At 70.9% G+C, this 57,671-nt stretch carries 50 protein-coding genes (1 of these 50 running past the window's edge); 19 read left to right on the top strand and 31 right to left on the bottom strand.

Going from position 1 to position 57,671, the window contains the following annotated elements; all coding sequences use genetic code 11:
• Positions 1 to 850 carry the 3' portion of a hypothetical protein gene (locus tag AB0E94_RS42150; RefSeq protein ID WP_360338508.1) on the top strand. 167 nt of this gene lie to the left of the window's left edge, so 850 of the gene's 1,017 nt are visible here — the last part of the coding sequence; the start codon falls outside the window, past its left edge; its stop codon occupies positions 848 to 850.
• 55 nt (positions 851 to 905) lie between these two features.
• On the opposite strand, the gene AB0E94_RS42145 is transcribed toward AB0E94_RS42150, so the two are convergent.
• Genes AB0E94_RS42145 through AB0E94_RS42135 form a run of 3 tightly spaced genes read right to left on the bottom strand, consistent with a single transcriptional unit; the run spans position 906 to position 3,578 of the window.
• Complete coding sequence (locus AB0E94_RS42145; RefSeq protein ID WP_360338505.1) at positions 906 to 1,706, bottom strand: ABC transporter ATP-binding protein; 801 nt, start codon at positions 1,704 to 1,706, stop codon at positions 906 to 908.
• Positions 1,693 to 2,712: a glycine betaine ABC transporter substrate-binding protein gene (locus AB0E94_RS42140; RefSeq protein WP_360338502.1), complete on the bottom strand. Its 1,020-nt coding sequence runs from the start codon at positions 2,710 to 2,712 to the stop codon at positions 1,693 to 1,695. The genes AB0E94_RS42145 and AB0E94_RS42140 overlap by 14 nt, the downstream gene beginning before the upstream one ends.
• A 26-nt stretch (positions 2,713 to 2,738) precedes the next feature.
• On the bottom strand, positions 2,739 to 3,578 hold the full coding sequence (locus tag AB0E94_RS42135; protein WP_360338499.1) for an ABC transporter permease: 840 nt from the start codon (positions 3,576 to 3,578) through the stop codon (positions 2,739 to 2,741).
• A 155-nt stretch (positions 3,579 to 3,733) separates the two neighbouring features.
• Here AB0E94_RS42135 and AB0E94_RS42130 point away from each other — a divergent pair, with 155 nt between their 5' ends.
• From AB0E94_RS42130 to AB0E94_RS42120, 3 genes are read left to right on the top strand one after another with little or no spacing between them, the layout of a single operon-like run.
• Complete coding sequence (locus AB0E94_RS42130) at positions 3,734 to 4,642, top strand: amino acid ABC transporter permease (protein WP_360338496.1); 909 nt, start codon at positions 3,734 to 3,736, stop codon at positions 4,640 to 4,642.
• Positions 4,639 to 5,394 carry an amino acid ABC transporter ATP-binding protein gene (locus AB0E94_RS42125; RefSeq protein WP_360338493.1) on the top strand — a complete coding sequence of 252 codons (756 nt, stop codon included), beginning with the start codon at positions 4,639 to 4,641 and terminating at the stop codon, positions 5,392 to 5,394. Before AB0E94_RS42130 ends, AB0E94_RS42125 begins: the two co-directional genes overlap by 4 nt.
• Before the next feature lie 32 nt (positions 5,395 to 5,426).
• Entirely contained in the window at positions 5,427 to 6,401 is a 975-nt protein-coding gene (locus AB0E94_RS42120; RefSeq protein ID WP_360338490.1) for an ABC transporter substrate-binding protein, read from the top strand.
• Positions 6,402 to 6,403: 2 nt separating this feature from the next.
• On the opposite strand, the gene AB0E94_RS42115 is transcribed toward AB0E94_RS42120, so the two are convergent.
• The 11 genes from AB0E94_RS42115 to AB0E94_RS42065 form a co-directional block, all read right to left on the bottom strand.
• On the bottom strand, positions 6,404 to 7,309 hold the full coding sequence (locus AB0E94_RS42115; protein WP_360338487.1) for a LysR family transcriptional regulator: 906 nt from the start codon (positions 7,307 to 7,309) through the stop codon (positions 6,404 to 6,406).
• 127 nt (positions 7,310 to 7,436) lie between these two features.
• Positions 7,437 to 8,435 carry an SMP-30/gluconolactonase/LRE family protein gene (locus AB0E94_RS42110; protein WP_360338484.1) on the bottom strand — a complete coding sequence of 333 codons (999 nt, stop codon included), beginning with the start codon at positions 8,433 to 8,435 and terminating at the stop codon, positions 7,437 to 7,439.
• A gap of 15 nt (positions 8,436 to 8,450) precedes the next feature.
• Positions 8,451 to 9,635 carry an MFS transporter gene (locus AB0E94_RS42105; RefSeq protein WP_360338481.1) on the bottom strand — a complete coding sequence of 395 codons (1,185 nt, stop codon included), beginning with the start codon at positions 9,633 to 9,635 and terminating at the stop codon, positions 8,451 to 8,453.
• A 78-nt stretch (positions 9,636 to 9,713) separates the two neighbouring features.
• Positions 9,714 to 10,817, bottom strand: coding sequence for an LLM class flavin-dependent oxidoreductase (locus AB0E94_RS42100; protein WP_360338478.1), 1,104 nt, complete (start codon positions 10,815 to 10,817; stop codon positions 9,714 to 9,716).
• A 2-nt stretch (positions 10,818 to 10,819) separates the two neighbouring features.
• Positions 10,820 to 11,833, bottom strand: a complete 1,014-nt coding sequence (locus AB0E94_RS42095) for an LLM class flavin-dependent oxidoreductase (RefSeq protein WP_360338520.1) — start codon at positions 11,831 to 11,833, stop codon at positions 10,820 to 10,822.
• Positions 11,833 to 13,098, bottom strand: a complete 1,266-nt coding sequence (locus AB0E94_RS42090) for an LLM class flavin-dependent oxidoreductase (RefSeq protein ID WP_360338475.1) — start codon at positions 13,096 to 13,098, stop codon at positions 11,833 to 11,835. The genes AB0E94_RS42095 and AB0E94_RS42090 overlap by 1 nt, the downstream gene beginning before the upstream one ends.
• Positions 13,091 to 14,017 (bottom strand): LLM class flavin-dependent oxidoreductase, encoded by a 927-nt coding sequence (locus AB0E94_RS42085; protein ID WP_360338472.1) that lies wholly within the window; start codon positions 14,015 to 14,017, stop codon positions 13,091 to 13,093. The genes AB0E94_RS42090 and AB0E94_RS42085 overlap by 8 nt, the downstream gene beginning before the upstream one ends.
• Positions 14,014 to 15,543, bottom strand: a complete 1,530-nt coding sequence (locus AB0E94_RS42080; RefSeq protein WP_360338469.1) for an ABC transporter ATP-binding protein — start codon at positions 15,541 to 15,543, stop codon at positions 14,014 to 14,016. The genes AB0E94_RS42085 and AB0E94_RS42080 overlap by 4 nt, the downstream gene beginning before the upstream one ends.
• A 55-nt stretch (positions 15,544 to 15,598) precedes the next feature.
• Positions 15,599 to 16,447 (bottom strand): ABC transporter permease, encoded by an 849-nt coding sequence (locus AB0E94_RS42075; RefSeq protein ID WP_360338466.1) that lies wholly within the window; start codon positions 16,445 to 16,447, stop codon positions 15,599 to 15,601.
• 3 nt (positions 16,448 to 16,450) lie between these two features.
• Entirely contained in the window at positions 16,451 to 17,365 is a 915-nt protein-coding gene (locus AB0E94_RS42070; RefSeq protein ID WP_360338463.1) for an ABC transporter permease, read from the bottom strand.
• Positions 17,362 to 18,996: an ABC transporter substrate-binding protein gene (locus AB0E94_RS42065; protein ID WP_360338460.1), complete on the bottom strand. Its 1,635-nt coding sequence runs from the start codon at positions 18,994 to 18,996 to the stop codon at positions 17,362 to 17,364. Before AB0E94_RS42065 ends, AB0E94_RS42070 begins: the two co-directional genes overlap by 4 nt.
• A 99-nt stretch (positions 18,997 to 19,095) precedes the next feature.
• Between AB0E94_RS42065 and AB0E94_RS42060 the strand changes: the two genes are divergently transcribed.
• Positions 19,096 to 21,036 (top strand): sulfatase-like hydrolase/transferase, encoded by a 1,941-nt coding sequence (locus tag AB0E94_RS42060; protein WP_360338457.1) that lies wholly within the window; start codon positions 19,096 to 19,098, stop codon positions 21,034 to 21,036.
• Between the two features lie 27 nt (positions 21,037 to 21,063).
• Here the strand turns inward: AB0E94_RS42060 and AB0E94_RS42055 are convergent, their stop codons facing one another.
• Together AB0E94_RS42055 and AB0E94_RS42050 are read right to left on the bottom strand one after the other, a co-directional pair.
• The gene (locus AB0E94_RS42055; protein ID WP_360338454.1) at positions 21,064 to 23,334 is read right to left on the bottom strand and encodes a hypothetical protein; all 2,271 of its coding nucleotides are present in this window, start codon (positions 23,332 to 23,334) and stop codon (positions 21,064 to 21,066) included.
• Positions 23,335 to 24,115: 781 nt separating this feature from the next.
• The gene (locus AB0E94_RS42050; RefSeq protein WP_360338451.1) at positions 24,116 to 24,721 is read right to left on the bottom strand and encodes a TetR/AcrR family transcriptional regulator; all 606 of its coding nucleotides are present in this window, start codon (positions 24,719 to 24,721) and stop codon (positions 24,116 to 24,118) included.
• 140 nt (positions 24,722 to 24,861) lie between these two features.
• Here AB0E94_RS42050 and AB0E94_RS42045 point away from each other — a divergent pair, with 140 nt between their 5' ends.
• On the top strand, positions 24,862 to 26,025 hold the full coding sequence (locus tag AB0E94_RS42045) for an acyl-CoA dehydrogenase family protein (RefSeq protein ID WP_360338448.1): 1,164 nt from the start codon (positions 24,862 to 24,864) through the stop codon (positions 26,023 to 26,025).
• Positions 26,026 to 26,040: 15 nt separating this feature from the next.
• On the top strand, positions 26,041 to 27,123 hold the full coding sequence (locus AB0E94_RS42040) for a CaiB/BaiF CoA-transferase family protein (protein ID WP_360338445.1): 1,083 nt from the start codon (positions 26,041 to 26,043) through the stop codon (positions 27,121 to 27,123).
• A gap of 1,167 nt (positions 27,124 to 28,290) precedes the next feature.
• On the opposite strand, the gene AB0E94_RS42035 is transcribed toward AB0E94_RS42040, so the two are convergent.
• The 6 genes from AB0E94_RS42035 to AB0E94_RS42010 all read right to left on the bottom strand — a co-directional run bounded on the left by AB0E94_RS42035 (position 28,291) and on the right by AB0E94_RS42010 (position 34,327).
• Positions 28,291 to 29,646 carry a cellulase family glycosylhydrolase gene (locus tag AB0E94_RS42035; protein ID WP_360338442.1) on the bottom strand — a complete coding sequence of 452 codons (1,356 nt, stop codon included), beginning with the start codon at positions 29,644 to 29,646 and terminating at the stop codon, positions 28,291 to 28,293.
• A gap of 104 nt (positions 29,647 to 29,750) precedes the next feature.
• Entirely contained in the window at positions 29,751 to 30,824 is a 1,074-nt protein-coding gene (locus AB0E94_RS42030; protein ID WP_360338439.1) for a GGDEF domain-containing protein, read from the bottom strand.
• Positions 30,821 to 31,876 carry a GGDEF domain-containing protein gene (locus tag AB0E94_RS42025; RefSeq protein WP_360338436.1) on the bottom strand — a complete coding sequence of 352 codons (1,056 nt, stop codon included), beginning with the start codon at positions 31,874 to 31,876 and terminating at the stop codon, positions 30,821 to 30,823. Before AB0E94_RS42025 ends, AB0E94_RS42030 begins: the two co-directional genes overlap by 4 nt.
• Positions 31,877 to 31,968: 92 nt before the next feature.
• Positions 31,969 to 33,528, bottom strand: a complete 1,560-nt coding sequence (locus AB0E94_RS42020) for a methyl-accepting chemotaxis protein (protein WP_360338433.1) — start codon at positions 33,526 to 33,528, stop codon at positions 31,969 to 31,971.
• 67 nt (positions 33,529 to 33,595) lie between these two features.
• A complete protein-coding gene (locus AB0E94_RS42015) occupies positions 33,596 to 33,946 on the bottom strand; it encodes a UBP-type zinc finger domain-containing protein (protein WP_360338430.1) in 351 nt (116 codons plus the stop codon).
• Between the two features lie 12 nt (positions 33,947 to 33,958).
• Positions 33,959 to 34,327 carry a helix-turn-helix domain-containing protein gene (locus AB0E94_RS42010; protein WP_360338427.1) on the bottom strand — a complete coding sequence of 123 codons (369 nt, stop codon included), beginning with the start codon at positions 34,325 to 34,327 and terminating at the stop codon, positions 33,959 to 33,961.
• A gap of 166 nt (positions 34,328 to 34,493) precedes the next feature.
• Between AB0E94_RS42010 and AB0E94_RS42005 the strand changes: the two genes are divergently transcribed.
• Positions 34,494 to 35,348, top strand: a complete 855-nt coding sequence (locus tag AB0E94_RS42005) for an SDR family oxidoreductase (RefSeq protein WP_360338424.1) — start codon at positions 34,494 to 34,496, stop codon at positions 35,346 to 35,348.
• 264 nt (positions 35,349 to 35,612) lie between these two features.
• Here the strand turns inward: AB0E94_RS42005 and AB0E94_RS42000 are convergent, their stop codons facing one another.
• Entirely contained in the window at positions 35,613 to 36,071 is a 459-nt protein-coding gene (locus AB0E94_RS42000; RefSeq protein WP_360338421.1) for a YbaK/EbsC family protein, read from the bottom strand.
• A gap of 16 nt (positions 36,072 to 36,087) precedes the next feature.
• Here AB0E94_RS42000 and AB0E94_RS41995 point away from each other — a divergent pair, with 16 nt between their 5' ends.
• Positions 36,088 to 36,462, top strand: a complete 375-nt coding sequence (locus AB0E94_RS41995) for a DUF427 domain-containing protein (RefSeq protein WP_360338418.1) — start codon at positions 36,088 to 36,090, stop codon at positions 36,460 to 36,462.
• Here the strand turns inward: AB0E94_RS41995 and AB0E94_RS41990 are convergent.
• Positions 36,411 to 37,430 carry a TIGR03617 family F420-dependent LLM class oxidoreductase gene (locus AB0E94_RS41990; RefSeq protein ID WP_360338415.1) on the bottom strand — a complete coding sequence of 340 codons (1,020 nt, stop codon included), beginning with the start codon at positions 37,428 to 37,430 and terminating at the stop codon, positions 36,411 to 36,413. The genes AB0E94_RS41995 and AB0E94_RS41990 overlap by 52 nt on opposite strands.
• Before the next feature lie 60 nt (positions 37,431 to 37,490).
• On the opposite strand from AB0E94_RS41990, the gene AB0E94_RS41985 reads away from it, so the two are divergent.
• Positions 37,491 to 38,306 carry a MerR family transcriptional regulator gene (locus AB0E94_RS41985; RefSeq protein WP_360338412.1) on the top strand — a complete coding sequence of 272 codons (816 nt, stop codon included), beginning with the start codon at positions 37,491 to 37,493 and terminating at the stop codon, positions 38,304 to 38,306.
• Here AB0E94_RS41985 and AB0E94_RS41980 read toward each other — a convergent pair.
• Positions 38,293 to 39,150: a P1 family peptidase gene (locus AB0E94_RS41980; protein ID WP_360338409.1), complete on the bottom strand. Its 858-nt coding sequence runs from the start codon at positions 39,148 to 39,150 to the stop codon at positions 38,293 to 38,295. The genes AB0E94_RS41985 and AB0E94_RS41980 overlap by 14 nt on opposite strands.
• Before the next feature lie 95 nt (positions 39,151 to 39,245).
• Entirely contained in the window at positions 39,246 to 39,431 is a 186-nt protein-coding gene (locus AB0E94_RS41975) for a hypothetical protein (RefSeq protein ID WP_360338406.1), read from the bottom strand.
• Between the two features lie 169 nt (positions 39,432 to 39,600).
• On the opposite strand from AB0E94_RS41975, the gene AB0E94_RS41970 reads away from it, so the two are divergent.
• Both AB0E94_RS41970 and AB0E94_RS41965 read left to right on the top strand, forming a co-directional pair.
• A complete protein-coding gene (locus AB0E94_RS41970) occupies positions 39,601 to 40,482 on the top strand; it encodes an LLM class F420-dependent oxidoreductase (RefSeq protein ID WP_360338403.1) in 882 nt (293 codons plus the stop codon).
• Positions 40,483 to 40,619: 137 nt separating this feature from the next.
• On the top strand, positions 40,620 to 41,657 hold the full coding sequence (locus AB0E94_RS41965; protein WP_360338400.1) for a LacI family DNA-binding transcriptional regulator: 1,038 nt from the start codon (positions 40,620 to 40,622) through the stop codon (positions 41,655 to 41,657).
• On the opposite strand, the gene AB0E94_RS41960 is transcribed toward AB0E94_RS41965, so the two are convergent.
• From AB0E94_RS41960 to AB0E94_RS41950, 3 genes are read right to left on the bottom strand one after another with little or no spacing between them, the layout of a single operon-like run.
• A complete protein-coding gene (locus AB0E94_RS41960) occupies positions 41,622 to 42,521 on the bottom strand; it encodes a carbohydrate ABC transporter permease (protein ID WP_360338397.1) in 900 nt (299 codons plus the stop codon). The two genes, AB0E94_RS41965 and AB0E94_RS41960, sit on opposite strands and share 36 nt — an antisense overlap.
• Before the next feature lies 1 nt (position 42,522).
• Positions 42,523 to 43,449, bottom strand: a complete 927-nt coding sequence (locus AB0E94_RS41955) for a sugar ABC transporter permease (RefSeq protein WP_360338394.1) — start codon at positions 43,447 to 43,449, stop codon at positions 42,523 to 42,525.
• Positions 43,446 to 44,759 (bottom strand): substrate-binding domain-containing protein, encoded by a 1,314-nt coding sequence (locus tag AB0E94_RS41950; RefSeq protein ID WP_360338391.1) that lies wholly within the window; start codon positions 44,757 to 44,759, stop codon positions 43,446 to 43,448. Before AB0E94_RS41950 ends, AB0E94_RS41955 begins: the two co-directional genes overlap by 4 nt.
• A gap of 236 nt (positions 44,760 to 44,995) precedes the next feature.
• Here AB0E94_RS41950 and AB0E94_RS41945 point away from each other — a divergent pair, with 236 nt between their 5' ends.
• From AB0E94_RS41945 to AB0E94_RS41920, 6 genes are all read left to right on the top strand, one after another.
• A complete protein-coding gene (locus tag AB0E94_RS41945; RefSeq protein WP_360338388.1) occupies positions 44,996 to 47,344 on the top strand; it encodes a glycoside hydrolase family 3 N-terminal domain-containing protein in 2,349 nt (782 codons plus the stop codon).
• A 9-nt stretch (positions 47,345 to 47,353) separates the two neighbouring features.
• Positions 47,354 to 48,559 carry a GAF domain-containing SpoIIE family protein phosphatase gene (locus AB0E94_RS41940; RefSeq protein WP_360338385.1) on the top strand — a complete coding sequence of 402 codons (1,206 nt, stop codon included), beginning with the start codon at positions 47,354 to 47,356 and terminating at the stop codon, positions 48,557 to 48,559.
• Between the two features lie 140 nt (positions 48,560 to 48,699).
• Positions 48,700 to 50,136 carry a gamma-aminobutyraldehyde dehydrogenase gene (locus tag AB0E94_RS41935; protein ID WP_360338382.1) on the top strand — a complete coding sequence of 479 codons (1,437 nt, stop codon included), beginning with the start codon at positions 48,700 to 48,702 and terminating at the stop codon, positions 50,134 to 50,136.
• A gap of 3 nt (positions 50,137 to 50,139) precedes the next feature.
• On the top strand, positions 50,140 to 51,405 hold the full coding sequence (gene gabT, locus AB0E94_RS41930) for a 4-aminobutyrate--2-oxoglutarate transaminase (protein ID WP_360338379.1): 1,266 nt from the start codon (positions 50,140 to 50,142) through the stop codon (positions 51,403 to 51,405).
• Between the two features lie 48 nt (positions 51,406 to 51,453).
• The gene (locus AB0E94_RS41925) at positions 51,454 to 51,909 is read left to right on the top strand and encodes an Lrp/AsnC family transcriptional regulator (RefSeq protein ID WP_360338376.1); all 456 of its coding nucleotides are present in this window, start codon (positions 51,454 to 51,456) and stop codon (positions 51,907 to 51,909) included.
• Between the two features lie 4 nt (positions 51,910 to 51,913).
• Positions 51,914 to 53,185 carry an FAD-binding oxidoreductase gene (locus AB0E94_RS41920; protein WP_360338373.1) on the top strand — a complete coding sequence of 424 codons (1,272 nt, stop codon included), beginning with the start codon at positions 51,914 to 51,916 and terminating at the stop codon, positions 53,183 to 53,185.
• Positions 53,186 to 53,190: 5 nt separating this feature from the next.
• Here AB0E94_RS41920 and AB0E94_RS41915 read toward each other — a convergent pair whose 3' ends face one another.
• Both AB0E94_RS41915 and AB0E94_RS41910 read right to left on the bottom strand, forming a co-directional pair.
• The gene (locus AB0E94_RS41915; RefSeq protein ID WP_360338370.1) at positions 53,191 to 54,849 is read right to left on the bottom strand and encodes an ATP-binding protein; all 1,659 of its coding nucleotides are present in this window, start codon (positions 54,847 to 54,849) and stop codon (positions 53,191 to 53,193) included.
• A gap of 62 nt (positions 54,850 to 54,911) precedes the next feature.
• Entirely contained in the window at positions 54,912 to 55,340 is a 429-nt protein-coding gene (locus AB0E94_RS41910) for a response regulator (RefSeq protein WP_360338367.1), read from the bottom strand.
• Between the two features lie 130 nt (positions 55,341 to 55,470).
• On the opposite strand from AB0E94_RS41910, the gene AB0E94_RS41905 reads away from it, so the two are divergent.
• Positions 55,471 to 57,516, top strand: coding sequence for a glycoside hydrolase family 3 protein (locus tag AB0E94_RS41905; RefSeq protein ID WP_360338364.1), 2,046 nt, complete (start codon positions 55,471 to 55,473; stop codon positions 57,514 to 57,516).
• The last annotated feature ends 155 nt before the right edge of the window (positions 57,517 to 57,671 follow it).

Genomic DNA, 57,671 nt, shown 5'->3' with positions numbered 1-57,671 from the left:
GGCGCAGGGCTGGACCTCGGATCTGGACCTGAGCCTCACGCTCGGCGGCACCACGGCGACCGGCTGGCAGACGGTCGTCACGGACCGGGAGCACGGTCTGCTGACGGCGTCGTTCGCGGTGCAGGGGCAGCCGACGGCGAGCGTCTTCCTGGACGAGGGCGCCGGTGGCTACGAGTCGATCTCCGACGACAGCCGTTCGAAGGCGGCGCTGAAGATGATCGGCCGGCCGGCGGCGACGTTCACGTTCACCGCCGACCCGTCGCTGACGCTGGAGGACGACGCGCCGACGCCGCTGGAGCTGGTGTCCCCGGCAGCCGCCGAGGGCGCCGGTTCGGGCACGAAGACGCTGCACGACGACGGTTCGGCGGACTACACCTTCCGGGACTCGTCGATCGGCACGGTGACCCTGCACACCGATGCCTCGTCGGTGCTGACGTCGGCGTCGACCGAGTTCAAGGAGGACGAGGCGACGCTGTCGCAGCAGCTCGACTACACGTACGGCCCGCAGACGGTGACGCTGCCGGAGGCCGGTGTGACGGTCGACGCGAAGACGTTCACGAAAGGGCTCGCCTACCTGGACATGTCCGGGATGGTGCGCAACGCGGCGGTGAGCGGCGCGGCCGACACCCGCCGGGCGGCCAAGGGCGGCAAGGTCAAGGTGGCGACGCTGCGCAAGCTGACCCGGCGGGACGCGTCGGAGACCAACCAGGCGGCCGGCGGCGTCGACGTGGTCAAGGTCAAGAACATCACTTCGGGTGTACGGGTGTACGCCACGAACCCGTGGACGAAGAAGTCGGTCGCGTACACGGTGACGGCCTCCGGCAAGAAGGTCCTGGTGAAGAAGGCCTGACCCCGGCAGCGTGGCGACCCGCGGCGCAATCCGCACCACAGGTCACCACGCGGGTTCAGGGGGTCGCCCGGTCTCGGATGGCGTGGCCCACCTCGGCGCGCAGCGCGGCGTATTCCGGCCGGGCCCGGAGTTCGCCGGCGGTGATGCCGGTGCGGGGCAGGTCGATCCGCAGGTCGAGGGCGACCGTCCCGGGTCGTGGGGTGAGCACCACGACCCGGCTGCCGAGGAACACCGCCTCGTCGACGCTGTGGGTGACGAAGACGCTGGTCCGGCCGGTGGACGCGCTGACCTGCCGCAGGTCGTCCTGGAGCTTCTCGCGGGTGAGCGCGTCCAGGGCGGCGAACGGCTCGTCGAGCAGCAGCAGGGGATTGTCGACGGCCAGCGCGCGGGCGATGGCGACGCGCTGCTGCTGGCCGCCGGAGATCTGCCAGGTGCGCCGGTGGGCGACGTCGTGCAGTCCGACCCGGGCGAGCAACTCGTCCACTTTGGCCGGGGTGGCGGTCTGGCCGGCGTATTTGAGGGCGAGGGCGATGTTGCCGCCGACGGTCTTCCAGGGGAACAGCCGTGGCTGCTGGAAGACCAGTCCGGCGCCGCGGCCGGGTTCCGGTGCGGTCCCGCCGGTGCGGATGGTCCCGCTGGTGGGCTGTTCGAAGCCGGCGATCAGCCGCAGCAGGGTGCTCTTGCCGCAGCCGGACGCCCCGACCAGGACGAGGAATTCGCCCTGGGGGACGGTCAGGTCGATCGGCCCGAGCGCGGTCACGTCACCGTAGGAGTGGGTGACCGCGTCGATGCTGATGGCCTCGGCCGTGGTGACGGTGTCGTCGTCGGCGAGCCGGGTGGCGTCAGCTGAGGACACCGGGCAGGCCCTTGACGTAGATGGCCTTCTGCACGTCGGCCAGGGTCGGGACGGCGTCGATCTTCTGCTGGGACTTGAGGAACTCGGCCGCGCTGACCAGGTTGTCGGCGAGTTTGCCGGGAGCGCCCTCGGTGCCCAGCCATTCCGGCGACGACAGGTCGGCCGGCTTGAGGAAGACGCCCTGTGACAGCTGGGCCTTGGCCTCGTCGGCGGAGAGGTTGAGTTCGGCGCCGACGGCCTTGCCGGCGGCGTCCGGGTCGGTGGCGATGACGGTCAGGGCCTGCGCCTCGACCTTGCGCCACGCGTCGACGGCTTCCGGGTGGGCGGTGGCGAACGCGGTGGAGACGACGCCGAGGTCGAGGGTGGGCTTGCCGCCGGCGGCCAGTTCGCGGCTGGTGACGAGGACCTTGCCGGTCTTCTTCAGTTCGTCGAGTGACGGCAGCCAGCTGTAGGCGGCGTCGATGTCGCCGCGGGTCCAGGCGGCCAGGATGTCCTGCGGCTCCAGGTCCACGATGGTCAGTTCGGACTCCTTGACGCCGGCTTTGTCGAGGGCGGCGAGGAGGCTGTAGTGGGCGGTGGACGCGAACGGGGTGGCGACCTTCTTACCGCGCAGCGAGGCGACGTCGGTGACGCCTGATTCGTTGCGGGCGACCAGGGCCTCGTTGTCGCCTGCCACGTCCAGGACGAACGCGACCTGGTAGGGGATGTTCAGTGGGGCGGACAGTCCGCGGGCGACCGGGCTGGAGCCGATCGCCGCGATGTCGAGGCTGCCGGCGACGAACGCGGTGTTGATGCTGGCGCCGGAGTCGAACTTGGTCCAGGTGATCTTGTAGTCGGGCAGCGCCTTCTCGAGCAGGCCCTGGTTCTTGACGATCAGGTCACCGGACGGGAAGGCCTGGTAGGCGATCCGGATCGACTTCTCTTCGGGGTTGCCGCCACCGCTGGCGGCGCCGTTGCCGCATGCGGCCAGAACGAAGACGGAGGCGAGGGCGAGGAGTTTCTTCACAAGAGGTTCCTTCGGAAGTGACGATGTCAGGCGCGTCCGCGCCAGGGGATCAGCTTGTTCTCGGCGGTGAGCAACAGAGCGTCGATGAGCAGGCCGGACAGGCCGATGGCGAAGAGGCCGAGGACGACCACGTCGGTCTGGGAGTAGCGCTGGGCGTCGCGGATCATGCCGCCGATGCCTGGCACGCCGTTGATGGTCTCGGCGGCGACGACCGACGAGTAGGCGACTCCGACGGCGAGCCGGACACCGGTGAAGATCTCCGGCAGCGCGCTGGGCAGGACCACGTCGCGGATGCTCTGCCAGCGGCCGGCGCCGAGGGCCCGGGCCGCCTCGACCAGGCCGGTCGGCGCATTGTGGACGGCGGCGGCGGTGGCCACGGCGACCGGCGGCAGGGCGGCGATCGAGAGCAGCCACAGTTTCGGGGTCTCGTCGATGCCGAACCAGATGATGAACAGGCTGAAGTAGGCGAGCGGCGGCAGCGCCCGGACGAACGTGATGACCGGTTCGGCGACGACGCGCAGCCAGCTGACGGTGCCGAGGAGCACGCCGATGAGCAGGCCGCCGGCGACGCCGATGGCCGAGCCGATCAGGATGCGCCGGAGGCTGACGCCGAGGTGTTCGAGGAGCAGGTGGCCGCTGTATCCGCGGACCCCGTCGTGGGTGGTCGAGGTGGTGATCAGCTGATCCCAGACCGCACCGGGTGCGGGGATGAAGGTCGGGTTGTTCATCACCCGGGCCGTCACCTCCCACAGCACGTAGAGCACGGCCAGCGCGAGCAGCCGCAGCGCGAGCCGGCGGCGCAGGCCGCCGCTGGGTGTGAGCGCGGGCGGTGCGGCCGGTGGCGCGGGGGCAAGGGTGGTGGTCACGGAATCTCCTGGCAGGACTGCCCGACGAATGCCCGCTATTCCTATCGCATCTATGGGGTTACAGGCAATACCCGCAACAGAGGCAACGATGTCTTTAAACATATATTCCTGATAGGCATTGTGGGCTATAAGGCGGCGTGCCTAGCGTTCACGGCATGACCGTCCTGACCCCGCAACGGCGGGAGGAAACCGTCGACGACCTCGTCGTCGTCCCGGCCCGGCATCCCTGGCGCTGGGCCGGCGCCGCCCTGGTCCTGGTGCTGCTGGCCCAGTTCGTGCACGGGCTCGTCACCAACCCCGGCTGGGACTGGGCGACGTTCTTCGGCTACTTCCTGGAGGAGTCGGTCGTCGAGGCGCTCGGCCTGACCCTGCTGCTCACGCTGGGCAGCGCGGTCCTCGGCTTCCTCGGCGGCATCCCGCTGGCCGCGATGCGGCTCTCCCCCAACCCGGTGCTGTCCACGGTCAGCTGGGCGTACATCTGGGTGTTCCGGTCGGTGCCGCTGCTGGTGCAGCTGCTGTTCTGGGCGAACCTCGGCTACCTCTACGACACCCTGCAGATCGGCATCCCGTTCGGGCCTGGCGTCTCGTTCCCGACGGTCAGCCTGATCAGCTCGTTCGGGGCGGCGCTGCTCGGCCTGTCGATGCACGAGGCGGCGTTCGCCGGCGAGATCATCCGGGCCGGCCTGCTGTCGGTCGACGCCGGCCAGCACGAGGCGGCGGCCGCCCTCGGCATCCCGAAGTGGCGCCAGTTCTACCGGATCGTGCTGCCGCAGGCGATGCGCGCGATCCTGCCGAACGCCGCGAACCTGCTGGTCAACCTGCTCAAGAGCACGTCCATCGTGTACATCCTGGCGATCGGCGAGCTCTTCTACCAGGTCCAGGTGATCTACGGCCGCAACGGGCGGGTGGTGCCGCTGCTGATGGTCGCGACGGTCTGGTACGTGATCCTCACCGCGCTGCTGTCGATCCTCCAGTACTACACCGAGCGTCACTTCGCCCGTGGCGCGGTCCGCAGTCTGCCGCCCACTCCCGTCCAGAGGCTCAAGGCGGCGATCCGCAGATGATCGAGATCACCGACGTCCACAAGTCGTTCGGCCGGGCGCATGTGCTGCGGGGCGTCTCCCTGACCGCGAAGGCCGGCACCGTCACCGTGATCCTCGGCCCGTCCGGTTCCGGCAAGTCGACCCTGCTGCGCAGCATCAACCACCTGGAGAAGGTCGACTCGGGCCGGGTCCGGGTGGACGGCGAGCTGATCGGCTACCGGCAGGCCGGCAACCGGCTGCACGAGCTGAGCGAACGGCAGATCCTCAAGCAGCGCGCCGGGATCGGCTTCGTCTTCCAGAACTTCAACCTGTTCCCGCACCTCACCGCCCTGGAGAACGTCGCCGAGGCGCCGATCTCGGCGCAGGGCAAACCGAAGACGCAGGTGTACGAACGAGCCCGCGACCTGCTGACCAGAGTCGGACTGGGCGACCGGGCCGACGCCTACCCCCGTCAGCTGTCCGGCGGCCAGCAGCAGCGCGTGGCGATCGCCCGTGCCCTGGCGCTGGAGCCGAAGCTGATCCTCTTCGACGAGCCGACCTCGGCGCTCGACCCGGAGCTGGTCGGTGAGGTGCTCGACGTGCTGCGTGACCTGGCCGCCGGCGGCGCCACGATGATCGTGGTCACGCACGAGATCGGTTTCGCCCGGGAGGCCGCCGACACCGTCGTCTTCATCGACGAGGGCCGGATCGTCGAGCAGGGCGCCCCGGCCGAGGTCCTCGACAACCCGAAACACGAACGTACCCGGGCCTTCCTGTCCAAGGTCCTGGTCTGACCCCCCGCCTCTTCATGGAAACTGGAGCTTTCGTGCGTACGAAATGGATTGTGGCTCTTGCCGCCGTGACGTTGAGCCTGACCGCCTGCGCCGCACCGGAGGAGAAGCCCGCGGCGGCGGCCGATCCGTCGGCCGCCGCGGCAGCCGGGTCGCTGAACCTCACACCCGAGCAGAACCGGATCCGGCCGGCCAAGGACGAGGCCGCCGCGGCGCTGCTGCCCGCCGACGTGAAGGCGTCCGGCAAGCTGATCATCGGGGTCGGCGCGGCCGGATCCGGTTTCCCGCCGCTCGCGTTCGCCGCGACCGACAACAAGACGCTGATCGGCAACGAGCCGGACATCGCCGTGGCCATCGCGAGCACGCTGGGCCTGGAGCCGGTCCTGGAGAACACCTCCTGGGAGAACCTGTTCATCGGTCTGGACAGCGGCAAATACCAGCTCGGCGCGTCGAACATCACGGTCACCGAGGAGCGCAAGCTCAAGTACGACTTCGTCACCTACCGCCTGGACAACCTGGCCTGGCTGACGAAGAAGGGCGCCGGCCTCAAGATCACCGAACCGAAGGACATCGCCGGTAAGAAGGTGTCGGTCAGCTCCGGCACCAACCAGGAGAAGATCCTGGTCGAGTGGGCCGAAGAGGTGAAGAAGGCCGGCCTGCCCGCGGTCGAGATCAAGTACTACCAGACCAACCAGGCCGTCTACCTGGCGCTCGGCTCCGGCCAGATCGACGTCCACCTCGGCCCGAGCCCGTCGGCCGCCTACCACGTCGCGACCACCGGCCAGACCGAGATCGCCGGCACCTACTCCGGCGCCGGCAAGGACCTGCAGGGCCTGATCGCGCTGACCACCAAGAAGGACAACGGGCTGGTCAAGGCGTACGCCACGGCGCTCGACAGGCTGATCGCGTCGGGTGACTACGCCAAGATCCTGGAGCGCTGGAACCTGACCAACGAGGCGGTCACGAAGGCCGAGGTCAACCCGCCGGGCCTGCCGATCGAAGGTAAGTGACCCTACTGGAGGACCTCCACCGAGAGGCCGGCCGCTTCGACGAGGTGGTGACGCAGTGACTGGGCGGCGGGACCGAGCATCCGGTCCCGCTGCCGCATCACGCCGATCGGCGGGCAGGCCGGCGGCGGGTGCAGGTGGCGCACCTCGATCGGCGGCCCGGCCGGGATCTCGGCCACCGCCCGCGACAGCAGGCCCACCCCGAGCCCGGCGGCGACCAGCTCACGGACCCCGTCCAGGCTGTGGGTCTCGAAGTGCACGCGGGGCAGGAATCCGGCCGACCGGGCCGCGTCCTCCAGGATCCAGCGCAGGCCGCTGCCCGGCGGCATGCTGACGAACGGCTCGTCGCGGACCTCGCCGAGGGTGAGCCGGCCGCCGCGGGCCATCGCGTGTCCGGGCGGCAGCGCCAGCAGCAGCTGGTCGTCGGCGAGCGGCACCGCGTCGAAGCGGGGCGGCAGGTCGGCGTGGACCGGGCCGACGACCAGGTCGAGCTCGCCGTTGTCGCAGGCGCCGAGCAGCCCGGTGACCCGCCCGGACCGCAGCCGCACCGCGATGCCGGGGTGCCGTTCCCGGAACGAGGCGAGCGCCGCCGCCAGGTCGTAGGGCCCGAGGCCGGCGGTCGCGCCGATGATGACCCGGCCGCTGACCACCGCGGTGATCTCGGCCATCTCACCGCGGGCGCCGTCCAGTTCGGCCAGGATGCGGCGGGCCCGGGCCACGAACATCTCGCCGGCCGGGGTGAGCGCGACCTTGCGGGTGGTCCGCGCGAACAGGGTCACCCCGAGTTCGATCTCCAGGGCCCGGACCTGCGCCGACACCGCCGACTGGGCGACGTGCAGCCGGCCGGCCGCACGGGTGAATCCGCCGTAGCGGGCCACCGCCTCGACGTAGCTGAGCTGCCGGATCTCCACCCGACCAGGGTGATCCGCAAAAAGCCAGGAAAATCTTCAAAACCGATAAATCACTCTTTTGGACGAGCCACCGCGCCCCACAAGCAGCGGGACAGTCCCGGGCCGGCCACGCGAGGCAGGCGGCCCGTCACGGCCGCGGCGCGCCCGCCGGGCCGGGGCGGTCCAGGACGGCTATCTCGGGCCGGGTCAGGCTGCCGGCCACCACGGTTCCGTCGTGTTCGGCGGCCGAGGTGACGAACCCGTACCCGCCGTCGTCGGAGCGCAGGTCGTGCACGATCCGGCCGTCGGCGTCGAAGGCCATCACCCAGGCCACCGGGACCGCTTTGGGCCGCACCGCCTCGGGCAGGTTCCACACCAGCAGCCGCAGGAACCCGGGCAGCGGCAGCATCCGGTCGAGCAGCGCGTCACGGGGCGCGGCGATCCCGGCCCAGAGCAGCCCGTCACTGCCGAGCCACAGGTTGTCCGGGAATCCGGGCAGGTTCTCCACCAGCATCGATTCGGCGCCGTCGAGCCCGTACCGCCGGATCCGATAGCCTGCGGTCTCGGCCACCAGCAACGCCGAGCCGTCCGCGGTGAGGGCCAGCCCGTTGGCGAATTTCAGCCCGTCGAGCAGCACGGTGACCGTCCCGTCCGGGTCGCGGCGCAGCAGCCGGCCGGTGCAGGAATGCTCGAACACGTCGCCGAGATGGTCGTCGAGGTTCCACTCGGTGGTCGACGTGGTGAACCAGATCGTGCCGTCCGGGCCTTCGACGACGTTGCTGGCGAAGGTGATCGGCGCGCCGTCCACCGTGTCGGCGAGCACCTCGATCGTCCCGTCCGGCGCGACGGCGAGCAGCCCCCGGTCGTGGTCGCAGACCAGCAGCCCGCCGTCGGCGCGCGGGTGCAGCCCAAGAGGCCGTCCGCCGGTGTCGGCGAGCACGATGTGTTCCCCGCTGTGTGGGTCGATCCGCACGATCCGCCCGTCGGCGAGCCCGGTGACCACCTGGCCGGCCGCGTCGAAGACCACGTCCTCGGGCCCGGTCCCGCCGGTCGGGATGAGCCGGCGCACCCGCAGCGGCCCGGTGGCCGGCGCCTCGGTGCGGGCGGGCGGCGACCAGCGTCGCGGCCGGATCCAGCGGCGGGCCATCGGAACCTCCAGGGGTCAGGTCGTCGGCTGCGGGTTGGTCAGGTTGCGCACGTCGGGCAGGGCGAGCACGGCGAGACTCGTGGCGATGATGACGGCGATGCCGATGACCAGCAGGGGCACGACTCCGACGACCGGGGCCGCGAACCCTACCAGCGCGTAGCCGAGAGGCAAGGTCACCAGCGAGCCGAACCAGTCGTAGGCCGCGACGCGGGACAGCACCTCGCGGGGCACGTTGGCCTGGAGGCTGGTCTCCCACAGGGTGACGAAGACGCCCATGCCGAGGCCGGCGGCGAACCCGCCGGCGATGACGGCCGGCAGCGGGGCGGAGACGGCGAGCGTCAGCAGCGCGAGCACGAACCCGGACACCCCGAACACGCCGGTGCGCAGCGGGTAGTGCGGGGTGACGCGGGCCATCACCAGCCCGGCCACGACCGCGCCGGCCCCGAACCCGCCGAGGATGAACCCCCAGCCGCGGGCGCCACCGAGACCGTCGGCGGCGATCTGCGGGCCGAGCACCATGTACGCCGGGAGCACAGCCAGGTGGATCAGCGAGAACTGGGCCACCAGCGTCCACAGCCACCGCCGGGACCGGAACTCGGCCCAGCCCTCGCGCAGGTCGGCGACCAGGCCGGACGGCCGCGACCGGGGCGCGGCGGTGTCACGTGGCACGCCGAGCATGAACAGCGCGCTGGCCAGGTAGGACGCGGCGTCGATGGCGATCACCGCGCCCGGGTTGAAGGCGACGACGAGCAGGCCGCCGGCGGCCGGGCCGAGCAACCGGCCCACCGAGCGGCCGAATCCGATCAGCGCGTTGGCCCGTTGCAGGGTGCCCGGCTCGTTGAGCGACGGGATGATGCCGGCCAGGGCGGGCCGGGAGAAGGCGCTGCCCAGCCCGTCGATCGCGGCGAAGACCATGAGGGCGGCCAGCGGCACCCGGCCGGTGAGGATCCAGATCGCCAGCACCGCCTGGCTGACACCGCACACCACGTCGGTGATCAGCAGCAGCGTGCGCCGCGACAGCCGGTCGGCCAGGACGCCGCCGATCAGGACGAACCCGACGACCGGCAGCCGGCCGGCGCCCAGCACCAGGCCCAGCCCGGCGACGCCGTATCCGCTGGAAAGGACCGCGAACGCCAGCGCCACCGGGGTCATCTGAGTGCCGAGCACCGACGTGTAGAAGCCCGCCAGGAGGCTCCGCATCGGACGGCTGATCGCCCGGGGCCGGCTGGCAACTTCATGATCTTCGATACCCGGCACTCGCCGATCATAGGGGATCGGTCAGGCCGCCCACTCCTTGGCGAGCAGCTCGAAGGACCGCACCCGGTCGCGGTGATCGTGGGTGATGGTGGTGACCAGCAGTTCGTCGGCGCCGGTGACACGTTGCAGAGTTTCCAGCCGTTCTGCCACTGTCTGCGGTGATCCGGCGAACTGGGTGTCGACCCGGTCGGCGACGATGGCCCGGTCCTGGGCGGTCCAGGCGAACGCCTCGGCCTCCTCGATGCTGGGGAACGGGACGGCGCCGAGGCCGGTGCGGATGCTGCGGACCCAGACCGCGAACGGCTTCGCCAGGTGCTGTGCGGTCGCGTCGTCCTCGGCCACCAGCACGTCGGCCGACACCATCACGTACGGTTCGGCCAGCGCCGCCGACGGCACGAACGACTCCCGGTACGCCTCGACCGCCTCCAGCACCTTCGCCGGGGCGACGTGGTAGTTGGCGGCGAACGGCAGCCCCCGCGCGCCGGCCGTGCGGGCGCTCTCCCCGCCGGAACTGCCGAGCAGCCACACCTGCAGGTCCGCGCCGGCGCCGGGGGTGGCGGTCACCTCGTTGCCCTCGTCGTCGGCGACCGGCCCGGCGAGCAGCGCGAAGATCTGGTCGAGGACGTCGTTGAGGCCGAGCGGCTCGGCCTGCGGCTGGGTGAGGAAACTGCTCGCGAGCGCGGTCCGCTTGGACGCGAAGATCGGCGCCCAGGAGAACGGACGGGGGATGAGCAGCCCGTCGACGACGCGTTCGGTCTGCGGCGCCTCGTCGGTCTTCTCGGTGCGCGCCTGCCCGGACCGGCCCAGACCCAGGTCGAACCGGCCCGGATACAGCGCGTCGAGCAGCCCGAACTGTTCCACGATGGACAGCCCGGTCTGGAAGCCGGTCTGCACGGCCCCGGAGCCGAGCCGGATGTGGCCGGTGACCGCGGCGATCTGCCCGAGCAGCAGCGCCGGCTGCGAACTGGCCACCCCCGGCGTGAAATGGTGCTCGGCCACCCAGTAGCGGTGATAGCCGAACTGCTCGGCCCTCCGGGCCAGGTCGAGGGTGCGGCGCAGCGCGTCCGGCACGTCACCGCCGGAGACCAGCGGCGCGAGATCGAGGATCGAGAGGGGTACGGGCACGGCTACCGCCCTTTCAGGAGACGTAGCACGGGAGCGATGTCGCTGGCGAACAGTTCCAGGCTGGCGCGGTTCTGTTTCTCGGTGAGTCCTTCGGTGTCGGCGCTCAGATGGGTGACCGAGTGCCCGAGCCGGTCGTGGTAGCGGTGCACCTTGTCGATGATCTGCTGCGGGCTGCCGACCAGCATCGAGCTGCGTTCCACGGCGTCCTCGATGCTGTGGAAGACCGGCTGCACGCCGACTCTGCGGAACGCCTCCTGCCGGGCCTCGAAGATCGGCCGGTACACGTCGATCGCCTCCTGGGAGGTGCGGGCGGCGTAGAAGCCGGCGCTGCCCGCCCCGATCCGGATGGCGGCCGGGTCGTGGCCGTGGTGCGCCCACCGTTCCCGGTAGTGGTCGATCAGTTCGGCGTACGGCTCGATCGGGTTGGTGACGTTGGCCGAGAACAGCGGGTCGCCGTAGGACGCGGCCAGGTCGACCGACGCTCTGCTGGTGGCGCTGCCGTGCCAGACGGTGATCGGGTTCTGCAACGGCCGGGGCCAGGTCTCGGCGTCGGTGAGCGACGGCCGGTACTTCCCGGCCCAGGTGACCTTCTCCTCCCGCCACAACCGGCGGAACAGGTCGTAGCTCTCCCGCAGCCGGTCCCACTGGTCGTCGACGGTCACGTGGAACAGTTGCGCCTGCGCCGCCCCGTTGCCCTTGCCGATGATCAGCTGGAGCCGGCCGCCGGACAGGTTGTCGAGGGTGGCGTAGTCCTCGAACGCGCGGACCGGGTCGAGCAGGCTGAGCGTGGTCACCCCGGTCCACAACTCGATCCTGGACGTCTTCGCCGCGATGTGGCTGAGCACGACCGGCGGCGACGACGACAGGAACGGCCGCTCGTGCCGCTCGCCCACGGCGAACCCGTCGAAGCCGAGCTGCTCGCCGAGGACCGCCGCGTCGACGACCTCCCGCAGCCGCTGCTCGACGCTCTTCGACCGGTCGAGGTACGTGATCAGGCTGAGCAGCAGGAACTTCATCACAGCCCCAGGTTCGCGCGCAGCGTGGTGCCGGAATACTCGGTCCGGAACACGCCGCGTTCCTGCAGCAGCGGGACCACCTGGTCCACGAAGTCGTCCAGTCCGGCCGGCGTCAGGTGCGAGACGAGGATGAAACCGTCGCACGCGCCGGTCTGCACGTACTCGTTGAGCTGCGCGGCGACCCGTTCGGGCGTGCCGATGAAGTTCTGCCGCCCGGTCACCTCGATGATCAGGTCCCGGATCGACAGGTTCTTCGCCTCGGCGCGGGCCCGCCACTCGGCGGCGGTCTTCAGCCGGTCCGGGTACATGCCGGCGCGGCCCTTGATGATCGTGTCGTCCTCGTCGAGCACCGGGTCGATGTCCGGCAGCGGCCCCTCCGCGTCGTAGCCGGACAGGTCGGTGTTCCACAGCTGCTCCAGCAGCAGGATCGCGGTCTGCGGGCTGACCTGCCGGCGCCGGATGTGATGGGCCTTCTCCTGGGCGTCGGCGTCGCTGTCGCCGAGCACATAGGACACCCCCGGAATGATCTTCAGGCTGTCCTCGGCCCGGCCGTACTTCGCGAGCCGGTCCTTGACGTCACGGTAGAAGACCCGGGCGTCGTCGATCTGGTGGTGGCGGGAGAAGATCGCGTCGGAGTGCCGCGCGGCCAGCTCGCGGCCGCCGTCGGAGTCACCTGCCTGCAGGATGATCGGATGCCCCTGCGGGCTGCGCGGCGCCCCGAACCGGCCCGAGATGTCGAACTGTTCGCCGCGGTAGGAGAAGTCGCCGCCGTCGGAATCCCAGAGCGCCCGGGCGGCTTCGATGAACTCCCCGGCCCGGACGTACCGGTCCGCATGGTCGAGGAACCCGCCGCGCCGGAAGTTCGCCCCGAAGAACGCGCCAGGCGAGGTGACCACGTTCCACGCGGCCCGCCCGCCGGACAGGTGGTCGAGGGTTGCCAGCTGGCGGGCCAGCTCGTACGGCTCGTGGTAGGTGGCGTTGAGGGTCCCGGCCAGCCCCAGGTGCTCGGTGACCGCGGCCAGGGCGGTCAGCACCGTGATGGTGTCCGGCCGGCCGACCACGTCCAGGTCGTGGATCAGCCCCCGCTGCTCGCGCAGGCGCAGCCCTTCGGCCAGGAAGAAGAAGTCGAACAGCCCGCGTTCGGCGGTCTTCGCGAGGTATTCGAAGGAGCCGAAGTCGATCTGGCTGCCGGCGCGCGGGTCGCTCCACACGGTCGTGTTGTTCACGCCCGGGAAGTGCGCGGCGAGGATGATCTGCTTAGGCACGTCCGGCCTCCTGATAGCGGTTGACGGCGACGGGCAGGCCGAGGCGCTCGCGCAGCACCGGCTTGGTGGACGGCTCGAACAGGCCACGGCGGCGCAGTTCCGCGACGAGTTCCCCGGTGACGTCGGCGACGTCGGCGACGTGCAGCCGGAACCCGTCGATCCCGGAGCCGATCCACCAGTTCTGGATCAGGTCGGCGAGCTGTCGCGGGGTGCGGGTCCCGTCGACGGCCAGGTCCACGAAGATCTTCTTCTCCGGGACGATCCGCTGGACGATCCGGGCCGCGTCGCCTGCGTCGGACGGCGTCACGAAGAACACGTCGGCGTCGAGGGCGTCCCAGATCTGCGGGGAGTGCGCGAGCGCCGCGATCACCGGCTGGCCCTGCGGGGGCCGCGGCACGATCGACGGCCCCTTGACCGAGAAGTGCTTCCCCTCGAAGTCGATGTAGTGCAGCCGCTCCCGGTCGACGTACCGGCCGGTGGCGACGTCGGAGATGATCGCGTCGTCCTGCCAGCTGTCCCAGAGCCGCCGGACCACCTCGATCGCGTCGCCGGCCTCGGCGATCAGGTCCTCGACGGGCAGCGGGGCGCGGCGGCCGAGCAGCGCCGCCTCGGCCGGGTCCGCCGAGATCCGCACCTGCCAGCCGGCCCGGCCCCGGCTCACCCAGTCGAGGGTGGCCAGCGCGGTCGACAGGTGGAACGGCTCGGTGTGGGTGGTGGTGGCGACCGGCACCAGGCCGACGTGCCGGGTCAATGGCGCGACCCGGGCGGCGACCTGCACCGCGTCCGGCCCGTGCCGCCCGAAGTGGTCGTCGAACGTCACGAAGTCGAGCCCGGCCTCGTCGGCCTGCCGGACCTGGCCGATCCAGTCCTCGGCGGCGAACGAGTCCCCGGCCAGGGCGACCGCGAGATGCAATGTCATCGGCTTACCTCCAATGTGGGCACGGCGTCGAGCAGCGCCCGGGTGTACTCGTGGCCGGCGTGGTCAAAGACGGCCTTGACCGGGCCCTGTTCGACGACCCGGCCGTCCTGCATGACCAGGACCCGGTCGGCGAGATCGCGGATCACACCCAGGTCGTGGGAGATGAACAGCAGCGCGGTCCCGTCCGTCTCGCGGATGCCGGCCAGCAGGTCCAGGACCTGCGCCTGCACCGACACGTCGAGGGCGGACACCGGCTCGTCGCAGATGATCAGACTCGGCCGTGGGGCGATGGCCCGGGCCACCGCGACCCGCTGCCGCTGCCCGCCGGACAGCTGCCGCGGATACCGGTCCAGCACGTCGGCGCCGAGCCCGACCCGTTCCAGATACGGTTCCGGGTCCTCGCCGCGGGGCAGCGCCTCGCCGACGATGCGCCGCACGGTCCACCGCGGGTCGAACGCCGACAGCGGATCCTGCGCGATCAGCTGCAGCCGGCGGCGGACCGGGCGGCGCACCCGCTCCGGCACCCCGCTGAAGTCGGCGCCCTCGAACCGCACATGCCCGGACGTCGGCTCGGCCAGCCCGAACAGCAGCTGCGCCACGGTGGTCTTGCCCGACCCCGACTCGCCGACCAGCCCGACGATCTCCCCGCGGCGGATCGTCAGACCGAAATCCTTCACTACGGTGCGGTCGCCGTACACCTTGCGCAGCGCGGTGGCCTCGGCGACGACGTCGCCGGGCTCGGTGGTGGTCGCGCGCCGTCGCCCGGTCGCCGCTGAGATCAATTCCCTGGTGTACGGGTGACCGGCGCTCACCAGGATCGTGCGGGTGTCGCTGCCCTCGACGATCCGCCCGTCCTTCATGACCAGCACCCGGTCGGCGAGTTTCGCCACGACCGCCAGATCGTGGCTGATCAGCAGCAGCGTCTCGCCGCGGGACCGGCGTTCAGCGAGCAGCGCCAGGATCTGCGCCTGCACCGTCGCGTCGAGCGCCGTGGTCGGCTCGTCGGCGATCAGCAGCCGTGGCCCGCCGGCGATGGCCGAGGCGATCAGCGCCCGCTGCCGCAGCCCGCCGGACAGCTGATGCGGGTACTGCCGGGCCCGCCGGTCCGGTTCCGGCACGTGCACGTCGGTGAGCAGCTGCCGGACCCGGTGCGCACGGTCCCGGCGGTCGCCGATGCCGTGGGTCTGGAGCACCTCGCCGATCTCCGCGCCGACCGTGCGCAGCGGATCGAGGGAGACCAGGGCGTCCTGCAGGATCAGCCCGGCGAACCGGCCCCGCAGCCGGCGCCACTCGCGGGCGGCGAAACCGCGCACGTCCCGGCCGTCGACGGTGAACGTGCCGGCCTGCACCCGCGCGTTCGGACCGGCCAGTCCGACCAGGCTGCGGGCGGTCACGCTCTTGCCGGAGCCGCTCTCGCCGACCAGCGCGACACACTCGCCCTCGCCGATCGTGAGGTCGACCCCGCGTACCGCCTCGACCTGCCGTTTCCCGGTGAAGGTGACCCGCAGATCCTCGACGTGGATCACGATTGAGCCTCCTTGGCGTGCTCGCGCAGCCCTTGCTTCGCGGCGGTGCACCCGATCACGCCGGGCGTCCTTCGAACCGGTTCTGGAGGTACCGGCCGATCACGGTGAGAGAGATGACGGTGGCGGTGACCGCCGCGCCCGGCAGCACCGACGCCCACCAGGCGATGTGCAGGTATCCGCGGCCCTCGGAGAGCATCGCGCCCCACTCCGGCGACGGCGGCTGCGGACCGAGCCCGAGGAAACTGAGCCCGGCCGCGATCAGCACCGCCTCGCCGAGCCCGATCATCGCCAGCACCGGGATCGGGCCGAGCACGTTGGGCAGCACGTGCCGCAGCACCAGCCGGGTCCGGGACGTTCCGAACGCGACAGCGTGCGTGACGTACGCGGCCTGCCGCACCACCAGTGTCTGGGCCCGCACCACCCGGGCGTAGTGCGGGGTGGTGGCGATGCCGATGGCCACGATCAGGCTGGTGGTGCCGGTGCCCGCGATCGCGATGAACAGCAGCGCCAGCAGCACCAGCGGGAACGCGGCGAGCGCGTCGAACCCGCGGCTGAGCGTCTCGTCGGCGAACCGGTGGGCGAGCCCGGCGATCAGCCCGAGCAGGATGCCCGCGCCGACCGCGATCAGGGTGGCCGCGACACCGATGGTCAGCGAGTGCCGGGCGCCGTGCACCACCCGGTCGAAGACGTCCCGGCCGAGCTGGTCGGTGCCGAACCAGTGCGCCGCCGACGGCGCCTCCAGCACCCGCAGCGGATCGGCGGCGAGCGGGTCGCCGGCGAACAGCGACGGCCACGCCACCGCGGCCACCGCGAGGACGAGAACGAGCCCGGCCGCGGTGAGGCCGGGCCGGGGCCGTCGCAGGGTGAGCCGGCGAACCACCGGCCGGGGCAGGGCGAGCGTCACTGGTCAGCTCCTTCGCAACCGCGGATCGATGATCAGGTACGCCAGATCGGCCGCCGTGTTGATCACGACGAAGGCGGCGGCCGCCAGCACGACGACGGCCAGCACGACGGGCATGTCCCCGTTGCCGACCGCCTGGAGGGTGACCTGGCCGAGCCCGGGCCGCCCGAAGACCTGCTCGATGATCACGGCCCCGCCGAGCAGGACACCGGTGAGCCAGCCGAGCAGGGTCACCGCCGGAATGAGCGAGTGGCGCAGCGCGTGCCGGCTGAGGACCGCTCGCTCCCGCAGGCCACGGGCCCGCGCGGTGACCGCGAACGGCTCGTCCAGCGCCCGGTCCAGCCCGTCGCGCAGCACCTGGGCCAGCACCCCGGCGATCGGCAGGCCGAGCGTGACCGCCGGCAGCACCAGCGCCGCCCAGCCGCGGTCGCCGGAGACCGGGAACAGCCCGAACCGGAACGAGAACACGCTGAGCAGCACGATCCCGATCAGGAAGGGCGGCGTGGACACGATGATCAGCTCGGCCGTGGAACTGACCCGGCGCACCCACCGGCGCCTGGTGGTCACGGCCAGCACCAGGGCCAGCGTCACCCCGAAGACGGCCGCCGCCACGGCCAGTTTCAGGGTGGGCGGCACCTGGTCGCCGATCACCTCACCGACCGGCCGCTGCAGCAGGTAGGAGCGGCCCAGGTCACCCTGGACGGCCCGCCACAGGTAGTCCAGGTACTGCACGACGGCGGGCCGGTCCAGATGCCACTCGGCGATGATCTGCGCGCGGATCTGCGGGGTGTCGGCGCCGTCGCCGATCAGGCTGTCGACGATGTCGCCGGGGGCGGCCAGCAGCGCGAGGTACGCCGCTGTGGCCGCCGCCCACAGCACGACGGCGCCGGAGGCGACCCGCCGGGCGATCGCCCTGGTCACCTGCCGATCCAGAGGTTGTAGGCGCTGCCCGGCACCCCGGCGGCCGGTTCGAAGCCCAGCCCGCCGACCGTGGTGCTCGCGGCGATCTGGTCGGCCGGCGCGTACAGCGGCAGGATCAGCGCCTGGTCGGTGATGGTCAGCTTCTGCACCTGCTGGTACGCGGTCTGCCGCTGTGCCTGATCGGCGCCGGCCTGCCCCTGTTCGAGCAGCCTGTCCAGGGCCGGGTCCTGGAAACCGGTCCGGTTGATCGCGCCCGCCGAGTGCAGCAGCAGGTTCAGCGCGGCCCCGGCGTCGGTGTCGGCGCGGGAGTTGTCGAACACCTCGTACTGCCCGTCGGCGAGGGCCTGGGTGGCGGTGCCCTGGTCGACCACTGCGACGTTCAGGTCGATGCCGGCGCTCTGCTTGACCTGCGCCTGCACGGCCTGGGCCAGCACGTCACGGCGGTCCCGGACGAACGGCGCCGACTGCACCAGCCGTACCGTCAGCCGTTTGCCGTCCTTGGTCCGGAAACCGTCGGCGTCCCGCGTCGCCCAGCCCGCCTCGTCGAGGAGTCTGTTGGCTTTCGCGGCATCGCCGCCGTAGGTCTTCTCCAGGGTCTTGTCGTAGAACGCGCTGGTCGGCCCGATCACGCTCCACGCCCGGGTGGCACTGCCCCGGTAGACGCCGGTGAGCACCGCGTCGACGTCGACCGCCTCCCGGAACGCCTGCCGCACCCGGAGGTCGTCGAACGGCGCGTGCGTGGTGTTGAAGTAGTACGAGTACGCCGACCCGGAGTTGAGCCCGCGCGACAGCGACAGTTGCGGGTTCGCGGTGATCAGGCCCTCGTCGGTGGCCGGCACGCCCTCGACGATCTGCACCTGGCCGGAGGTGAGCGCGCCGACCCGCACCGACGACTCCTTCAGGAACCGGTAGGTGATCCGGTCGAGGTAGGCGGCCCCGGAGTGCCCGGCGTTGGCCGGCGCCCAGTTGTAGGCCGGGTTCTTCGTGAACACGACCTCCTGCCCGGCGGTGTAGTGGTCGAGCCGGAACGGCCCGGTCCCGGCCAGCTCCGGCCCGCCGGCCTTGAGGTTCTTCGCCTCCTTCAGCGACTTCGGCGACACCTGCGCGCCTTGCGGCGAGGAGAGGAAGTCGAGCAGCAGCACGTCCGGCTGCTTGAGGTGGAACGCGACGGTGGCCGAGTCGACCACCTCCACCCGGTCCAGGTTGCGCAGCTGCACGGCCCGGACGGCCGGGTTGTAGCCGTCGACGAAGAACTGGTCGATGTTCGCCTTGACGGCCTCGGCGTCGAATTTCGTCCCGTCCGTGAAGGTCACGTCGGTGCGCAGCGTGAACGTGTAGGTCTTCCCGTCGGCCGACACCTCGTGGCCGGTGGACAGCCACGGCACGTATCCGCCCTGGCTGTCGTGGGTGAGCAGGGCCTCGAACGTGTTCCACACCAGCAGGCGGGCCTTGGCCTGGGCGTACTGGTGCGGGTTGAAGGTGATCGGCTCGGTCTCGACGGCCCAGGTCAGCGATCCGCCGCTGACCGGCTGGCCGGCCCCGGCCCCGGCCTCCTCCGTCCCGGCGGAACAGGCGGTGAGGACGACGAGGGCGAGAGCTGTGGCGGCCACGGCGGAGCGGGTACGGCTCATACACTTTTCCTATCGCCCCTATAGGAAATTGGCAAGAGGCTGAGACCCTGGACACGCAATGTTTCCAACCCGCCACTGAACCATCCCGCGACGACATGCGTGTCCCATGACGTGCAGCCGACAGACCTCGCCGACCCGCCCCAGAACGCCGACTCGGAGAAACCGTCCGAGAAAACGGTCGACACCGCCCCGGCCGCCGACCCTGCGGAGGGACTCGCGGAAACGCCCATCGAGGCCGAAGACGCTTCCGAACCGGCGGCCCCTTCGGCGCCCGTTTCCGCGCCGACTGGCGTCGACGCTTCTTCCAATTCGGATATTTCCGAAAAGTCAGCTGAGGAGAAGGCGGACGACGAGGTCGCTGAGGCCGTCGCTGCCGAGCCGGCCGAGAAGACCCCGGGCCGGGTACGGCGGATCCTGCGCTCCCGGGCCATGTTCCACGGCCTGAACATCCTGGCCGGCGCCCTGGTCTTCGCCGCACTGCTCTACCCGAACGTCCTGCGCCGGCTCACCCTCGGCAACTTCGCCCGCATCCCGATCGAAGCCGCGTTCGGCATCCTCCTGATGATCGTGCTCCCCCGCCGCCCCCGCCTGGTCGTCGGCTCGGTCCTCGGCGCCGGCCTCGGCTGGCTGCTCATCCAGAAGAGCCTCGACATGGGCTGGTTCAACACCCTGGCCCGCCCGTTCGACGTCATCCTCGACTGGGAACTCTTCGACGACACCTTCAACTTCATCCGCGACTCGTACGGTGCCGCCGGCGCATGGGGCGCAGCGCTCGGCGCGATCACCCTCGGCGCCGCTGTCATCGCCCTGATGATCTGGGCCGTGCTCCGGCTCGCCGCCCTGATCACCGAGCACCGCCGCCGCTCCGCGCTCACCGCCGCCGGCATCGCCTCCGCCTGGATGCTGTCACTGGCCCTCGGCCTCCAGCTCATCCCGGCCGTCCCGGTCGCCGCCCGCACCTCGGTCACCTACGCCTGGGACCGCGCCTGGCAGGCCAAGGAGGGCATCGCCAACGAGGCCGCCTTCGCCGACGAGATCAAGGTCGACCCGTACAAGAACGTGCCGGCCGACCAGATCCTCACCGCCCTGCGCGGCAAGGACGTCATGTTCACCTTCGTGGAGAGCTACGGCCGCAACGCCGTCGAATCACCCAGCCTCGCAGCCGGCACCACAGCCGTCCTCGAAGACGGCGACGCCCAGCTGAAGGCGGCCGGATTCGCCTACCGCAGCGGCTGGCTGACCTCCGCGACCTACGGCGGCAACAGCTGGCTCGCCCACTCCACGCTGCTGTCCGGACTGTGGATCAACAACCAGTCCCGCTACCGCAACCTCACCGCCAGCGACCGCCTGACCATCCCCAGCGCCATGCAGAAAGCCGGCTGGGACACCGTCAGCGTCATGCCCGGCGCCACCCGCGCCTTCCCCGAGGGCGACTTCTACGGCTACAACCGGATCTGGGACTCCCGCAACCTCTCCTACCAGGGACCCCGGTTCAGCTGGTCGCAGATGCCCGACCAGTACACGCTCAAGCAGTTCAACGAGGTCGAGTACAACCGGCCCGGCCGCAAACCGCTGATGGTCGAGATGCCGCTGATCTCCAGCCACACCCCGTGGGCCCCGATCCCCACCTTCATGGACTGGGACGAGGTCGGCGACGGCTCGGTCTACAACGCGATCGCCGCCGACGGCGCTCAGAAAGCCGACATCTGGACCAGCGCCGCCAAGGTCCGCCGCGAATACGGCCGGTCGATCCGCTACACCCTCACCACCCTGATCTCCTGGGTCGAGAAGTACGGCAACGACAACCTGGTCCTCGTCTTCCTCGGCGACCACCAGCCGTCCAGCGTCGTCACCGGCGACAACGCCAGCCACGACGTCCCGATCACCATCGTCGCCAAGGACCCGGCCGTCCTCGACCGCATCGCGAGCTGGAACTGGACCCCCAGCCTCAAACCGGCGGCCGACGCCCCGGTCTGGCCGATGAACGCCTTCCGCGACCGCTTCTTCACCGCTTTCGGCCCGTCCGGCGGCAACCACTGAGCCAGGTGTGCGGCGCCGGTCCCGGTGTCACTCCAGGCGCCGCACACCGCCTGCCTCAGCCAGATACATCCGCAGCCGCTCATGCCGGAACTGGTAGACCGCCCCGTTGCGCCGCAACACCCCACGCCGGGCCGCATCAGCCAGAAACGGCATGAGCCGCCACGGCAACCACCCACGGGCCGCGAACCACAACCGCACCACCGTGTACGTGAGCCAGGCCGACAACGCCGACGAGCCCAGCGCAATCGCCACGAACCATCCGAGCGCCCCGGCGATCAGGCCGGCCCGGACGACGTACCAGACCGGGGCCGGACCCAGATCCCACATCTCCGCCGACCCGCCGGCCCCCACGCCGACCATCGTCACCGCACCGATGAGCAGCGGCGGCACCAGCAACGCCGCGCGGTCACCACGCAGCGTCCGCTCCGGATCCCACAACTCGTCCGCCGGAGCCGGCCGGATGAACGCGGAAGCCAGGCCGAACAACAGACCCAGCGGCACACCCAGACCGACCGATGTCGTCACAGTGAGGAGCAAGGCCAGCCCGAGTGGTTCCCGCGCCGCGGGCTCATTCCATAGACCGATCGCCAGGCACAGCGCCTCCCCGGCCAGGAAAGCCATCGCCGGCCCCTGCACCCCCGTCAGCGGCGCCGACGTCACGCTCGCCGGCCGGCCCCCGCGCCCCAGCCGCACGACCGCCAGCGCCACCTCACGCCAGACCGAGCGGGTCACCCACGACGCGACGGCCACCGCGACGACCGACAGCACGATCACCCCGTGCGGCCCCACCGGGAGCAGCAACCCCCAGACGAAGATCATCGGCGCGACGAAAAAGATCCCGCCAACCGCTGCCGTCCGCAGACGCCGAGCTTGAAACCGCAGTTGATGTGGCTCCTCGGGAGCACTCGCGCCCGGAAGAAAGTACCCGAACCCGAAGATCGCGGCGGCGAAGAGCAACGTGCCGGCCCCGAGCTCGCCGACCAGAGCGAAGAACAGCAGGAACGGCACCACGATCCCGGGCAGAACCGCCACCCGCGCGGCAGGAACCGGCGCGCCGGAGACCCAGCCGATACGCCACCACGCGAAGTCCTGCTGCGCCTGCCGGTCCAGAAGCCGGGCCAGGAAACCGAGCCAGGCCGCCGACCTGACCGCCGTGAACCGCGGCCGCGCCGTCCCCTGCTCTGGATACACCGCCGGCAGATACCTGTCGAACAGCCGCCGTTCGAGCTCACCGCCCTCGGCCAGCTCGATCAACTCAGCCGGGTCCGAACCGGGCACCCGGTACACGGTCCGCGCCAGGTAGGTCATCAGTGGGCTCGACAACGCCGCCGCCAACGGGCCGGACGGATTCCGGACCAGCTCCCGGGCCACCGGCGCCCACCGGTCCGTGTCACCCGCCTGCCCGCCCGGTAGATATCCGGCCGCCTGCTGCGGGCTCAACGGGTCCAGCTCGACGATCAGCGCCCGATGCAGCGGCTCACCCGTCTCCGTCACGGTCGCCGCGTACTCCTCGGCCCGGCTCATCACCACCAGCGGCAGGTCCACCAGCTCGTTGAGAGCGGTCACCGCGGCCGCCCGATCCTCCGGCCGCATCTCGTCCAGCCCGTCGAGCACCGCGATCACACCACGCTCGGCGACGAGCCGCCCGGCCTCCCGCGCGACCGCCCGCAACCCGTAACGCCCGGCCAGGGTCCGCCCCAGCCAGGCCTCGAACTCCTCGGTGGACGGACGCCACCCGGCCAGGTCGAGCAGCACCGCCACCGGCTCCCCGGGCCGCCGGTCGGCCAGCAGCCCGCAGGTGAGCAGCACCGCCGCCGACGTCTTGCCCGCGCCCGGCCGCCCGATCACGACAAGCCGCCGGAACGGCAGCCGCCGCCAGGTCTCGGCCAGATCCTGCACGTCGCCGGCGAGACGCAGCCGGGTCACCCGGACCTGGCCCAGATCAGCGACCTCATCCGGCGGCACCCCGACCGGCCGTTCGGTGATCCGCCACCGGATCCGCATCGGCGAGGTCCCGCGCAGCCCCCGCCGAACCGCCTCCCGCTCCCACTGCCGCCCGACGAGGTCGGCCAGCCGGTCCAGCACATCGTCAGCCGTGTCGGCCGCGTCGGCGCGCCCGGTCCGGGCGCCGGCGACCGCCCACAACGCGATCCATGCGGCGGCCGCACCGAGAACGCTGCCGATCTGGTCGGCCGTGTCCCGGTCACCGGGCGACAGCAGCCGGAACCCGGCCACAAGCGTCAGCACCAGAACAACGCCGCCGCCGACCATCCACCGGATCCGCCCCCACGAACGCATGCCAGCATCGTCCCGCACCACCGCCGAATCCGTCCTCTCTGGACCCACACCCCCTCCCCCTGCCACACCGCCCTCCCCTCCCGCGGCACACCTCCCCTCCCGCGGCCCTCCCCTCCCGCGGCCCTCCCTCTTGCGGCACGCCGTCGCGCCGCGATCTTGTGGACTTCGGCGGGACAGGTGTGCCCCTCGAGTTTCGCCATTTGAGAAGCAACATTGCAGGTCAGGGCCGCGCCGAAGTGAATCTCGCATTCACCCTGGTCAGCATCATCCCCAACGAACTCCGCAGATCATCGCGAGGTCCTATGGCCTTGGACGGGGCCGTCCAGAGGCGATGCCGGGAACGGGCCGCCGAGAGCGGGCCCGCCGGCCGCAGCGATGGTCAGCGCACACGTTCGCCTGGGCGCAGCGGTGGTCAGCGCACACGTTCGCCGATCGTGTGCGCCTGCTTCGCTCTGACGGGGACGGGCGCACATGTTGTGCCGTCCGTGTGCGCCTGCCATCGTTCCGGCGAGGGTGAAGTCGCACGTTGCCGCATTGTGTGCGCTGGCCGTCGCGCGCCGGCCGAACACCGGCGACCGCGTCTGGCTGCCCGCTGGCGGCCGGGCCGGGCCGGGCGCCGCCGACCGCATCTAGCGGAAGGCCGACGACCAAGGCTTGCGACGACGGACAGCGGTGCGCCGTCACGTCGCGGGCGCGACGGGGCGCACCCACTCTGCTGCGTCCTAGGAGGCTAGTTTGAAAGGCGGACCGGTTCGTCCCGGTCTTGGACTGTTCGGTCTGTCTAAACGGCTTGCGGGAACGCTCGTTCCACCATTGCGACCAGCGCCGTGGACAGCAGCACGTGCACCTGCTCGCGGGTCAGCACGCCCCGCTGCAACCACTCCTGCGCGGTCCAGATGGCCAGCCCGACATACGACCGGGTCATCCCCCGCAGCGCCGGCGACGGGTCGTCCCCCATCCCGACCGCACGCAGCACTCCAGCCGCGGCGACATCGACGGCCTCGGCGATCACGGCGTTCACCTCCGCATCACCGGCCATCCCGCCGGCGCCGGTCGCGGCCAGCCAGGAGGTGCTGTGCCGGGACACCACGTCGAGGAACCAGCTGACGATGGAATCGGCCCGTTCGGGTAGTTCGCCCTCGGGAAGCTGCTCCAGCGCCACTTCGGGCACGGTCAGCATCACTCGTACGACTTCGAGGTAGAGGTCCTTTTTCGTACCGAAATAGTGGTTGACCAGGCCGCGGGCGACGCCGGCGTCCCGGGCGACGTCCGTGGTGGAGACGTCGGCGTAGGGTTTCGACCCGAACAGGCGGATCGCCACCGAAAGGATCTGTTCACGCCGGGCGTCCGGTTCCAGCCGGCGCCGGCGCATCGCCTCGACACTCACCTGGCCGACCTTACGGCACGTCGATCGATCGGCGCCCGAGATGCCCGTTTCATCGATGTTTCGATCGGCGGGAAAGATGAATCGCGGCAATTCATACGCATGTTATTGACACATCGCCAATAGTGTTCGATGGTGTGTCGATGCCGACGCCTGGACTGGACGGTTACGTCGAACCGTGGCGCAAGCCGGAACACGACGACCTGGCCGAGCTCGCGCGCGCCTTCTTCACCAAGGAGGTGCTGCCGCACGCCGAACGCCTGGAACAGCAGGGCCACCCTGACCGCGAGCACTACCGCCGGGCCGGCGAGCTGGGGCTGCTCGGCCTCTCCATCCCGGAGGAGTACGGCGGCGGGGGCGGCGACTTCACCCACGAGGCCACCCTGTTGCACGAACAGACGCTGGCCGGCGAGGGTAGCCTGGGCATCGCCGTGCACAGCGGCATCGTCACCGGGTACATCAACGACTACGGCTCCGACGAGCAGAAACGTCGCTGGCTACCGGGCCTGGTGAGCGGTGAGCTGGTCGGCGCGATCGGCATGACCGAGCCGGACGGCGGTTCGGACGTGCAGGCGATCCGCACCCGGGCGATCCGCGACGGTGACGACTATGTGGTGAACGGTTCGAAGACGTTCATCACCAACGGAATCCTTGCGGACCTGTTGGTCCTCGCGGTGAAGACCGACACGTCCGCACGCGCGCACGGGATCTCGCTGCTGGTGTGCGAGCTGACCGGCGATCCGGCCGGCTTCCGCCGCGGACGGAAGATCGAGAAGATCGGCCTGCACTCGAACGACACGGCCGAACTGTTCTTCGACGACTTCCGGGTTCCCGCCGCGAACCTCTTGGGGACCGAGGGGTCCGGATTCATCCAGATGATGCAGCAACTCCCCCAGGAGCGGCTGGTCATCGGGGTCGGAGCGGTCGCGGCCATGCAGCGTGCGGTCGAGCTGGCCACGGCGTACGCCAAGGAGCGGGTGGCTTTCGGCAAGCCGCTGCTCGGTCACCAGAACACCCGGATGGTCCTGGCCGAGGTCGCCACGCGCACCCGGGTGTCCCGGGTCTTCCTGGACGACTGCATCCAGCGGCATGCCCGTGGTGAGCTGGACGTGGCGACCGCCGCGATGGCCAAGCTGTACCTGACCGAGGGCCAGTGCGAGGTCGTCGACAGGTGCCTGCAGATCTTCGGTGGCTACGGCTACACGACCGAGTACCCGATCGCGAAGATGTATGCGGACGCCCGGGTCCAGAAGATCTACGGCGGCACCAACGAGATCATGAAGGAGCTGATCTCCCGTGTCCTCTGAGATCGGGTTCGCCCGATGACCGCCCTCGAAGGTGTGCGCGTCGTCGAGTTGTCCGGGCTGGCGCCGGCCCCGTTCGGGTGCATGATCCTCGCCGACCTGGGCGCCGACGTGGTGCTGGTCGAGCGCCCCGGTGGTAACGGACCGGCCGGTCCGCCACCTGGTCCGATGCAGCGCGGACGCCGTACCGTGACGATCGATTTGAAATCTGAGGCCGGTGTGGCCGGGTTGCTGAGCCTGATCGAGAAGGCCGACGTGCTGGTCGAGGGTTTCCGCCCCGGCGTCGCCGAGCGGCTCGGTTTCGGGCCCGAGGTGTGCGAGAAGCTGAACCCGGCGCTGATCTACGCGCGGATGACCGGCTGGGGTCAGGACGGCCCGCTGGCTCCGACGGCCGGCCATGACATCGACTACATCGCGATCGCCGGCGCCCTGGACCCACTGGGCCGGGCTGGCGAGAAGCCGCACGCCCCGATCAACCTGCTGGGCGACTTCGCCGGCGGCGGCATGCTGCTGGCGGTAGGTGTCCTGGCCGCCCTGGTGGAACGCTCCCGGTCCGGCCGGGGCCAGGTGGTCGACGCCGCGATGGTGGACGGGTCCTCGCTGCTGATGACCTTCGTCCACGGCATGGCCGCGGCCGGCCGCTGGCCCGCGCCCCGGGGCCGGAACCTGCTCGACGGCGGAGCGCCCTTCTACGACACCTACCAGGCTGCCGACGGTGGTTTCCTGGCGGTCGGCTCGCTGGAGCCACAGTTCTACGCGGCGCTGCTGAAAGGCCTGGACCTGGCCGACGACCCGAGGCTGCCCGGCCAGTTCGACTTCGCCGCCTGGCCGGAGCTGCGGCGCCGCTTCACCGAGCGCTTCCTGGAGAAGACCCGCGACGAATGGTCCGCGATCTTCGAGCCCCTGGACGCCTGCGTCAGCCCCGTCCTCTCCCTGACCGAGGCGCCGCTGCACCCCCACAACGAGGCGAGGAAGGCGTTCATCGAGGTGGGCGGCGTCGTCCAGCCGGCCCCGGCGCCGCGCTTACAGCGAACCCCGGCACAGACACCGGCCCCTCTGCGCCAGGCCTCGGTCCCGGAGGTCCTCTCCTCCTGGTCATGACTTTTCTGGTACGGCCACAACCACACAACCACAACGGCCCGGCCCCGGACCACCCCGCAAGGTGGCCCCGGTGCCGGGCCGAAACGCGCCCGCCGGGCTGATCCGGTAGCCGCGCGGCGCTGGGCTGATCCAATAGCCGTCCGGCGCCGGCCTGATCCAGTAGCCGCCCGGCGCCGGCCTGATGCGAGGTCACGCTGACCGTTGACACCTGATCCAGTAGCCGCCCGGCGCCGGGTTGATCCAGTAGCCGCCTGGCGCTGGGCGATCGGGCCGGCCAGGCACAGGACGTCGCGCCCGGCGAAGGTCACGAACCCGGACGACCCTCGTGGATCTTGCACGGTTCTCCGAGCCGGCAGCGATCTTGCATGGCTCTTCACGTCACAGATCTTGCACGGTTCTCCACCCTGGCAGCGATCTTGCAAGGTTCTTCATGTCTGGGCGTGGTTTGTCGTGCAAGGTCTACTCCGCTGGGGAGACCTTGCAGCTTTCTTCCTGCTGGGACGCGGAAAGGGCTGCAAGATCGACGCGGGCATGGAAAGTCGTGCAAGATCCGCGGGCGGCGAGCCGTAAGCGGCGGAGCCGACGTCGGCTGAGTCGTTGCCGGCTGAGTCGTTGCCGGCTGAGCCGTTGCCAGCGGAGCCGACGTCGTCCGGCCGAGGGCCGCCCTCCTCAAGGTGAAGTGGCTGCCCAGAAGACTCCGGGGCCGGCAAAGGCTGCAAGATCGGCGGCCTGGTGCGCTGAGCGGTGCGATAGGGATGCTTCCGGCGGGGATGAAGGGCCGGCCAGGTGCTCGTCTCGCTTCCACCCCACGTGGGAGCGGCGGCGAGCGCCTGGCCGGGGTGTTCGGGTGCAGGGGATTCTGACAGGAGCGGGGATTACGCCGGGGCGGGCGCGTCTACCGACATCCTACATGGGAGCGCTCCCAAAGCAACCGGCCCGGCCGGGAGAACGACCGGCCGGGCCGGCGGACCGGAGAGGGTGCCGCCGACCAGGTAAAGGGCGGCGGACCGGAGAGGGCGCCGCCGACCAGGTAAAGGGCGGCGGACCGGGGAGGGCGCCGCCGACCAGGTGAGGCCGGCGGGCCACAGCGCGGTGCAGGCAAGCGGACCGAGGGGTGCCGCCGGCCCGGTGGAGGCCGGCGGCACCGGTGGCACGAGGAGGTGCGCGTCAGCCGGCGGTGCAGGTCAGCGTGGGGACGCTGTTGGTTCCGGTCCAGGAGCCGAGGAACCCGAAGTTCGTGCTGGCGCCCGCCGAAAGGCTGCCGTTCCAGGCCGCGTTCCGGGCCGTCACCGCGGCTCCGCTGCTGGTCACCGTGGCGCCCCAGGCGTTGGTGACGGTCTGGCCGTTGGCGTACGTCCAGGTCACCGTCCAGGACTTGATCGCCGCGCTGCCCGCGGTGACCTTCACGTCGCCCTGGAATCCGCCCTGCCACTGTCCGGCGATCGCATAGGTGGCGGTACAGGCGCCACCGGGCGTGGACGGCGAGGGTGAGGGCGACGACGGGGACGGCGACGGCGACGACGGGGTGGGCGAGCTGGGCTGGACGCCGCCGAAGATGGTGGCCTCCTTGCTGGTGGCCTTGAGCCCGTTGGCCCCGTTGACGATCCGCTGCCCCCAGGTGGTGAGGGAGGCGGCGTTGAAGCTGTTCGTCATGTCGAGGATCGGGTCGGTGTTGCCGGCCCACGACCACCCGAGGTAGCCGAGCCCCCGGGCCTGCGCCTCGGCCATCAGGGTCGCGTCGTCCACCTCGCCCGAGGCGAACTGCCAGCCGAACTCGCCGATCACCAGCGGCCAGTTGTTGTTCTGGAACACGTCGAGGTAGTTGCGGATCGACGCGGCGGTGTTGAACACGGCGTACATGTGGATGGACAGCACCGTGTTGGCGCGGGTGTCGGCGTTCAGGACCGTCTGCGCGTTGTCGCGCATCGTGTACTGCCAGTCCTGGCCCCAGTTGGGGGCGTCGACCATGAGCAGGTGCTCGAAGCCGTTGCTGCGCATCTTCTGGATGGCGGCGACGGTGGCGGCGGTCCACTGGCCGGGGTTGGTGTTGCCGATCGGCTCGTTGCCGATGTTGATGACGACGTAGTTCTCCTGGCCCTGGAGCACGCTCTTCAGCGAGATCCAGTAGTTGACGGCCTGGTCCAGGGTGTACGCGGCGCCGTCTTCGCCGTACCCGGTGGTGTCGTGGTCCTCCAGGACGCAGATCAGCCGGTTCGCCTTGCACAGGCTGATCACGTTGGTGACGTCGGCGGCGGTGTTGGCGGTCCAGCGGCCGCCGCTGAGCACGACCCGGACCGTGTTGGCGCCGGCCGCCTTCATGTCGGCGAACGAGCCGGTCTGCCCGGCGTACCAGGTGTGCATGTGGTTGATGCCGCGCATGATGAAGTTGCTGCCGTTGGCCTCGACGATGTTCCGGCCGCTGATGTGCAGGCCGGTGGCGGCGTAGGCGGGGGTGACGACGGTCAGCACCGCTGCGGTGAGGGTGACGAGGACTGCGGCCAGCGTGGCCAGTCTTCTCTTCATGGTCTGCCTCTTGAGGGGGATGAGAACGGCGTTCGGTGAACGCCCCGCCCCGGGCAGTGCCGGTCACGCTACCCGCCACCGGGCGGTATCGCAATGGATCGATGTCATGCGGCCCGGCGGGCCTGCTTCTCCCGGTACATGGCGGCGTCGGCCTCGGCGGTGAGGGTGTCGAGCCCGGCCTCGCCGCCGGCCGGGCGCAGCGCCACGCCGATGCTGACGCCGACCGTGACCACGATGCCGTCGCCGAGGTCGGCGGGCCGGCGGACGGCGTCGCGGACACGTTCGCAGACGGCGGCCACCGCGCCTGCCCCGGCGCCGGGCAGCAGGATCAGGAACTCGTCGCCGCCGAGCCGGCCGGCGGTCACTCCGGGGCCGGCCGCCTCGATGAGCCGGACCCCGACCTCGTGCAGCAGACGGTCGCCCGCCGCGTGCCCGTACGTGTCGTTGACCTGCTTGAATCCGTTGAGGTCGAGCAGCAGGACGCCCAGCGCGCCGCCGGTGAGCCGGGCCGCGTACTCATCGAGGTGGGCCCGGTTGGGCAGCCCGGTGAGCCCGTCGTGGGTGGCCTGGTGCTCCAGGGCCCGCCGGGTCTCCTGGAGGGTGGTGAGCTGCCGGGCGAAGGCGGTCGACTGGGAGCCGGCGATGATCGCGGTCATCGCGCCGGTGCCGAGCACGAACGCGGTGTCCACCGACTCCGGCACGAACAGGATGAAAGCCGCGGACGTGGCCACGAAGGTCAGCAGGGCACCGAGCAGCTGGTGCCGGATCGCGGCGATGGAGATGCTGAGGCCGAGCAGGGGCCAGGTGGTCTGTTCGAAGTCGCGTTCCGAGACGACAACGAACGCGATGATCGTGGTCGTGTCGAACAGCACCTGCAGCGCGCTCCAGAACTGGTAGCGGGGCCCGTCGGGGCGCCGGCGGGCCAGCAGGGCGAGCAGGTCCGCGGCGATCATCAGCACGATGCCGAGCCGGCAGGCCGTCGTCATGTCGTCACTGAGGACCGCGGGCGCCAGGTCGGTCACGCCGCTCATGTAGACGACGGTCAAGATCAGCCCGAGGGTACGGGAGACGAGCCCGGCGGCCTCAACGGTCCGCCGCCGGGACAGCAGCGAGTCGTCGACGTACGCCTTCCGCATGAGCCTCCCATCGGCAGTGACGGGCATGACCTTGAGGGTCAAGCTGCCACGGTACGGCCACGCTTGTCGCGATACATGCCGGCATCCGCCTCAGCGGTCAGGGCGTCCAGATCGGCGTCGCCCCCGGCCGCCCGCAGCGCCACCCCCGCGCTGACGCCCACGGTCACCACACGCCCGTCGCCGATGTCGACGGGCCGCCGGATCGTGTCCCGGATCCGCACCATCACGCGAGCGGCCGCGGCGCTGTCCCCGTCCGGCAGCAGGACCAGGAACTCGTCGCCGCCGAGCCGGCCGGCCAGCCCGTCGCCGCCGAGGGCCGCGGTCAGCCGGGCGCCCACCTCGTGCAGCAGCACGTCACCGGCGGCATGCCCGTGCTCGTCGTTGACCTGCTTGAACCCGTTGAGGTCGAGCAGCAGCACACCGAGGGGGCGGCCGGCGTGCCGGTCGGCGTACGCGGCCAGGTGCGCCCGGTTCGGCAGGCCGGTGAGTCCGTCGTGGGTGGCCTGGTGATGCAGGGCCCGCCGGGTCTCGTCGAGGACCCGCAGGTGCCGGTCCAGCGCCGACGACTGGGTGCCGGTGATGACCGCGATCATGAATCCGACGACCACCAGGTAGAACAGCTCGTGCGAGCCCGGCACCAGCAGCGCGAAGCCCAGAGTGGTGGCCGCGAACACCACCAGAGCGCCGATCATCCGGTGCCGGAGGGCGGCCACCGCGATCGCCGGCGCCAGCAGCGGCCAGGTGGTCTCGGCGGTCTCCCGTGAGGCGAGGGCCACGATCGCGGTGATCGTCGCGGTGTCGATCACGCTCTGCCCGGTGCTGAGCCACGGGTACCATCGCGAGCCCGGCCGGCGCCGGGCCAGGTAGCACAGGATGTTCGACAGGCCCATCGTGGCGACGCCCAGCCAGCAGACCAGGCGCATGCCGTCGCTGGCCACGGCGGCCGCGCCGGCGCCGATCCCGGCCGCGGCCACGGCGGTGGAGACCATGCCGAAGCTGCGGGCCACGAGAGCGCCGGTCTCGATGGTGCGCCGCCGTCGCGGGAGCGCGTCGTCGTCCACCGGGGCGACTGAGCGCTGGAGCAGCGTACGCATGAAGGTCCGATCGGCAGGCCGAGGTGGGCCTTGAGAGGAACGCAAAGCGGGACCGGCCGCCATGATGGCGACCGGCCCCGCCGGAGCGAATCTCAGAACTTGAAGGCGCCGACCAGGTTGCGCAGCTCGTCGGCGGTACGCGAGACGGCCGCGCTGGCCTCCCGGGTCTGCGCGACGCCGCCGACGGTGGCGGCGCTGGCCGAGGAGACGTCGCTGATGTTGGCGGCGATCCGGCTGGAACCGGCGGCGACCTCGGCGATGCTGCGGCTCATCTCGCCGGTGGTGGCGGTCTGCTCCTCCACCGCCGAGGCGATGGTGGTCTGGAAGTCGTTGATCTGGGCGATGACCTCGGAGATGCGGTTGATGACCTCGACCGCGCCGCCGGTGTCCTGCTGGATCGCGTTGACCCGGGTGTGGATGTCCTCGGTGGCGCGGGCGGTCTCCTGGGCGAGGTCCTTGACCTCGGAGGCGACCACGGCGAAGCCCTTTCCGGCGTCGCCGGCGCGGGCGGCCTCGATGGTGGCGTTGAGGGCGAGCAGGTTGGTCTGTTCGGCGATCGAGGTGATCAGCTTGATCACGTTGCCGATCTCGGCGGACGACTCGCCGAGCTTGCGGATGCTCTCGGTGGCGCTGGCGGCCTCGGAGACCGCGATCGAGGCGACCTGCGCGGCGTCGGCGGCGTTGCGGGAGATCTCCCGGATCGACAGGCCCATCTCCTCGGAGCCGGCGGCGACGGTCTGCACGTTGCGGGAGATCTCGTCGGCCTCGGACGAGGCGGACGAGCTCTGCCGGTCGGTGTTGTCGACGGCGTCGGCGATCTGCGCGGAGACCCCGGCGAGCTGGTTGGACGCGTTGGCGAGCTTGTCGGCGTCCCCGGCGATGGTCTGCATCGAGGAGCGCAGCTTGTCGAGCGAGCGGTCCAGGCCGGCCGCCATCACCCCGAACTCGTCGCGGCTGGTGATGCCGCTGCGCACGGTGAGGTCGCCCTTGTCGAGCGCGTCGATGACCTCACCGAGCTGCCGGATCGGGCCGAGGATGGAGCGGACCATCGGGATCGCCATGCCGACCAGCGCGATCAGGCCGATGCCGGCCACCACGATCGCGATGTTGCGGGTGCTGGCGACGGCCGTCTCCATGTCGGCCTTCTCCTGGGCGACCGCGGCCTCCACCTTCTCGGTGAGGGCGTCGAGCTGGTCGTCGGTCTTGTTGTTGGCCTCGGGGATCTCGTCGATCCGGCCGAGCACCGACTTCGGGTCGGCCACGCCGTCGGTGACGAACTGGCTGATGAACTCACTGAAAGCGACGAAGTCCGGGCGGTAGCCCTGGAACTCCTCCAGCATTGCGGTGGGCAGCCCGCAGGAGACGACCTTGTCGGCCGCCTCGGTCGACGACTGCGTGTCGTCGCCGACGTCCTCGAGGACGTCCTGGCCGAGCGCGGCCCGGTAGGCGTCCACCTTCAGCTCGCTCTGGCGGTTGTTCAGGTGGTTGATCGCGGCGAGACAGGCCTCCAGGCTGCGCATCTGCTCAGCCTGGCTGGTCAGTGTCGACTGGCTGGTCAGGGTGATGGCGGCCAGACCGCCGAGCGCGACGGCCCCGGTGGCGACGATCACCCCCAGCCGCTTCGCCGTGCCGATGTTCTGAATCGCCCGCATCTGCCCTCCTTAGCATCCGACGCACACACCATCGGATGTGGCGGCGGTCACCTGAGGAAAGGCACATTCAGCGGTTCAGGCGACGGGTCCAGTCGGAAGGCACAGATCCGGCCGGGCCGGGGGCCGGCTGATCGTCGGGACGGCTGGCCGGCGGGGCCAATTCCGGCCCGGAGAGGCCCTGCCCGGTCTGATAATTCCAGAACCAGTCCTCACCCGGCTCGAAGGACTGGACGACCGGGTGGCCGGTCTCCTTCCAGTGCCCGGTGGCGTGCTGCGACGGCGAGCTGTCACAGCAGCCGACATGGCCGCACTCGGCGCATCGGCGCAGGTGGAACCACCAGCCGCCGGCGCCGAGACACTCGGCGCAGCCGGTGCCGGAGGGAGGGATGTCGGTGCGGATCGGTGCGTCGCTGGTCACCCGGAAAACCTATCAATGGGTACGGTCGTACGCCTCCTGCGCCACCGAGATCTGCCCGAACTCGCCCTCGACCAGCTCGATCAGCTCGACGAACTTGGCCGCGACCCGCGCGCCGAGAGGGGTCAGGCTGTACTCCACGCGGGGCGGGATGGTGGCCTGCACCTCACGGATGACCAGGCCGTCGCGCTCCAGCGACTGGAGGGTCTGGGCCAGCATCTTCTCGCTCACCCCGTCGACCCGGCGGCGCAGCGCGTTGAACCGGAACGCGCCCTCGTGCAGCGCGGCCAGGGCCAGGCCACCCCAGCGGCCGGTCACGTCGGCGAGCACGCCGCGGGAGGCGCAGTCCCGTGCAAAAACACTGGGAATCAGCTCGTCGTCCACGCCGAGCACGATACCAGCACTGCGCCGAAGTTTGCGCTTTCGAAAAGTTAGTGCCATTGTTCTGGTCACCGCACCGAGCGGGCTAGCCGTACCTCAGGCCGGTTATTGCACTCGGATAACCCGCCTGAGGTACGGCTAGCCGGACCATCGTCTACAGGGAGTCGACATGACCATCGCCGTCACCGGAGCCACCGGACAGCTGGGCCGCCTCGTCGTCGAGGCGCTGATCACCCGGGGCGCCACGCCCGGTGAGATCGTCGCCGTCGTCCGGGACACCGCCAAGGCGGGCGGCCTGCTGGCGCTCGGCGTCCAGGTGCGCGAGGGCGACTACGACCGCCCGGAGAGCCTGGCCGCCGCGTTCGCCGGGGTCGACCGGCTGCTGCTGATCTCCGGCAACGCGGTCGGCCAGCGGATCGCCCAGCACACCGCGGTGATCGACGCCGCCAAGCAGGCCGGTGTCGGCTTCCTGGCCTACACCAGCATCCTGCGCGCCGACACCACGCCGGTCGGCCTCGCGCCCGAGCACCTCGCCACCGAAAATCTGATCAAGAGCAGCGGGATTCCGTACGCCTTCCTGCGCAACGGCTGGTACATCGAGAACTACGCCGGCTCGTTCGGGCCGGCGATCGCCCAGGGCGCGCTGTACGGCAGCGCCGGGGACGGCCGGATCGCCGCCGCCACCCGCGCCGACTTCGCCGAGGCCGCCGCGGTCGTGCTGCTCAGTGGCGAGGCGGGCGTCTACGAGCTGGCCGGCGACGAGCCGTTCACGCTGGCCGAACTGGCCGCGGCGGTGTCCGGGGCGTCGGGCGCGCCGATCGCCTACACCGACCTGCCCGCCGACCAGTACCAGGCCGCGCTGGCCGGCGCCGGCGTCCCGGAGGGTTTCGCGGCTCTGCTCGCCGACACCGACGTCAAGATCCGTGACGGCCACCTGGACGACGACACGAAGACGCTGTCCCGCCTGATCGGCCGCCCGACCACCCCGCTCGCCGACGCGGTAGCCGCCGCCCTCAAGGGCTGATCCGTCCGGAGAACTCCCGCAGCCGGGGCCCAGACCGCCGGCCGTCGCCCAGCACGGTAAAGCCGCACCCATTCCAGTAGTCAGCGACGGCTGGCGGTCCCGGCCGTCGCCCAGCACGGTAAAACCGCACGCATTCCAGTAGTCAGCGACGGCTGGCGGTCCCGGCCGTCGCCCAGCACGGTAAATCCGCACACATTCCAGTAGTCAGCGACGGCTGGCGGTCTGGGCCGGGACCGGCCGGGTGGGTCTGGCTTCGCGCGCTCGCTAGCTGAGCTCGGTCACGTCGGCGAACGTGCCGGCCAGGGCCTTGACCGCGGCGTCGGCGCCGACCCGCAAGCCGACACCGCGCTCGCCGGCGCCGAGGCTGATGGTCCGGCCGCGGGTGGTCTCGTCGGCGATCACCGGCCACGGCCGCCGGGAACCGAACGGGGTGATGGTGCCCCGTTCGTAACCGGTGGCCTCCTTGGCGGTGGCCGCGTCGGGCATCGACAGCCGGCTCACCCCGAGCAGCGCCCGCAACTTGGGCCAGGAGATCGACCGGTCGCCGGGCACCAGCACGAACAGGTAGTCGTCGTCGCCCCGGCGCACCACCAGCGCCTTCACCAGGTCACGCACTTCGACCTGCTGGGCGGCGGCCGCCTCGGCCACGCTGCTGACCGGCCCGTGCCGGATCACCTCGTGGTCGATCCCGGCGGCGGACACGGCTTCGACGGCACTCGACAACGTTAGGCTCCTCAACATGACCAAGCCTCGTCTTCAACCAGGCCCGGATCATCCGATCACGATCACCCCGACCGGCTCAAGGGTGACGGTCACCGCCGGCGGGAAGGTGGTCGCCGACACCGAGGGCGCGCTCACCCTGCAGGAGGCGAACTATCCGCCGGTGCAGTATGTGCCGCTCGCCGACGTCGACCCGGCACTGATCTCGGCGACCGATCACCAGACCTACTGTCCCTACAAGGGTGAGGCCAGTTACTGGTCGCTGCCGGAGGCGGAGAACGCGGTCTGGGGCTACCTGGACCCGTACGACGCGGTCGCCGAGATCAAGGGACACGTCGCCTTCTACCCCGACAAGGCGGACGTCCGGATCGCCGATCGCACCGCCGCCAGCTGATACCGGTCCGCCTCGTACGGCGTGTAGAGCGAGATCCGATCAATCGCGGAACCGAATCGGCCGAGCAGCCCGGCGGCGACCGCCGCCGGGTCACCGGCCACCGCGAACGTGTCGAGCACGTCATCGGTGATCGCGTCGGTCATCTCGTTCCACGATTGCCGGCGCGACAGCAGGTTGAGCCGATCGGCCAGCTCGCCCCAGCCGTGCATCTCCAGCACCGGGCGGTAGGCGGGCGTCGACGCGTAGAAGGCGATCTGCCCGCGCACCGCCCGCTCGGCTTTCGCCCGGGCGGCCGGGTCGGCGCCGAGCACCACGAAGGCGCTCATCTCCAGCGCGAATCCGTCGAGGGACCCGCCGCGCGCCTCGCGGACCGCCGGGATCAGCCGCTGCGACAGATAATCGACGCTGGTCAGCGGGTGCACGAGCAGCCCGTCGGCGACCCGGCCGGCGACCGCCACCATCCGCTCCCCCACCGCGGCCAGCTGCACCGGCGGGTTGCCGAACGGGTTGGGCCCCGGATCGAAGAACGGCGTCATCAGCGTGTGCTGGTAGAACGAGCCGCGGAAGGCGAGGCGCTCGCCTGTCGCCCAGGAGAGCCAGATGGCCCGCAGCGCCGCCACGAACTCCTCCATCCGCGCCGCCGGACTGCTCCACGGCATCGCGAACCGTCGCTCGATGTGTGGTTTGACCTGCGAGCCCAGGCCGAGCCGGAACCGGCCCTCGGAGATCAGCTGGAGGTCGTTGGCGAGGACCGCGACATTCATCGGGTTGCGGGCGAAGGCCACCGCGATCGACGACTGGAGCGACAGGGTGCCGGTCGCCCGGGCCACCAGCGTCAGCGTGGTGAACACGTCATGCTTGGTCTCGGCCGCGTTGAAGCCGTCGTAACCGACCTGCTCGGCGGAGACGGCGGCCGTCTCGGCCTCGGACGGTGAGGCCGCGATCGCTGCGGCGTAGTCAACCAACATCCCCCACGAATACCAGATCTTGACTCTCACACTGTGTGAGGCAGTCAACTCGGAGCCATCATGTTCACCATCGGAGACTTCGCCCGCCATGGCCGCGTGTCGATCCGGATGCTGCGGCACTACGACGCGACGGGCCTGCTGCGGCCGGCCCACGTCGACCCGGCCACCGGGTACCGGCACTACACGGCCGCTCAGCTGGCCCGGCTCAACCGGATCATCGCGCTCAAGGATCTCGGGTTCACCCTGCACCAGGTGGGCGAGATCATCGACGGCTCGCTCAGCGCCGGTGAGCTGCGCGGCATGCTCCGGCTGCGCCGCGCCGAGCTGGAGGCCGCGGTGGCCGAGTCGAGCGCGCGGCTGGTCCAGGTCGAGGCACGTCTCCGGGCCATCGAGAGGGAGGGCCACATGCCCGGAAACGACGTAGTGATCAAGCGGATCCCGCCGGTCCGGGTCGCCGAGCTGACCGCGGTCGCCGACGGCTACGAGCCGGAACACATCAGCCCGGTGATCAATCCGCTCTACGACGAGCTGTTCCGGCGGCTGGAGAAGGCCGGGGTGCGGCCGACCGGTCCGGGCGTCGCCTATTACGAGGACGCGGCCGACGGGCGGATCACCGTGCATGCCGCGGTCCAGGTCGCGGCCGGTCCGGGTTCGGGCGATTTTTCGGTACGGGATCTGCCGCTGATCGCCGAGGCCGCGACGATCGTGCACCGGGGCCCGATGGATGCCGTGGTGCCGACCGGGCAGGCCCTCGCCGAGTGGATCGACGCGAACGGCTACCGGGCCGTCGGTTACGCCCGTGAGGTCAGCCTGGAGTGCCCGGAGAACCGCGACGACTGGGTGAACGAGCTCCAGGTGGAGATCACGCGGGCCTGATCACGGCGTTGCGGATCGCGGCCGCCATCACTTCGGTGGCGGTCGCGCGCAGCAGGTCCAGGTCGGCGCCGTCGGCCTCGCCGGTGGCCAGCGCGACCACGGCGTCGCCGTCGTAACGGGAGTGTGCCGGGTGCAGGGCCCGGGCGAACCCGGTGTGACCGCTCTGCGCGAGCAGGTGGCAGTCGAGTTTGCTCAGCTTCGCGTCGGTGAGCAGCACGGCGATCGTGGTGTTCTGCAGGCCGAGCTGCACGGCCGGGTCGGTCACCGGCAGGCCGCCGAACACCGGCCGGCCGGTCTCGTCGAGCACGTCACCCCAGGCGTTGACCACGGCGACCGCCGCGACGGCGGCCGGCCCGGCCCGGCCGGTGGCCACGCCCAGCCCGCCCGGCGACGGTTCCGTCCGCCATCTGCCCGTTCTGGCCCCGGCGCCGGCTCCGGCCGTACCGCTGCGCAGGGGTTGTCCGGTGAGGGCGGCAAGGGCTGCCTCGCGTCCCGAACCGGGACCGGGCGGTCCGGTCGCGACCGACTCGTCGAAGATCGACATGCCGACGACGATCGGCACCGGACCGAACGGTGTCGGGAATCCCTGGCCGCGCTCGCGCAGCAGGCCCATCACGCCGTCCACGGCGGCCAGGCCGAAGGCCGATCCGCCGGACAGCACCACGGCGTCCACCTGTTCGACCAGGCGGCCCGGTTCGAGCAGGGCGAAGTCGCGGGTGGCCGGGGCGCCGCCGCGGACCTCGCCGGAGCCGACCGTGCCGGGCGGCGGCAGGATCACCGTGACGCCGGTGCCGGACCCGGTCCAATGGCCCACGTGCGCCGAGAGCAGCTGTGGTCGGGACATGATCCGAACCTACCCGCCCGATCCCGGGCCGGGTCAGTGGCGGATCAAGGCCGGGCCGGCCGGGTCAGCGGAGGATCAAGGCCGGGCCGGCCGGGTCAGCGGCGGATCGAGGCCAGGGCCAGGCCGGCGAGGCTGCAGCAGACGGTGAGCCAGGCCACGGCGAGCAGGGACGACATCACCGTGCCGGGAAGTCCGATCGGTGAACTGTTAAGGACCGCCACGGCGGCGCCGATGAAGACGATCGCGGCGGCGGCTGCCACCTGTAGGTATGCGTGCGGCAAGACGGGCTCCCGGGGTGTGCCTGACGGGGAGCCGCAACCGTCCCCTACCAGCCGGTTCTGCCGCAACGGCCCGGTCGGCCCACTTTCCGGAACTTCGCGATGCGCGGCCGGCACCATCAGCGGCCGGTTCGGAGCGGGCGGCGGGATTCGCCGCCGGTAGGTTGATCTCATGAGCATTGATTTCGGGGTTTTCGTGCCACAGGGGTGGCGGATGGACCTGGTCGAGATCACCGACCCGGTCGAGCAGTACGAGGCGATGACGGCGGTGGCGAAGGTGGCCGACGCCGGACCCTGGGATTCGATCTGGGTGTACGACCACTTCCACACCGTGCCCGAGCCGACGATGAACACCACGTTCGAGGCCTGGACGGTCACCTCCACGCTGGCCCGGGACACCAGCCGGGTCAACATCGGGCAGATGGTCGGCTGCAACGGCTACCGGCACCCGGCCCTCTACGCCAAGATCGCCTCGACGGTCGACGTGGCCAGCCACGGCCGTCTCTACGCCGGTCTCGGCGCCGGGTGGTACGAGCACGAGTGGAAGGCGTACGGCTACGAGTGGGCCGACGTCCCGGAGCGGATGGCCGCGTTCCGGGAGGCCGTCGAGATCGTGCACAAGATGTGGACCGAGGACGAGCCGGTCTTCACCGGTAAGCACTACCGGATCGACAAGCCGATCAACGAGCCCAAGGGGGTCCGCAAGCCGCACCCGTCGTTCTGGCTCGGCGGCGGCGGCGAGAAGGTCACGCTCAAGCTGGTCGCGCAGTACGCCGACGGCGCCAACTTCGGCAACGGCGACCCGGAGATCTTCAAGGCGAAGGCGGCGATCCTGCGTGCCCACTGCGACCGGCTGGACCGCGACTACGACCGGATCCGGAAGTCGACCGGCTACTCGATCGACCTGAGCCTCTCCAGCGCCCAGCACATCGCCAAGCTGGAGCAGCTCGCCGAGGCCGGCGCCGATTATGTGATCACCTACTTCCCGCGGGTCGCCTATGACCACGAGCCGCTGCTGAAGTTCGCGGAAGAGGTCATTCCGCAATTCTCCTGATCGATTTCCGGGCCTGCCGGGGCTGGGAGCGATCCCAGCCCCACCAGGCATTTTCCCTTCGGGCTGGACATGGCAGAATTCCGATGCCGGTTTCCGAAAGTTCCAGCCGAGATGGTCCGGCGGTAAGGAGCAGCCCTGTGGCCACTGGCAGGGGAAGAGTGACGATCGCCGCGATCGCGGAGGCCGCGGGGGTTTCCGTGCCGACGGTGTCTCGGGTGCTCAATGGTCGCTCGGACGTGTCCCCCGGCACCCGTGAGCTGATCGAGCGACTGCTGCGAGAGCACGACTACCGTCCTCGCAACTCTCGGCATTCCGGGCGTGCCCGGCTGGTCGACCTGGTTTTCAACGACCTGGACAGCCCGTGGGCGCTGGAGCTGGTGCGCGGTGTCGAGGACATCACACATGCGGCCGGCGTCGGGACCGTGGTGTCCCAGGTGCACCGGCGCAGCACCGCGACCCGGCAGTGGCTGCAGAACCTGCGGGCCCGCGCGTCCGACGGCGTCATCTTCGTGACCTCGGACGTGGCCGAGCCGGTGCACAGCGAGCTGCACCGGCTCAAGGTGCCCGTGGTGATCATCGACCCGGCCGGCGGGGTGGCGTCCGACGTGCCGACGATCGGGGCGACCAACTGGTCCGGCGGGCGCACCGCCACCGATCATCTGCTGGCGCTGGGGCACCGGCGGATCGGGTTCGTGGCCGGCCCGAGCCACCTGCTGTGCAGCCGGGCCCGGCTGGACGGTTACCGGGCCGCGATGGAGGCGGCCGGGGTCCGGGTCGACGAGGAGCTGATCACCACCGGCGACTTCCGGCACGAGGCGGGTTTCCTGGCCGGCAACCGGCTGCTCGACCTGCCCGACCGGCCGACCGCGGTCTTCGCCTCCAGCGACCTGATGGCGCTCGGCGTGTGCGAGGCGGCCCGGCGGCGTGGGCTGCGGGTGCCCGATCAGCTGAGCGTGGTCGGTTTCGACGACCTGCCCGAGTCGCGGTGGTCGTCGCCGCCGCTGACCACGATCCGGCAGCCGCTGGCCGAGATGGGCGGGCTCGCCGCGCGGACCGTGTTGCGGCTGTCGCGCGGCGAGGCCATCGAGACCCCCCGGGTGGAGCTGGCCACCAAGCTCATGGTGCGGGAGAGCACCAGGTCACTTGCCGAATCCGGCGGTCAGGCCGCTCAGTAGCTGGCGGCGCCCGATCGCGTAAAGGGTGAGGATCGGCAGTGTCGTCAGCACCACCGCGGCCAGCACGGCCGGGATGTTGACGCTGAACTGGCCCTGGAACTCCCAGAGGGCGAGCGGCAGGGTCCGCTGCTCCGGGCTCTGGGTGAGGATCAGCGGGAGCACGAACCCGTTCCACACGGTCAGGCCCTGGTAGATGGTGACGGTCACCAGGGCCGGCCGGGTGAGCGGGAAGGCGAGCCGCCACAGGGTGCCCCACTCGGTGGCGCCGTCCATCCGCATCGACTCGAAGAGCTCCTTCGGCACGTCGCGGATGAAGTTCGCCAGGACCAGCACACTCAGCGGGATCGCGAACGCCAGCGAGGGCATGATGATCGCGCCGAGGGTGTCGTACATCTGGATCCTGATGATGATCAGGTAGATCGGGATGATGACCGCCTGCAGCGGGATCGCCAGGCCCATCAGGAACAGGCCGTTGACCGCGCGCAGGAACCGGCTGCCGGCGCCGCCGCGGATGATCGCGTAGGCCGCCATGAACGACACGATCACCGCCGGGCCGACCGCGCCGACGGTGACCAGGACGCTGTTCATGAAGTACCTGACGAAGTCGTTCTCCAGAACGAACCGGTAGTTCTCCAGCGTCGGGTCGGACGGCGGGGCGAGCGGGTTGGTGTCGTAGTAGTCGTCCTGGAGCTTGAGGCTGGTGATCACGATCCAGTAGATCGGCACCACCACGATCGCCAGCCACAGCCAGCCGGCCAGGCCACCGGCGAAGTTCCAGTGCAGTGGGTGGAAACGGCGACGGCCCTTCACCGGAGAATCCTTCAGGACCGGCGGCGGGGTACGGCTGTCCAGCATCGTGGCCATCTCAGACTCCTTCCAGCTGGCTGTCGGCCTGGTCGCGGCCGCCGAGCCGGCGCAGCCCGAGCGCCAGCAGCAGGCCGCACAGCACCAGGATGACGGCGATGGCGCTGGCCGGGCCCATCAGGTTGGCCTTGAAACCGCGCTGGTACATGTCGACGGCCAGGGCCCGGGTGGCGTCGCCGGGGCCGCCGGCGGTGAGCACCCAGATCAGGTCGAAGAAGGTCAGCGACCCGACCACCATCAGCGTCGACGAGGTGATGATCGTGTACTTGAGCTGCGGCAGGGTGATGCTGAAGAACTGGCGGACCCGGCCGGCCCCGTCGATCTGGGCCGCCTCGTACATCGAGGCCGGGATCTGCCGCACGCCGCCCTGATAGATCAGCGAGTGGAACGGGATGAACTGCCAGGACACCACGAACACCACGACACCGATGGCCAGGGTGCCGTCGCCGAGCCAGTCCTGCTGGAGGAACTCGAACCCGAGCCCCGCGCCCAGCCCGAAGTTGGGGTCGAGCAGCGCCTTGTAGGTGATCGAGATGGCGGCCTGGCTGAGCAGCAGCGGGATGAAGTAGAGCACCGCGAGCACCGCGCGGTAGCGGTGCTGGGCGGCCAGGAACACCCCGAGCAGGATCGAGATCGGGGTCTGCACCAGCCAGGAGAACACCATGATCAGGAAAGTGACCCAGAGCGCGTGCGGCAGCCCCGGGTCGGCGAGCACGGTCCGCCAGCTGTCCAGGCCGGAGAACGGGATCTCGGTGGTCTGCCCGCTCCACGAGCTGAAGCTGAGCACCAGCACCCCGAGCAGCGGGATCACCCCGAACAGGGTGAAGGCGATCAGGGCGGGCCAGGCCATCCAGGAGACGGACCCGCTCCCCCCGGCGTTGCTGCTGCCGGGAGGAGCGGTCCGCACCACAGGCGGAGCGATGGTCATTTGCCGATGACCGCGTTCATGTTGTCGGCGAACTGCTGCGGACCGATCGACTGGGTGAACAGCTTGGAGATGTTGTCCAGCAGGGTCTCCGCGGCGGTCGGGCTGAGCGCCTGGTCCCACGACTGGGCGAACACCTTGGCGTTGCTGGCCACGCCGTACACGAACTTGAGGAAGTCGGCGTCGGGCGAGGAGGCGAGCTTGGCGTCGGCGCCCTTGATGATCGGCACGCCGCCGGTCTTGATCCAGTCGGTCTGCTCGGTGTCGTCGAGCAGGCTGGCGAAGAACTTCTTGGCGATGTCCTTCTGCTCCGCGGAGGCCTTGGCGGAGATGGAGAGGTACTGGCCGGCGTTGCCGACGGTGTCCTCCGGGTTGCCCTTGCCGCCGTCGACACCGGGGAAGTTCATGTAGCCGAGTTTGCCGTCGGCGATGAACGAGCCGCCCTGCTCCTTGATGATTCCGTACGACCAGCTGCCGTGCACCATCATGGCGGCCTTGCCCTTGTAGAGCAGGGCCTGGTCGGCGTTGGAGTCGGCGGTGATCGAGGAGAAGCCCTTGACGAAGCCGTCCGCCTTGATCAGGTCCTGGATCTTGGTGAGCGCGTCGATCGCGGCCGGGTTGCTCCAGGCGTTCGCCTTGCCGTCGAAGACGTCGCCGAAGACCGTCTGGCCGCCGATCCGGTCGAAGAGGAACTCCAGCCACATCATGTTGGTCCAGCGCGACTGGCCGCCGAGGGAGAACGGCGCGATGCCCTTGGCGTTGAACTTCGGCACCAGGTCCATGATCTCGCCCCACGACTGCGGCGGGGTGAGCCCGGCGTTGGCGAAGACCTCTTTGTTGTAGAAGAGGACGATCGGCTGCACCGTCTCGGCCGGCATCGCGTAGATCTTGCCGTTGATCGTGGCCGGGCCGAACGAGGACGGGAAGAGCCGGTCCTTGACCGCGGCGTTCTGCCCGAACCAGTCGGTCAGGTCGTCGACCTGGCCGGCGTCGACGTAGCTCTTCAGGCCGCCGCCACCCCAGCCCCAGATGATCGTCGGCGGCTGGCCGGCGCCGAGCGCGGTCTTCAGCTTGTCCTTGTAGGCGTCGTTCTGGAAAGTGTTGATCTTGATCTGGCCGTTGGGGTTGGCCTTGTTGAACCGGTCGACGGCTCCGGTGCGGACCGACTCGCCGGGCGGGCCGCTGAGGAACCAGTAGGAGGCCTCGCCGGCCTTGGCGGTGCCGCTGCCGGCCGGGCCGGACGTGCCACAGGCGGCGAGCGTCGCTCCGGCGCCGAGGCCGGCGGAAAGGGTCAAGAAATTCCTGCGCTTCACGCTGATCTCCGTTGTCAGAAGCAGATTTAGAGCGAGGGCCGCTGCCGTAAGTTTCGAATGACAGCCGCAAATTAACGCGAGGTTTCGTTAACGTAGGGTTTCGCCGTTACGAGTGTCAAGGCTCTTGCCTGAACCGTGCCCGGAGCGCGAGAGTTACATCGGCCCGCAGGCGCGCCACCGTTCGCCGCAGCCCGCTGGCCTGCCGCTCGACGGCATCGAAAGTTTCGGAGGTTTCGTTGACAACACATCCCTGGCAAGATCCGGCGCTGCCGGTTCCCGAGCGCGTCGAGGCGTTGCTGGCCGCGATGACGCTCGAGGAGAAGGTGGCCCAGCTCGGCAGCCGGTGGATCGGCAAGGACAAGGGCGCCACCGGCCCGGCCGGCCCCGAGCCGGAGTCGGAGCACTCGGTCGCCCCGATGGAGAGCGAGTTCAGCGGCGGGCCCGCGCTGGAGGACGCCAGCCGGCACGGCCTCGGCCAGCTCACCCGGATCTACGGCAGCTACCCGATCACCGTCGCCGAGGGCACCGCCGAACTGGTCCGCCAGCAGCGGATCGTGATGGCCTCGTCGCGGCTGGGCATCCCGGCGATGGTGCACGAGGAGTGCCTGACCGGGTTCACCATGCACGGCGCGTCGGTCTATCCGGCCGCCATCGCCTGGGGCGCCACGTTCGACCCGGAGCTGATCGAGCGGATGGCCGCCGCGATCGGCGCCGACATGGCGGCGCTCGGCGTGCACCAGGCGCTGGCCCCGGTGCTCGACGTGGTCCGCGACTACCGGTGGGGGCGGGTCGAGGAGTCCATCGGCGAGGACCCCTACCTGGTCGGCACGGTCGGGTCGGCGTACGTACGCGGCCTCCAGAGCTCGGGGGTTCTCGCCACACTCAAGCACTTCGCCGGATACTCCGCCTCTCGCGGCGCCCGCAACCACGGCCCGGTGCCGATGGGCCGCCGCGAGCTGCTCGACATGATCCTGCCACCGTTCGAGGCCGCCGTCCGCGATGGCGCGGGATCCGTCATGAACTCCTACTCCGACGTCGACGGGGTGCCCGCCGGCGCCGACTCCTGGCTGCTCACCGACCTGCTGCGGGACGAGTGGGGGTTCACCGGCACGGTCGTCTCGGACTACTGGGCGGTGCCGTTCCTGGCGAGCATGCACGGCATCGCCGCCGACGACGGCGGCGCCGGAGCCCGGGCCCTGGAGGCGGGCATCGACGTGGAACTGCCGGACACCATCGGGTACGGCGCCGAACTGGTCGCCCGGGTCCGCTCCGGCGAGGTCGACGAGTCGTACGTGGAACGCGCCGCCCGCCGGGTCCTCACCCAGAAGGCGGCGCTCGGCCTGCTCGATCCGGAGTGGACCCCGGAGGACTCGGTGGCCGGCTCGGCCGGGGTGACACTGGACTCGGCGGGCAACCGGGCGCTGGCCCGCGAGGTCGCCGAACGGTCGATCGTGCTGCTCGACCCGGGTGAGGTGCTGCCGCTGTCCGGCACGGGGCGGATTGCGGTGGTCGGCCCGTGCGCCGACGACGCGCGCACTTTCCTGGGCTGCTACGCGTTCGCGAACCACGTGCTCCCCCGCTATCCGGGGGTCGACCCGGAGATCGAGCTGCCGACCGCGGCCGAGTCGCTGCGGGCCGAGTTCGCGGGGGCCGAGATCGCGTACGCCCGCGGGTGCGCCGTCGACGGCGACGACCGTTCCGGGTTCGGCGAGGCGGTGGCCGCCGCCCGGGACGCCGACGTGTGCCTGGTGTTCGTCGGCGACCTGGCCGGGCTGTTCGGCAAGGGCACCTCGGGCGAGGGCTGCGACGCCGCCGACCTGCGGCTGCCGGGCGTCCAGGCGGATCTCGTCGAAGCGCTTCTCGGCGCCGGCACCCCGGTGGTGGTGGTCGTGGTGTCCGGGCGGCCGTACGCGCTGGGCGACTTCGAGGGCCGGGCCGCCGCCCTGGTGCAGGCGTTCATGCCCGGCGAGGAGGGCGGGCCGGCCATCGCCGGTGTGCTGTCCGGCCGGGTACAGCCCAGCGGCAAGCTGCCGGTGCAGATCCCGCGGACCCCGGGCGGCCAGCCCGGCACCTACCTCCAGCCGCGGCTCGGCGCCGTGCACACCGGCACCAGCAACCTCGACCCGACGCCGTTGTTCCCGTTCGGGCACGGCCTGTCGTACACCTCGTTCGAGGTCGGCGACCTGCGGCTGTCCGGCGACCGGGTGCCGACCGACGGTGGGTTCACCGCGACCGTGCGGGTGCGCAACACCGGCGGCCGAGCCGGCGCCGAGGTGGTGCAGCTGTACCTGTCCGACCCGGTCGCCCAGGTCACCCGTCCGGTTGTTCAGCTCGCCGGTTTCCAGCGGGTGGAGCTGGCCGCCGGCGCCGCAGCGGAGGTCGTGTTCCACGTGCACACCGACCGGACGGCTTTCACCGGCCGCGATTTGAAACGTATCGTCGAGCCCGGTGAGCTGCGGGTTCTCGCCGGCACGTCGGCCGGTGACCTGCCCTGCGAGGCGACCGTCGAGCTGACCGGGCCGATCCGGCCGGCCGGGCCCGGACGGGTCCTCACCACACCGGTGGAGGTGCGGCCGGAACACTAGGCTGACCTCGTGCCCCCACGCATCAACGACGACGAGCGGCTGCGCCGGCTCGAAGCGGTCACCGATGCGACGCTGTCCCGGCTCGACGCCTCCGATCTCCTCGACGAGCTGCTGGACCGGGTGCGCGATCTGCTGGGTGTGGACACCGCGGCGATCCTGCTGCTCGATGTGCACTCCCAGCAGCTCGTCGCGACCGCGGCCAAGGGCCTGGAGGAGGAGGTCCGGGCCGGGTTCCGGCTTGCGGTGGGGCGCGGGTTCGCCGGCCGGATCGCGGCGACCCGCACCGCGGTCCGGCTCACCGACGTCACCCCGGCCGACGTGGTCAACCCGATCCTGGTCGACAAGGGCGTCCGGTCGCTGCTGGGCGTGCCGATCCTGGCCGGCCGGGACCTGGTCGGGGTGCTGCACGTCGGCACGCTGAGCCGCCGCGAGTTCGGCGACGACGACGTGAAACTGCTGGAGCTGGTCGCCGACCGGGCCGCGGTGGCCGGGCGGATCCGGTCGGCGAAACTCGACCAGGCGGCGGCCCTGGCCCTCCAGCGCAGCCTGCTCCCGGCCCGGCTGCCGTCGGCGCCGGGCGTCGAGCTGGCCGCGCGGTACGTGCCGGGCCACGCGACGGGCATCGGCGGCGACTGGTATGACGTGTTCGCCCTGCCGTCCGGCTGGCTGGGGGTGGTGATCGGCGACGTGTCCGGGCACGGCCTCGCGTCGGCCGTGGTGATGGGCCGGATCCGCAGCGCCCTCCGGGCGTACGCGCTGATCTGCGACGATCCGGCCCAGGCGCTGACCCTGCTGGACCGCAAGGTGCAGCACTTCGAGGCGGGCAGCCTCACCACCGCCCTCTACGCGATGATCAGTCCGGGCCGGGAGCGGGCGGTGATCTCCACGGCCGGCCATCTGCGCCCGGTGCTGGCCGCCCCGGACGGCCCGGCCGGGCTGGCCGACGTCCCGGTCGACCCGCCGCTCGGGGTGGTCCGCCCGGACCGGCCCCGGCGCAGCACCGTGGTGCCGCTGGCGCCGGGCGCGCTGCTGTTCTGCTACACCGACGGCCTGGTGGAACGCCGCGGCGAGGTGATCGACATCGGGCTGGACCGGCTGGTCGCCATCGTCCGGGCCGACGCTCCGGAGGACGTCTGCGCTACCGTCATGGCGGAGGCGGCCGACGCGCTGCCCACCGACGACGTCGCGGTTCTGGCGGTTCGCCGCCACGGATGACGGCGGGTGTGTCACCGTTCGATGGCAGGTTGATTACCGGCCCCAGCTCCTACGGAAATATTGCTGCGAACTCTTGTTCGCAACGGATTCAGCAGAAAAGATGGGGCCGAATTCGCTGATACCACAGCTGGAGGCGCCGGATGACCGCGAAGACGGTACTGCACAACCTCATCGGGGGCGAAGCCGTCGCGCCCGTCGAGGGGCGGTACGAAGATCTCATCGACCCGTCCACAGGTGAGGTGTTCGCCTCGGCGCCGGTCTCCGGGTCCGAGGACGTCGACCGGGCCATGACCGCCGCCTCGGCCGCGTTCCAGCAGTGGCGCGACACCACGCCCGGCGAGCGGCAGCGCGCCCTGCTCAAGTTCGCCGACGCCATCGAGGCCCGCGCCGACGAGCTGGTCGCCGCCGAGTCGAAGAACACCGGCAAGCCGATCGGCCTGACCGCCAGCGAGGAGCTGCCGCCGGCCATCGACCACCTGCGTTTCTTCGCCGGCGCCGCCCGGGTGCTGGAGGGCCGCTCGGCCGGGCAGTACATGAACGGGTTCGAGAGTTACGTGCGCCGCGAGCCGATCGGCGTCTGCGCGCAGGTCACCCCGTGGAACTATCCGCTGCTGATGGCGATGTGGAAGATCGCGCCGGCGCTGGCCGCGGGCAACGCCGTGGTGCTCAAGCCGTCCGACACCACCCCGGTGACCAGCGTGCTGCTGGCCGAGATCGCCGCCGAGTTCCTGCCGGCCGGCCTGTTCAACGTGGTCCTCGGCGACCGTGACACCGGCCGCGCCCTGGTCACCCACAAGACCCCGCAGATGGTGTCGATCACCGGTTCGGTCCGGGCCGGCATGGAGGTGGCCGGCAGCGCCGCCGCCGACCTCAAGCGCACCCACCTGGAGCTGGGCGGCAAGGCCCCGGTCGTGGTCTTCGACGACGCCGACGTGGAGGCGGCCGCCGCGTCGATCGCCGAGGCCGGCTACTTCAACGCCGGGCAGGACTGCACCGCCGCCACCCGGGTGCTGGCCTCGGCCGGTGTCTACGACGAGTTCGTGGCGGCGCTCGCGGCGCAGGCCCGGGAGATCAAGACCGGCGCCCCGGACCAGGAGGACGTGCTCTACGGGCCGGTCAACAACGCCGGGCAGTTGGCCCGGGTCGCCGGGTTCATCGACCGGCTGCCGGACCACGCGGTGCTCCAGGCCGGCGGGTCCCAGGTCGGTGACCGGGGCTACTTCTACTCCCCCACGGTCGTCTCCGGCCTGCGCCAGGACGACGAGATCATCCAGAACGAGGTGTTCGGCCCGGTCATCACGGTGCAGAAGTTCGGCGGCGAGGACGAGGCGGTCGCCTACGCCAACGGCGTCGAGTACGCGCTGGCCTCCAGCGTCTGGACGAAGGACCACGGCCGGGCGATGCGGATGACGCAGCGGCTCGACTTCGGCTGCGTCTGGGTCAACTGCCACATCCCGCTGGTCGCCGAGATGCCGCACGGCGGCTTCAAACACTCCGGGCACGGCAAGGACCTCTCGGTGTACGGGTTCGAGGACTACACCCGCATCAAGCACGTCATGCACAACGTGGGGGCCTGACCCGTGACCAGCTCGGAGGAACTGCACAAGCGCCGGCTCGCGGCCGTCGCCAAGGGTGTCGGCTCGGTGATCCCCCACTACGTCGCCTCGGCGGGCGGGGGGACGATCACCGACGTCGACGGCCGGGAGTGGATCGACTTCGCCTCCGGGATCGCGGTCACCAACGTCGGCAACGCCGCCCCGCGGGTGGTCGAGGCGGTCCGCGCGCAGGTCGAGCGGTTCACCCACACCTGTTTCATGGTGGCCCCCTACGAGTCGTACGTGGCGGTCTGCGAGCAGCTGATCGACCTGACCCCGGGGACCTTCGAGAAGCGGGCCGCGCTGTTCAACTCGGGCGCCGAGGCGGTGGAAAATGCTGTCAAGATCGCCCGGCACGCGACCGGGCGGCCCGCGGTCGTCGTGTTCGACCACGCCTACCACGGCCGGACCAACCTGACGATGGCGCTGACCGCGAAGAACATGCCGTACAAGCACCGGTTCGGGCCGTTCGCCCCGGAGGTCTACCGGGCGCCGATGTCGTACCCGCTGCGCGACGGCGGACTGACCGGTCCGGAAGCGGCCCGCCGCGCGATCGACGTGCTCGAGAAGCAGGTCGGCGGGTCGAACGTGGCGGCCGTGCTGATCGAGCCGATCCAGGGCGAGGGCGGTTTCGTGGTGCCGGCGCCGGGCTTCCTGCCGGCGATCGCGGCGTGGGCCAAGGCGAACGGGGCGGTGTTCATCGCCGACGAGATCCAGACCGGGTTCGCGCGGACCGGGCAGTGGTTCGCGTCCGAGGACGAGGGCCTGGAGCCGGACCTGATCACCACGGCCAAGGGCATGGGCGGCGGGCTGCCGATCGCCGGTGTCGTCGGGCGCGCCGACCTGATGGACGCGGTGCACGCCGGCGGGCTGGGTGGCACGTACGGCGGCAACCCGGTGGCCTGCGCGGCCGCCCTGGCCGCCATCGAGACCATGCGTGAGCTGGACCTGAACGCCGAGGCTCGGCGCATCGGCGAAACCATCAAGGCGGCGCTGACCGACCTCGACCCGGGTGTCGCCGAGGTCCGTGGCCGGGGGGCGATGATCGCCATGGAGTTCGTGGTCCCGGGCACGATCGAACCCGACGCGACCCGCACCGCGGCCGTGTCGAAGGCCTGCCACGAGGCCGGGCTGCTGACGCTGACCTGTGGCACCTACGGCAATGTGCTGCGTTTCCTGCCACCCCTGGTCATTCCGGACGAGGATCTGCGCCGCGGGCTCGACATCCTTCGCGGCGCTCTGCTCACCTGACGGGCGACCCCTTTGCTGACGTCAAGCGTTCCAGGGAAGAATCGCGGCGTGACGGACGTGACGCTGGACGATACGAACAAACTGATCATCGAGCATCTACAGCGTGACGGCCGCATGTCGTACGCCACGCTGGCCAAGACGATCGGGCTCTCCGAGGCCGCTGTGCGCCAGCGCGTGCAGCGGCTGCTGGACAACGGGCTGATGCAGATCGTGGCGGTCACCGACCCGCTGACCCTGGGTTTCGCCCGGCAGGCGATGGTCGGCCTGCGGGTCAACGGCAACCTGCGGACCATCGCCGACAAGATCGCCGAGGTGCCCGAGGTCGACTACGTGGTGATCTGCGCCGGGCGCTACGACCTGCTCGTCGAGCTGGTCTGCACCGACGACGAGCACCTGCTCGACATCCTCAACGAGAAGGTGCGCACCATCGAGGGCGTCACCGAGGCCGACACCTTCATGTACCTGCGACTCGCCAAACAGACCTACGCCTGGGGAACACGGTAAATCTATGAACAGCCCCTCCTTCTGGCTCGACAGTCTGGGCCCGATCGAGAAACGCCCGCCGCTCGCCGGTGACCTGGACGCCGACGTGGCCATCGCCGGCGGCGGGTACACGGGCTTGTGGACGGCGTACTACCTGGCCAAGGCCGACCCGTCGAAACGGATCGTGATCCTGGACGCCGAGTTCTGCGGGTTCGGCGCGTCCGGCCGCAACGGCGGCTGGGCGTCCGGCCTCTTCCCGGTCTCCGAGGCCAAGCTGGCCCGCCGGTTCGGGCCGGACGCGGCGGCCGCCATGCACCGCGCGCTCGGCGACACCGTCGACGAGGTCGGCCGGGTCACCGCGGCCGAGGGCATCGACTGCGACTACGCCAAGGGCGGCACCCTCTCCCTGGTCCGCAGCACGGTCCAGTTACGCCGGGCCCAGGGCGACCCGGGTTTCATCAGCGCCGGCGAGGCGAAGGCCATCTGCCACGCCACCGACGTGCTCGGCGGCGTCTACAGCGAGCACTGCGCCGCCCTGCACCCGGCGAAACTGGTCCGCGGCCTGGCCGAGACGGTCGAGCGCCTCGGCGTCACCATCCACGAGGGCACCCGCGCCGAGCAGATCAAGACCGGACAGATCAAGACCACGCGGGGTACGGTCACCGCGCCCACGATCGTGCGGGCGCTGGAGGGCTACACCGCCGGCCTGGCCGGGCACCGCCGGGACATCGCGCCGGTCTACTCCCTGATGATCGTCACCGAGCCGCTTCCCGAGGAGTTCTGGCAGCGCGTGGGCCTGGCCCGGCGGGAGACGTTCACCGACGAGCGACGGCTGGTCATCTACGGTCAGCGGACCGCCGACGATCGCCTGGCGTTCGGCGGGCGCGGGGCGCCGTACCACTTCGGCTCGAAGATCCGCCCGGAGTACGACCTGGTGCCGGAGGTGTTCGAGGCGCTGCGGGCGACGATCACCGAGCTGTTCGGGATCGACCCGCCGATCGCCTACCGCTGGGGCGGGCCGCTCGGCATCCCGCGTGACTGGATGCCCTCGGTCGGGCTGCGCGACGGGATCGCCTGGGCCGGGGGCTACGTGGGGGACGGCGTGGCTGCCGCGAACCTCGCCGGGCGTACCCTAGCGGATTTGATCTTGGGAATTGACAGTGACCTGACCCGCCTGCCGTGGGTCGGGCATCGCTCGCGCCGCTGGGAGCCGGAGCCGGCCCGCTGGCTCGGCATCAACGTTGGCCTCCGCGCAACCGCGCTGCTGGACGCCCTCGACCGCCGCCGCGCCGCGTAACCCGGTCAGGAGGTGGCCGGGCCGGCCAGCGGGAGGCGGATGCAGACCACCGTGCCGGACGGCCGGTTGTCGGACAGCCGGATCGTGCCGCCGTGCAGCAGCACGATGGCGCGGGCCAGGCTCAGGCCCAGCCCGCTGCCGGAGCTGCCCTGGTGGCGCACGTTGCTGCCGCGGAAGAACCGGTCGAAGACCCGGGCCTGCTCGCCCTCCGGGGTGCCGATGCCACTGTCGGCGATGCACAGCTCGGCGGTCGTGTCGACGCTGCGCAGCCGCACGTGGATGGGCGCGCCCGGCGGGCTGTACCGGACCGCGTTGGACAGCACGTCGTCGACGACCTGCCGCAGCCGGATCCGGTCGCAGGGCAGCCGGAGCACCGCCGGCACCTCGGTGACCAGGGTGAGCCGGCCGCCGCTGTGCCGCAGGCAGGTCACCGCGTCGGCGACCAGCGAGGCCAGGTCGACCTCGTGGACGTCCAGGCCCAGGTGCCCGGAGTCGAGCCCGGCCAGGTCGAGCAGGGTGTCGGCGATCCGCTGGAGCGCCTCGGCGTTGCGGGCGATCACCCGGGTCATCTCCCGCGCCTCCGGGTCGAGCCCGGTGGTGTCCTCGGCGAGCAGGGTGGCGTTCGCGGTGATCGAGGTCAGCGGGGTACGCAACTCGTGCCCGACCAGGTCCACGAAGTCGGCCTGGGCGCGGGCCAGCTGACGGGACAGCCCTTCGGCGCGGCGCTGGGCGACGAAGATGCCGACCTGCGCGGCCACCCCGTCGAGCAGCACGGTGAGCAGGTCCGGCTCGTACTCCTGGGTGCCGGCGTAGCAGGTCAGCACCCCGAGCAGACTGCCGCCGTCACGAACCGGCACGGCGAGCGCCGTCCGCACCCCGCGGCGCAGGCAGATCTGCACCCGCTCGCGTTCGTGGGCGGTCCGCAGGTCGGCGCTGAGCGCGATGTCCGGCACCCAGATCGGGCGCCCGCTCTTCCAGACCCGCCCGGTGATGCCCTGCCCCCACTCCGGGGTGTGGCCGAAGAAGCCCTCCGGGTCGATGCCGGCGGCGTCCCAGTGCCCGACCGACTGGAGCAGCCGGGTCGCGTCGTCGATCAGGAACAGCTCCGCGCACGGCCAGCCGAGTGTGGCGGTGACCGCGCGCAGCAGGTGGGGCGCCGCCTCGGCCGCGGTGGTCGCCTGTTTCAGCACGTGCTCGACGGCGATGTGGCAGTTCCGGAACCGTTCGACCCGGCGCAGCGCGGTCACCTCGTGGGCCACGGCGACCGCGCCGAGCGGGATGCCACCCGGCCCGGGGATCGGCTGCGCGCTGGTGTCGAAGATCCGCACCCGGTGCCCGGGCCGGCTGACCAGGATGTCCTCGGAGATCACGTGCTCGCCGTGCAGGGCGCGCAGCAGCGGGTTCTCGGCGCGGGTCATCGGCCGCGCGTCGGGGGTGGACAGATGCTGGAACGCCCGGTCCTCGAAGTCCGGCGGCAGCGGACCGTCCGGGCCGACACCGGTGATCTCGCGCATCGCCCGGTTGGCGAAGACCACCCGGCCACGGGCGTCACAGGCGAGCACCCCGGCGTCCATGCTCTGCAGCAGGGCGCCGAGGAAGGCGCCGTTGTCCAGCGCGGCCGCGGCCTCGTCCAGCACCTCCATGACCCGCCCGATCCTGTTCACGCCAGGCCCGTGGTCACGGGCTGCTCCAAGCTTCTACCCTCCGCCAGATTTTCTATACTTTTTCAGACCGAGACGGGTATATCGGCAGGGCATCGGTTGTCCGCCGCGTCGTGGTCGTGCGGACCGATCGCGACCAGCTCGTCCATGGTCGCCAGCAGCTGATCGTTCGGGCACGGCTTGAGCATGATCGCGCAGACCTGCGCCGACCCGGCCCGGGGATCGCCCGGCCGGAGGTGACCGCTGAGAACGGCGACCGGGATCCGCCTGATGTCGTCGTCCGGATGGGCACGGATCGCGTCGATCAGTTCCCAGCCGTCCATCACCGGCATGCCCAGATCGGTGAGCACGAGGTCCGGCCGGTGCTCCAGGATCGTCTCGAACGCTGCCCTTCCGTCCGATTCCCGCAGCACGGTCATTCCGGTTCGCTTGAACACCCTGACCAGAACCAGGGCGATGTCCTCGTCGTCCTCAGCGATCAGCAATACGGCCATGTCAGCTCCGTGGAGAAGGTCCGTCGTTCCAGCATGCGCCAGGCCGCTACGGACCGGGGCGATAACCGCATATCGCCACCTGGCACTCGCGCGTTCTCCCCTCGTGGAGGACATCATCGAGGAGAACCGGATGCGACCACGTCTCCGCCTGGCCGCGCTGGGCGCCGTCGCGGCGCTCACCCTGGCGGTCATCCCGGCGTCGGCCGGCACCCGCATGGACACCCCCGCCTACCTCGACGCCGGGCAGCCCGTCGAACGCCGGGTCGCCGACCTGCTGTCCCGGATGACCCTGGCCGACAAGATCGGGCAGATGACGCAGGCCGAACGGGCCGCCGTCACCGGCGACCCCGCCCTGGTCACACGATGGCGGCTCGGTTCGGTGCTGTCCGGCGGCGGGTCGGCGCCCACCCCGAACACCCCGGACTCCTGGGCCGCGATGGTCGGCGAGCTCCAGAAGGCGGCCCTCGCCACACCCCTCAAGATCCCTCTGCTGTACGGGGTGGACGCCGTCCACGGTCACGGCAACGTGCCCGGGGCCACCGTCTTCCCGCACAACCTCGGCCTCGGCGCCACCCGTGACTCCGCCCTGGTCGAGAAGGTGTACCGGGCCACCGCCGGCGAGATGCGGGCCACCGGCATCCCGTGGGATTTCGCGCCGTGCGTGTGCGTCACCCGCGACGAACGGTGGGGCCGCTCCTACGAGAGCTTCGGCGAGGACCCGAACCTCGTCGCCCGGCTCGGCGGCAGCGCCGTCGACGGGCTCCAGCGCAACGGGGTGGTCGCCACCGTCAAGCACTTCGCCGGCGACGGCGACACCACGTACGGCACCGGGGACAGCGGCTACCCGATCGACCAGGGTGTCACCGTGACCGGCCGGGACGACTTCGAACGGCTCTCGCTCGCGCCCTACACCGCCGCCGTCCAGCGGCACGGGGTGTGGAGCGTGATGCCGTCGTTCTCCAGCGCCGGCCTGACCGGCAGCCCGGTCAAGATGCACGCCAACCGCGAGCTGATCACCGGCGCCCTCAAGGAGAAGCTCGGCTTCGACGGGTTCGTGATCAGCGACTGGGAGGCCATCCACCAGCTGCCGCCGGACGCCCCGGCCGGCACCCCCGAACCCACTGCGGCCCAGGTCCGGGCCGCGGTCAACGCCGGCGTCGACATGTTCATGGAGCCGGCCACCGCGGCCCTCTTCCAAGAGAACCTCGAGGCTGAGGTACGGGCGGGGCGCGTGCCGATCGACCGGATCGACGACGCCGTCACGCGAATCCTGCGGGTCAAGTTCCGGCTCGGGCTGTTCGAGAACCCGTTTCCAGCCTCCGGACCGGTCGGCACCGCGGAACATCGGGCGCTCGCCCGGGACGCGGTCGCCGCCTCCCAGGTGCTGCTCAAGAACACCGGTGGGCTGCTGCCACTGCGCCGGGACGCGCGGATCTACGTTGCCGGGCGCAACGCCGACGACATCGGCAGCCAGTCCGGCGGATGGACCGTCGACTGGCAGGGCCGCAACGGCAACACCATCCCCGGAACCACGATCCTCGACGGCATCCGCTCGATGGCCTCCTCGGTGACCTTCAGCGCCGACGCGTCCGCACCCGTCCAGGCCGGCGACGTCGGTGTGGTCGTGGTCGGCGAGACGCCGTACGCCGAAGGATTCGGTGACGTCGGCGCCACCCCCTGGAAGCACGGCACCGCGGAACAGCGGGAGCCCAAGTCGCTCGACCTCCAGCCGTCCGACCGGGCGGTGGTCGACAAGGTCTGCGGCGCGGTCTCCTCGTGTGTCGTCCTGATCGTCTCCGGACGCCCGCAGGTGATCACCGGCCAGCTGGGCCGGATCGACGCCCTGGTCGCGTCATGGCTGCCCGGAAGCGAGGGCGCGGGCGTCGCCGACGTGCTCTTCGGCACGAAACCGTTCACCGGGCGGCTGCCGGTGTCGTGGCCGAGCTCGGCCGGACAGGTCCCGGTCAACGTCGGCGACGAGACCTATCAGCCCCTCTTCCCGTACGGCTGGGGCCTGCACACCGGCGACAAGGACACCCGTGCCCACGCCGTCGACCGGGTGGCGGCCGGCGCGGCCCCGGCCGGCTGGCAGTCCATGATCGCCGACGCCGAAGCCGCCACCGAAGCCGGCGACCCCACCCGAGCCGAAGCCCTCCTGTCCCCCTTGACCCCTTGACCACCCCACGAGGGCTCGCAGCCTCACCCCACGCCTCCTCATCCACGACGCCTCCCCCGGCAACGCCTCCCCTGCACCCACCACTCGCAGCCCGCCACCCGCCGTCGCCCCGACCCGCCGCCCGCCACCCGCCGTCGCCCCGACCCGCCGCCCGC

The organism is Actinoplanes sp. NPDC026670 (assembly GCF_040638175.1).
GTDB lineage: Bacteria > Actinomycetota > Actinomycetes > Mycobacteriales > Micromonosporaceae > Actinoplanes.
This window is presented reverse-complemented; position numbering and strand designations above follow the sequence as displayed.

Coding starts and splice junctions, on each gene's coding strand:
- AB0E94_RS42130 (WP_360338496.1), top strand. CDS start 3,734: ATGACCGTCCTGACCCCGCAACGGCGGGAGGAAACCGTCGACGACCTC.
- AB0E94_RS42125 (WP_360338493.1), top strand. CDS start 4,639: ATGATCGAGATCACCGACGTCCACAAGTCGTTCGGCCGGGCGCATGTG.
- AB0E94_RS42110 (WP_360338484.1), bottom strand. CDS start 8,435: ATGGCCCGCCGCTGGATCCGGCCGCGACGCTGGTCGCCGCCCGCCCGC.
- AB0E94_RS42105 (WP_360338481.1), bottom strand. CDS start 9,635: ATGCGGAGCCTCCTGGCGGGCTTCTACACGTCGGTGCTCGGCACTCAG.
- AB0E94_RS42095 (WP_360338520.1), bottom strand. CDS start 11,833: ATGAAGTTCCTGCTGCTCAGCCTGATCACGTACCTCGACCGGTCGAAG.
- AB0E94_RS42085 (WP_360338472.1), bottom strand. CDS start 14,017: ATGACATTGCATCTCGCGGTCGCCCTGGCCGGGGACTCGTTCGCCGCC.
- AB0E94_RS42065 (WP_360338460.1), bottom strand. CDS start 18,996: ATGAGCCGTACCCGCTCCGCCGTGGCCGCCACAGCTCTCGCCCTCGTC.
- AB0E94_RS42055 (WP_360338454.1), bottom strand. CDS start 23,334: ATGCGTTCGTGGGGGCGGATCCGGTGGATGGTCGGCGGCGGCGTTGTT.
- AB0E94_RS42045 (WP_360338448.1), top strand. CDS start 24,862: ATGCCGACGCCTGGACTGGACGGTTACGTCGAACCGTGGCGCAAGCCG.
- AB0E94_RS42040 (WP_360338445.1), top strand. CDS start 26,041: ATGACCGCCCTCGAAGGTGTGCGCGTCGTCGAGTTGTCCGGGCTGGCG.
- AB0E94_RS42035 (WP_360338442.1), bottom strand. CDS start 29,646: ATGAAGAGAAGACTGGCCACGCTGGCCGCAGTCCTCGTCACCCTCACC.
- AB0E94_RS42025 (WP_360338436.1), bottom strand. CDS start 31,876: ATGCGTACGCTGCTCCAGCGCTCAGTCGCCCCGGTGGACGACGACGCG.
- AB0E94_RS42020 (WP_360338433.1), bottom strand. CDS start 33,528: ATGCGGGCGATTCAGAACATCGGCACGGCGAAGCGGCTGGGGGTGATC.
- AB0E94_RS42005 (WP_360338424.1), top strand. CDS start 34,494: ATGACCATCGCCGTCACCGGAGCCACCGGACAGCTGGGCCGCCTCGTC.
- AB0E94_RS41995 (WP_360338418.1), top strand. CDS start 36,088: ATGACCAAGCCTCGTCTTCAACCAGGCCCGGATCATCCGATCACGATC.
- AB0E94_RS41990 (WP_360338415.1), bottom strand. CDS start 37,430: ATGTTGGTTGACTACGCCGCAGCGATCGCGGCCTCACCGTCCGAGGCC.
- AB0E94_RS41985 (WP_360338412.1), top strand. CDS start 37,491: ATGTTCACCATCGGAGACTTCGCCCGCCATGGCCGCGTGTCGATCCGG.
- AB0E94_RS41980 (WP_360338409.1), bottom strand. CDS start 39,150: ATGTCCCGACCACAGCTGCTCTCGGCGCACGTGGGCCATTGGACCGGG.
- AB0E94_RS41970 (WP_360338403.1), top strand. CDS start 39,601: ATGAGCATTGATTTCGGGGTTTTCGTGCCACAGGGGTGGCGGATGGAC.
- AB0E94_RS41960 (WP_360338397.1), bottom strand. CDS start 42,521: ATGGCCACGATGCTGGACAGCCGTACCCCGCCGCCGGTCCTGAAGGAT.
- AB0E94_RS41955 (WP_360338394.1), bottom strand. CDS start 43,449: ATGACCATCGCTCCGCCTGTGGTGCGGACCGCTCCTCCCGGCAGCAGC.
- AB0E94_RS41935 (WP_360338382.1), top strand. CDS start 48,700: ATGACCGCGAAGACGGTACTGCACAACCTCATCGGGGGCGAAGCCGTC.
- AB0E94_RS41920 (WP_360338373.1), top strand. CDS start 51,914: ATGAACAGCCCCTCCTTCTGGCTCGACAGTCTGGGCCCGATCGAGAAA.
- AB0E94_RS41910 (WP_360338367.1), bottom strand. CDS start 55,340: ATGGCCGTATTGCTGATCGCTGAGGACGACGAGGACATCGCCCTGGTT.
- AB0E94_RS41905 (WP_360338364.1), top strand. CDS start 55,471: ATGCGACCACGTCTCCGCCTGGCCGCGCTGGGCGCCGTCGCGGCGCTC.